This window comes from Desulfosporosinus sp. (assembly GCF_014237355.1).
Classification (GTDB): Bacteria; Bacillota; Desulfitobacteriia; order Desulfitobacteriales; family Desulfitobacteriaceae; genus Desulfosporosinus.
Window position 1 is genome coordinate 1 of sequence record NZ_JABZFS010000060.1, and the last position, 53,813, is coordinate 53,813.

The 53,813-nt window shown below is 40.8% G+C and carries 52 protein-coding genes, 1 tRNA gene and 1 other RNA gene; 45 read left to right on the forward strand and 9 right to left on the reverse strand.

Annotation, left to right across the window (positions count from 1 at the left end; genetic code table 11):
• Positions 1–207 precede the first annotated feature (207 nt).
• The gene (locus HGJ98_RS12610; protein ID WP_291351766.1) at positions 208–717 is read right to left on the reverse strand and encodes a hypothetical protein; all 510 of its coding nucleotides are present in this window, start codon (positions 715–717) and stop codon (positions 208–210) included.
• Between the two features lie 133 nt (positions 718–850).
• Here HGJ98_RS12610 and HGJ98_RS12615 point away from each other — a divergent pair, with 133 nt between their 5' ends.
• From HGJ98_RS12615 to HGJ98_RS12640, 6 genes are all read left to right on the forward strand, one after another.
• The gene (locus HGJ98_RS12615; RefSeq protein ID WP_291351767.1) at positions 851–3,580 is read left to right on the forward strand and encodes a helicase C-terminal domain-containing protein; all 2,730 of its coding nucleotides are present in this window, start codon (positions 851–853) and stop codon (positions 3,578–3,580) included.
• Positions 3,581–3,633: 53 nt separating this feature from the next.
• Positions 3,634–4,170 carry a CDP-diacylglycerol--serine O-phosphatidyltransferase gene (gene pssA, locus HGJ98_RS12620; protein ID WP_291351768.1) on the forward strand — a complete coding sequence of 179 codons (537 nt, stop codon included), beginning with the start codon at positions 3,634–3,636 and terminating at the stop codon, positions 4,168–4,170.
• A gap of 931 nt (positions 4,171–5,101) precedes the next feature.
• On the forward strand, positions 5,102–5,452 hold the full coding sequence (locus HGJ98_RS12625) for a recombinase (protein ID WP_291351769.1): 351 nt from the start codon (positions 5,102–5,104) through the stop codon (positions 5,450–5,452).
• Between the two features lie 205 nt (positions 5,453–5,657).
• Positions 5,658–6,149 carry a hypothetical protein gene (locus HGJ98_RS12630; protein WP_291351770.1) on the forward strand — a complete coding sequence of 164 codons (492 nt, stop codon included), beginning with the start codon at positions 5,658–5,660 and terminating at the stop codon, positions 6,147–6,149.
• 406 nt (positions 6,150–6,555) lie between these two features.
• Positions 6,556–6,702: a hypothetical protein gene (locus HGJ98_RS12635; RefSeq protein WP_291351771.1), complete on the forward strand. Its 147-nt coding sequence runs from the start codon at positions 6,556–6,558 to the stop codon at positions 6,700–6,702.
• A gap of 11 nt (positions 6,703–6,713) precedes the next feature.
• Entirely contained in the window at positions 6,714–7,619 is a 906-nt protein-coding gene (locus tag HGJ98_RS12640) for a DUF1858 domain-containing protein (protein WP_291351772.1), read from the forward strand.
• Between the two features lie 24 nt (positions 7,620–7,643).
• Here HGJ98_RS12640 and HGJ98_RS12645 read toward each other — a convergent pair whose 3' ends face one another.
• Entirely contained in the window at positions 7,644–7,832 is a 189-nt protein-coding gene (locus tag HGJ98_RS12645; RefSeq protein ID WP_291351773.1) for a ferredoxin, read from the reverse strand.
• A gap of 431 nt (positions 7,833–8,263) precedes the next feature.
• On the opposite strand from HGJ98_RS12645, the gene spo0A reads away from it, so the two are divergent.
• The 5 genes from spo0A (at position 8,264) to nikC (ending at position 13,815) form a co-directional block, all read left to right on the forward strand.
• Positions 8,264–9,064, forward strand: a complete 801-nt coding sequence (spo0A, locus tag HGJ98_RS12650) for a sporulation transcription factor Spo0A (RefSeq protein ID WP_291351774.1) — start codon at positions 8,264–8,266, stop codon at positions 9,062–9,064.
• A 389-nt stretch (positions 9,065–9,453) separates the two neighbouring features.
• Positions 9,454–10,131, forward strand: coding sequence for a thymidylate kinase (locus HGJ98_RS12655; protein WP_291351817.1), 678 nt, complete (start codon positions 9,454–9,456; stop codon positions 10,129–10,131).
• A gap of 129 nt (positions 10,132–10,260) precedes the next feature.
• A complete protein-coding gene (locus HGJ98_RS12660; RefSeq protein ID WP_291351775.1) occupies positions 10,261–11,907 on the forward strand; it encodes an ABC transporter substrate-binding protein in 1,647 nt (548 codons plus the stop codon).
• Between the two features lie 126 nt (positions 11,908–12,033).
• The gene (locus HGJ98_RS12665) at positions 12,034–12,966 is read left to right on the forward strand and encodes an ABC transporter permease (RefSeq protein WP_291351776.1); all 933 of its coding nucleotides are present in this window, start codon (positions 12,034–12,036) and stop codon (positions 12,964–12,966) included.
• A 33-nt stretch (positions 12,967–12,999) separates the two neighbouring features.
• Entirely contained in the window at positions 13,000–13,815 is an 816-nt protein-coding gene (gene nikC / locus HGJ98_RS12670; protein WP_291351777.1) for a nickel transporter permease, read from the forward strand.
• Positions 13,816–13,926: 111 nt separating this feature from the next.
• Here nikC and HGJ98_RS12675 read toward each other — a convergent pair.
• Positions 13,927–14,002, reverse strand: a tRNA-Arg gene (locus HGJ98_RS12675).
• Positions 14,003–14,168: 166 nt separating this feature from the next.
• Here HGJ98_RS12675 and HGJ98_RS12680 point away from each other — a divergent pair.
• On the forward strand, positions 14,169–15,035 hold the full coding sequence (locus HGJ98_RS12680; protein ID WP_291351778.1) for a YitT family protein: 867 nt from the start codon (positions 14,169–14,171) through the stop codon (positions 15,033–15,035).
• Between the two features lie 86 nt (positions 15,036–15,121).
• Entirely contained in the window at positions 15,122–16,126 is a 1,005-nt protein-coding gene (locus tag HGJ98_RS12685; protein ID WP_291351779.1) for a hypothetical protein, read from the forward strand.
• 8 nt (positions 16,127–16,134) lie between these two features.
• Here HGJ98_RS12685 and HGJ98_RS12690 read toward each other — a convergent pair whose 3' ends face one another.
• Entirely contained in the window at positions 16,135–16,923 is a 789-nt protein-coding gene (locus tag HGJ98_RS12690) for a polysaccharide deacetylase family protein (protein WP_291351780.1), read from the reverse strand.
• Between the two features lie 600 nt (positions 16,924–17,523).
• On the opposite strand from HGJ98_RS12690, the gene HGJ98_RS12700 reads away from it, so the two are divergent.
• The 14 genes from HGJ98_RS12700 (at position 17,524) to lgt (ending at position 33,030) form a co-directional block, all read left to right on the forward strand.
• Positions 17,524–18,783, forward strand: coding sequence for a tetratricopeptide repeat protein (locus HGJ98_RS12700; protein WP_291351782.1), 1,260 nt, complete (start codon positions 17,524–17,526; stop codon positions 18,781–18,783).
• A 110-nt stretch (positions 18,784–18,893) separates the two neighbouring features.
• Complete coding sequence (locus HGJ98_RS12705) at positions 18,894–19,421, forward strand: hypothetical protein (protein ID WP_291351783.1); 528 nt, start codon at positions 18,894–18,896, stop codon at positions 19,419–19,421.
• 1 nt (position 19,422) lies between these two features.
• A complete protein-coding gene (cobO, locus tag HGJ98_RS12710) occupies positions 19,423–19,956 on the forward strand; it encodes a cob(I)yrinic acid a,c-diamide adenosyltransferase (protein WP_291351784.1) in 534 nt (177 codons plus the stop codon).
• A 187-nt stretch (positions 19,957–20,143) separates the two neighbouring features.
• Positions 20,144–22,045, forward strand: coding sequence for a PrkA family serine protein kinase (locus tag HGJ98_RS12715; RefSeq protein WP_291351785.1), 1,902 nt, complete (start codon positions 20,144–20,146; stop codon positions 22,043–22,045).
• Between the two features lie 16 nt (positions 22,046–22,061).
• Positions 22,062–23,204, forward strand: coding sequence for a sporulation protein YhbH (gene yhbH / locus HGJ98_RS12720; protein WP_291351786.1), 1,143 nt, complete (start codon positions 22,062–22,064; stop codon positions 23,202–23,204).
• Between the two features lie 36 nt (positions 23,205–23,240).
• Positions 23,241–24,707, forward strand: coding sequence for a SpoVR family protein (locus tag HGJ98_RS12725; RefSeq protein WP_291351787.1), 1,467 nt, complete (start codon positions 23,241–23,243; stop codon positions 24,705–24,707).
• 168 nt (positions 24,708–24,875) lie between these two features.
• Positions 24,876–25,487, forward strand: a complete 612-nt coding sequence (locus HGJ98_RS12730) for a DedA family protein (protein WP_291351788.1) — start codon at positions 24,876–24,878, stop codon at positions 25,485–25,487.
• Between the two features lie 111 nt (positions 25,488–25,598).
• Complete coding sequence (locus tag HGJ98_RS12735) at positions 25,599–26,117, forward strand: peptidylprolyl isomerase (protein WP_291351789.1); 519 nt, start codon at positions 25,599–25,601, stop codon at positions 26,115–26,117.
• A 94-nt stretch (positions 26,118–26,211) separates the two neighbouring features.
• Positions 26,212–27,120: a selenium metabolism-associated LysR family transcriptional regulator gene (locus HGJ98_RS12740; protein WP_291351790.1), complete on the forward strand. Its 909-nt coding sequence runs from the start codon at positions 26,212–26,214 to the stop codon at positions 27,118–27,120.
• 258 nt (positions 27,121–27,378) lie between these two features.
• Positions 27,379–28,347, forward strand: coding sequence for a DnaA/Hda family protein (locus HGJ98_RS12745; RefSeq protein WP_291351791.1), 969 nt, complete (start codon positions 27,379–27,381; stop codon positions 28,345–28,347).
• 71 nt (positions 28,348–28,418) lie between these two features.
• Positions 28,419–29,387 (forward strand): 6-phosphofructokinase, encoded by a 969-nt coding sequence (gene pfkA, locus HGJ98_RS12750; RefSeq protein WP_291351792.1) that lies wholly within the window; start codon positions 28,419–28,421, stop codon positions 29,385–29,387.
• 275 nt (positions 29,388–29,662) lie between these two features.
• Positions 29,663–31,768: a rod shape-determining protein gene (locus HGJ98_RS12755; RefSeq protein ID WP_291351793.1), complete on the forward strand. Its 2,106-nt coding sequence runs from the start codon at positions 29,663–29,665 to the stop codon at positions 31,766–31,768.
• A gap of 51 nt (positions 31,769–31,819) precedes the next feature.
• On the forward strand, positions 31,820–32,020 hold the full coding sequence (locus tag HGJ98_RS12760; RefSeq protein WP_291351794.1) for a hypothetical protein: 201 nt from the start codon (positions 31,820–31,822) through the stop codon (positions 32,018–32,020).
• A 221-nt stretch (positions 32,021–32,241) separates the two neighbouring features.
• A complete protein-coding gene (lgt, locus tag HGJ98_RS12765; protein WP_291351795.1) occupies positions 32,242–33,030 on the forward strand; it encodes a prolipoprotein diacylglyceryl transferase in 789 nt (262 codons plus the stop codon).
• Positions 33,031–33,043: 13 nt separating this feature from the next.
• On the opposite strand, the gene HGJ98_RS12770 is transcribed toward lgt, so the two are convergent.
• On the reverse strand, positions 33,044–33,475 hold the full coding sequence (locus tag HGJ98_RS12770; RefSeq protein WP_291351796.1) for a formylmethanofuran dehydrogenase subunit E family protein: 432 nt from the start codon (positions 33,473–33,475) through the stop codon (positions 33,044–33,046).
• A 215-nt stretch (positions 33,476–33,690) separates the two neighbouring features.
• Entirely contained in the window at positions 33,691–34,062 is a 372-nt protein-coding gene (locus HGJ98_RS12775; RefSeq protein WP_291351797.1) for a TIGR04086 family membrane protein, read from the reverse strand.
• 92 nt (positions 34,063–34,154) lie between these two features.
• On the opposite strand from HGJ98_RS12775, the gene panB reads away from it, so the two are divergent.
• The 4 genes from panB (at position 34,155) to HGJ98_RS12795 (ending at position 36,690) form a co-directional block, all read left to right on the forward strand.
• A complete protein-coding gene (panB, locus tag HGJ98_RS12780) occupies positions 34,155–34,985 on the forward strand; it encodes a 3-methyl-2-oxobutanoate hydroxymethyltransferase (RefSeq protein WP_291351798.1) in 831 nt (276 codons plus the stop codon).
• A 191-nt stretch (positions 34,986–35,176) separates the two neighbouring features.
• Entirely contained in the window at positions 35,177–35,644 is a 468-nt protein-coding gene (locus tag HGJ98_RS12785; RefSeq protein ID WP_291351799.1) for an IclR family transcriptional regulator, read from the forward strand.
• Between the two features lie 51 nt (positions 35,645–35,695).
• Positions 35,696–35,882, forward strand: a non-coding RNA gene (gene ssrS / locus HGJ98_RS12790) — 6S RNA.
• 184 nt (positions 35,883–36,066) lie between these two features.
• On the forward strand, positions 36,067–36,690 hold the full coding sequence (locus tag HGJ98_RS12795; RefSeq protein ID WP_291351800.1) for a histidine phosphatase family protein: 624 nt from the start codon (positions 36,067–36,069) through the stop codon (positions 36,688–36,690).
• 114 nt (positions 36,691–36,804) lie between these two features.
• Here HGJ98_RS12795 and HGJ98_RS12800 read toward each other — a convergent pair whose 3' ends face one another.
• Positions 36,805–37,827: a phosphatidylserine/phosphatidylglycerophosphate/cardiolipin synthase family protein gene (locus tag HGJ98_RS12800; RefSeq protein ID WP_291351801.1), complete on the reverse strand. Its 1,023-nt coding sequence runs from the start codon at positions 37,825–37,827 to the stop codon at positions 36,805–36,807.
• Between the two features lie 277 nt (positions 37,828–38,104).
• On the opposite strand from HGJ98_RS12800, the gene HGJ98_RS12805 reads away from it, so the two are divergent.
• The 10 genes from HGJ98_RS12805 (at position 38,105) to surE (ending at position 47,574) form a co-directional block, all read left to right on the forward strand.
• Positions 38,105–40,411: a M28 family metallopeptidase gene (locus HGJ98_RS12805; protein ID WP_291351802.1), complete on the forward strand. Its 2,307-nt coding sequence runs from the start codon at positions 38,105–38,107 to the stop codon at positions 40,409–40,411.
• 70 nt (positions 40,412–40,481) lie between these two features.
• Positions 40,482–40,721 (forward strand): YkuS family protein, encoded by a 240-nt coding sequence (locus HGJ98_RS12810; RefSeq protein ID WP_291351803.1) that lies wholly within the window; start codon positions 40,482–40,484, stop codon positions 40,719–40,721.
• A gap of 753 nt (positions 40,722–41,474) precedes the next feature.
• A complete protein-coding gene (locus tag HGJ98_RS12815) occupies positions 41,475–42,752 on the forward strand; it encodes a class I SAM-dependent rRNA methyltransferase (protein ID WP_291351804.1) in 1,278 nt (425 codons plus the stop codon).
• A gap of 71 nt (positions 42,753–42,823) precedes the next feature.
• Positions 42,824–43,273 carry a Fur family transcriptional regulator gene (locus HGJ98_RS12820; RefSeq protein ID WP_291351805.1) on the forward strand — a complete coding sequence of 150 codons (450 nt, stop codon included), beginning with the start codon at positions 42,824–42,826 and terminating at the stop codon, positions 43,271–43,273.
• 232 nt (positions 43,274–43,505) lie between these two features.
• A complete protein-coding gene (locus HGJ98_RS12825) occupies positions 43,506–44,672 on the forward strand; it encodes a tetratricopeptide repeat protein (RefSeq protein WP_291351806.1) in 1,167 nt (388 codons plus the stop codon).
• A gap of 114 nt (positions 44,673–44,786) precedes the next feature.
• Positions 44,787–45,164 (forward strand): 6-carboxytetrahydropterin synthase QueD, encoded by a 378-nt coding sequence (queD, locus tag HGJ98_RS12830; protein WP_291351807.1) that lies wholly within the window; start codon positions 44,787–44,789, stop codon positions 45,162–45,164.
• A 60-nt stretch (positions 45,165–45,224) separates the two neighbouring features.
• Positions 45,225–45,956 (forward strand): 7-carboxy-7-deazaguanine synthase QueE, encoded by a 732-nt coding sequence (locus HGJ98_RS12835; protein ID WP_291351808.1) that lies wholly within the window; start codon positions 45,225–45,227, stop codon positions 45,954–45,956.
• Between the two features lie 43 nt (positions 45,957–45,999).
• Positions 46,000–46,572 (forward strand): GTP cyclohydrolase I FolE, encoded by a 573-nt coding sequence (gene folE / locus HGJ98_RS12840; protein ID WP_291351809.1) that lies wholly within the window; start codon positions 46,000–46,002, stop codon positions 46,570–46,572.
• Between the two features lie 17 nt (positions 46,573–46,589).
• On the forward strand, positions 46,590–46,781 hold the full coding sequence (locus tag HGJ98_RS12845) for a YpmA family protein (protein ID WP_291351810.1): 192 nt from the start codon (positions 46,590–46,592) through the stop codon (positions 46,779–46,781).
• Positions 46,782–46,794: 13 nt separating this feature from the next.
• Positions 46,795–47,574 (forward strand): 5'/3'-nucleotidase SurE, encoded by a 780-nt coding sequence (gene surE / locus HGJ98_RS12850; protein ID WP_291351811.1) that lies wholly within the window; start codon positions 46,795–46,797, stop codon positions 47,572–47,574.
• 41 nt (positions 47,575–47,615) lie between these two features.
• On the opposite strand, the gene HGJ98_RS12855 is transcribed toward surE, so the two are convergent.
• Complete coding sequence (locus HGJ98_RS12855) at positions 47,616–47,843, reverse strand: alpha/beta-type small acid-soluble spore protein (protein WP_291351812.1); 228 nt, start codon at positions 47,841–47,843, stop codon at positions 47,616–47,618.
• A 121-nt stretch (positions 47,844–47,964) separates the two neighbouring features.
• Between HGJ98_RS12855 and HGJ98_RS12860 the strand changes: the two genes are divergently transcribed.
• A complete protein-coding gene (locus tag HGJ98_RS12860; RefSeq protein ID WP_291351813.1) occupies positions 47,965–48,222 on the forward strand; it encodes a hypothetical protein in 258 nt (85 codons plus the stop codon).
• A gap of 3 nt (positions 48,223–48,225) precedes the next feature.
• Here the strand turns inward: HGJ98_RS12860 and spoVB are convergent, their stop codons facing one another.
• Complete coding sequence (gene spoVB / locus HGJ98_RS12865) at positions 48,226–49,770, reverse strand: stage V sporulation protein B (protein ID WP_291351814.1); 1,545 nt, start codon at positions 49,768–49,770, stop codon at positions 48,226–48,228.
• 179 nt (positions 49,771–49,949) lie between these two features.
• Here spoVB and iadA point away from each other — a divergent pair, with 179 nt between their 5' ends.
• From iadA to HGJ98_RS12880, 3 genes are all read left to right on the forward strand, one after another.
• On the forward strand, positions 49,950–51,140 hold the full coding sequence (gene iadA, locus HGJ98_RS12870) for a beta-aspartyl-peptidase (RefSeq protein WP_291351818.1): 1,191 nt from the start codon (positions 49,950–49,952) through the stop codon (positions 51,138–51,140).
• 232 nt (positions 51,141–51,372) lie between these two features.
• On the forward strand, positions 51,373–53,391 hold the full coding sequence (gene fusA / locus HGJ98_RS12875) for an elongation factor G (RefSeq protein ID WP_291351815.1): 2,019 nt from the start codon (positions 51,373–51,375) through the stop codon (positions 53,389–53,391).
• 193 nt (positions 53,392–53,584) lie between these two features.
• A partial coding sequence (locus HGJ98_RS12880) for a TetR/AcrR family transcriptional regulator (protein WP_291351816.1) occupies positions 53,585–53,813 on the forward strand: 229 nt, incomplete at its 3' end.

The window sequence follows — 53,813 nt, forward strand, 5'->3', positions numbered from 1 at the left end:
TGAGCGCAGCGAAGGATCTAGATCCTTCGCTGCGCTCAGGATGACATTGCCCTTGCTTTTTATATAACGATGACAAGTCTTTGACGAAAGACCGTGTAATTCCCCCGTGTAATTCCAGAGAGGATGATTATACTGTGAATTTTACAATTTTGTAACATCCTCTCATAGATGTCAGTACAAAAAGAAAAGTTGCATTTATGCAACTTTCTATTTCGCTTCGTTGTTATGCAACACTTCGTACAAGGCATGAAAAGCAGGCTGAAGGTTGGGGTTATCAATCCCCTGTAATACTATTGTCTGATTGAGGATAACCTGTCCTACATTTGCGCCTTCAACTTCTATTTGTATGGATTGAATATCTAAGGTTAAGGGGCGTTTATCGACAATAAATTTCATGCGCTTTGGTTTAGGAAAGTTAGCTTGAATTCTAGTAACTTTTTGGGGTAGCGCTTTAGACGAGGATTGTACGGAACTCGGTGTTTGCAAATCACTTAGGACAAACGAAGACTCGAGGAGAAACTTTTGTAGAACCGCCGTATTTGTGTTCCAAGGTAATTCAATTAATTCCGATTGAGTCATTCCCGAAGGGGAAACCGATAAGATTAAATACGTGCATTCTTGTGTTAAAAAGGGTTTTGGAGAACATCCGCTAAGGAAGAGACTGGTGAATAAAACTCCGAGACTTAGTCCGAATATCGATATCTTCCGTTTTAACAATGGATATCCTTCTTCCTAAATTAAAGATAGTCGAAACTCAAATTTAATTCGCTATATATTCCGTAAAATCCTGCTTTCGTTGGTCCCTTTCGTAAAAATAGTGTACAATATATCAAGAGAGGGGTCAACATTTGTGCGCAAGGATATGGTGATTTTTGATATCGAGACAAGGGGTTTGGAGTCTGATGAACAAGATAGTTTAGAATTGGCTGCACTCCGAATCCGAGACGGAAAGATTCAAGAGTCATATCATTATATAAAGAAAGAACTCGGCCATGCTTCGCTGCAAACGAACCATCGTCAAAGAATTATGGATTTCTTTGATGATACAGTTCTTATAAGTCACGAAATATCTGCCTCCCAATCGATCCTTGAAAGAGAGTTCAAGGTTCGAATTCAGCAACCTATCTGGGATACATTGGTATTAGCTAGGATTTTTTTCCCAACAATGCATCACTATCAGTTGACATACTTGGCAGAGAAGCTTTCTTTACCACGGATAGAAGAAAAATTAAACTCAGAAAGAAAAGCATGGTTGATATGGCTGGTTTTCGAAGCTTGCTGGAAAAAGGGCTTAGAATTTGATCTGAGCTTTTTTAACCAAGCAAACGGTTTTCTTGAGGGATGGGTAAGGGATGGCTTTTTTAAAGACTTACAAAAAGAAGTTATACAATCCTTTCCAGATCGACCAATTCGCACAGATTTGGTACTATCCCCTTCAACGGAGGGGTTGTTTTCGTATGCCAAGGCACCATCAGCAGTTATTCCCCAATCAATTGACTGGGTTGTTGACAACTTTTCCAGAGGCGGAAACCTGGAACAAAATTTAGCAAATTATGAAAGCAGACCAGGTCAAGTGACGATGGCTAGATTAATAGCGGAAGGATTGTCTTCCTCACATCATGTTGTTGTTGAAGCTGGAACAGGGACAGGTAAGTCGTTTGCTTATTTGATTCCCAGCCTATGGTCTGCTAAAAAAACCGGCAAAAAAGTCGTCATAGCCACCCATACGATACCCCTACAAGAGCAACTTCAAAAAAAAGATATTCCTGTATTAGAAGCAGTGTTGCCGTTTTCATTTCGAGCCTCCGTATTGAAAGGGAAAAATAACTATTGTTGCCTGAAAAAATGGCTGCTATGCCTAGGTACACATGAGCCTTTAGGTGCAGAACATAAGCTAGCGATTTTGAGTATGCTTGTATGGCTCAGAGAAACCCTTACTGGCGACATCCAGGAGCTGTCAAAGGTTCCCGGACTTATGGAGATTTGGCCTAGTATTAGTGCTGATAATGAAACTTGTATACCAGGCAGATGCTCTAAAGCCGGTGTTTGCTTCTTGCTAAGAGCTCGAAAGAAAGCAGAAGAGTCTGATGTTTTAATCGTTAATCATTCTCTGCTATTCTCCGATCTCAAAACAGACTATAATGTCTTGCCGGAGTATCATCACTTAGTAATTGACGAAGCGCATCAGATCTATCAAACAGCACTACAACACCTTGGTGCGGAGCTAAGTGTAGAGGATGTCACCCGAATAATAGACAGCATTTATCGACCCACGGGACTGAGTTTCTATGGGACAATCAAACATCGTATCGAGGCACTTACCCATATGGTACCTTCTGTACCCTGGGATATATTTATGAAACGGTTGGAAGGGATACCTGAAATCAGTAGGACCATCTTGGTACAAACAAACGAATTATTTGAGTTGTTGGCGATGATTTTAGGAGTGGAACGAACGTTCCGATTTGTAGCCCATCATACAAGCAGTCCTTGGTGGAATGGGCTTATAGTCCAAATCGAGAACCTAGTTGGTAGAGTCAAAGCATTGCTTACCACTCTCGAGAGTTTAACAAGTGCCTTAAACGGAGAGGACGCAGATGAGATTGAAGAATTAAAATACACTTTAACAAATCATCAAAGAGAATTGCAAGAACTTGGAGATACCCTAATACAAGCCATTGACCTAAATAACCCTAAACAAGTTACTTGGCTCGAACAATCGTCGAGATTATATCTTAAAACATCCCCCATCGAAGTAAGTGAAATTCTTAAAGATAAGATCTTCTCGCGTCTGGACTCTGTTGTTCTCACTTCAGCAACGCTGAGCATTTCAAGTTCATTTGATTACTTTCTTCAAGATATCGGATTACCAAGGACAACAAAAACAGCGCAAGTAGACTCCCCTTTTGACTATGAACGCCAAATGCAATTAATCGTCGTAAAGAAGGGTATTAATGTCTATAATTCCGATCAGGAGAAGGCTTTAGAACTCTCTGAGTTTATAGCTGAAGTTGCAGAACGTATGAACGGTCGGACGCTGGTTCTTTTTACAGCCCATAGTTTACTTCGTCAAACTCATGCATCCTTAAATCCCGTTCTTGCTAGAAAGGGAATCGAAACCCTGGCTCAAGGGATCCATGGCGAGCGCAGTACTTTGATTGAAGCCTTTAAAAGAAACCCCAAAAGCGTTCTGTTAGGTGCCAATAGCTTTTGGGAAGGAATCGATATTCCAGGTGATGCATTATCTTGTGTGATTATAGTTAAACTTCCATTTTGGCCGCCAACCCTGCCTTTAATCGAAGCTAGATCTGAGTATCTTAAATCTCAAGGACGGGATCCCTTCCGTGATCTTTTACTACCTGAAGCAGTAATCCGCTTTAAACAAGGCTTTGGGCGTCTAATACGTTCTAGAGGGGATCGTGGGATAGTAATCTTACTTGATGACAGGGTCATTGAAAAATATTATGGAAGATTCTTTTTAGGATCACTACCAATCAAGACGCATATTCGTGGAGAGAATTCTTTAGTATTTCGAAAAATTGAGGAATATACTAGGGATTTAGACGAAGAGCTTTTATAATCGGGCTGAAAATGATAAACTAGAGAAAAGCTGAGGAGGAGGTTTAAAGTCTAGTGAGGGGAAATCCTATTACTACACGCATGATCCCCAGTATATTTACATTGGCTAATTTGCTTTTTGGGTTTTTAGCCCTGATCTGGGTTATTGAAGGTGCTTACACATTAGCAGCTGCCATGATCCTGCTATCAGTTCTTATGGATAGTTTGGACGGGAAAGTCGCGCGCAGACTTTCTGTGAGCTCAGATTTTGGTAAAGAGCTTGATTCCTTAAGCGACCTGGTCTCTTTTGGGGTGGCACCTGCTATTCTTACTTATCAAGCAATCTTGTACCCTCAGTCAGATTATGTTAAGTATGCTGGGTTAGTTATTGCTGCGGTTTTTGCACTTTGTGGTGCCGTCCGTTTAGCACGATTTAATATGATGAATATTACAACTTATTTTGTTGGTGTACCTATTACCTTTGCAGGCGGTTTTATGGCCCTTTTAATGTTTTTCCGAACAATGTTGCCTTGGTATATCTATCTTGTCAGCATGGTGGTCTTAGCATTCTTAATGGTGTCCACGTTTAAAGTAGCTAAGTTGGGGAAGTAGAGGGGACTTGTGAAGGGACTTGTGTGACACAGCGTTCGGTGCTTACGACGCAGAGCAAACTAACCGTTTAAGCTCTTGGCTTTGGGGAGCGGGGTTCATCCTTCGGCGATAGTATTGTTTGAAGAACCCGCCTACGGCGATAATCTCCACCGGAGACTATCGTACCAGATGAGCCGTCCTTGGCTCACTGGTGGCAGTGTACATCCCTGTACACTGCCCCGTATCTGGGGTCGCTTAAACGGAAGTTTGCTTTTCTGCTTACGTAAAGACCTCGCGCTCGTGTCACACTGCGTCCTGGCTTTGGAGCGTTTAGTTAGTCTTTGAAGATCGTTGAGATGTGCTTGTGGTTTCGGGAGACGGCACATTTCATGTGCGCCGTCTTGTTTGATACAGTTTATTGGGGTCGGTCGTTTAGACGGAAGTTGCTTTTCTACTTACGTAAAGACCTCGTGCTCGTGTCACATTGCGTCCTGGCTTTGGTGCATTTAGTTATTCTTGAAGATTAAGAAGAATGTGTGTGGGGGTGGGGAGACGGCACATTTTATGTGCGCAGTCTTGTTTGGAGTTCGATAGGATTAATGATTTTAGAATTACATAAGAGCAGGGAAGGTGTTTTGACCTCTCTGCTCTTTCCTTTTTGTGGAAATTATAGGTACCTAAAGTTGCCTTTGAAGGTCCTTTCTTGCAGTCCGCGGACCTTCGCCTGCGACATTTACGCTATGCTAACCCGTGCGAATACAGTGTCTTCGTTCCGCTAAGTTAACATGTAAGACAGTGTTACTACGTGTGAAGACAGTGTCTGACAAGAAGGGCTAATACGTTTAAAGACAGTGTCTTAGTGTGGGCGCAAACCAAATTTTCTTTATTCACCCTTAGTTCGCATTAAGCATATAGTATGGCACGGGTATCGAATGCTTAGGGGGGACATATAATGGATAATCAACAAATAAGCTGGAATAGCGTGGGTTTACGTATGGTTCAAGGGTTAACTACTACGATTGATGCAGTTCGTCAATTAGATGTTCAGGAAGCGTCTTTAGTTATGAGGCTGTTAGGGAAGAGTTGTACACGTATGATTAAGGATGGAGTAGGACATCAATTCGGAGTTGCCTTGATCGAAACTAGTGCTCAATTGGCTATGAAAGAGAAATTGGTGTTAGAAGATGTGCTTAAACTTATTACAGGGATTATCGGTCGTCTCTATTTCACAGCCAATACAGAAGAAGAGCGTTTGCTGGTTGCCCAACTTGAAGATGCAGTAAAGAATTACCAATCGGTTTAAGAGGTCATTCGCGACTTTGTCTGCATACATTACCACTGAGTGTGGATTTTAAGCGGATGTAAAGGGGGACAGAGACTATGCGCATTTACTATGTTCGTTTACCTGAGTTCGTGCTTAATGTTTTAAGAAAAGTTTTTGGATAAAGTGGTCTTAAAGTTACTTTTCCCTCCTAGAATATATAGAGAGACAAGCAAGGAGGGAAATTATGCGTCAAAGTCGTTATGCGTGGATACTTGGGATATCACTCGTCTGTCTAATGACACTAATTGTCTTGAAAACACCTCAAGCAGTGATATCGACTCTAGCGGATCCTCAATATGGCAGTGCTCCGAGAACTACAGTCCAACAGTTTTGGAAGTTGATGGACTTACGTCAAACTGACCTAGCAAGTGATCTGCTTAGTTTGCCCATGGGTTCTTTAGATGAACGTGAGTTCAAAGCTTGGGAGACCCGAATGAACAAGGATCCTCTGTTATCCTTACAAAAAGTGGAGTTTATGAATCCTAATACAGACGGTTCACAAGAAATCGTTGTGCGGGTTTCATGGACGACATCTTCATCAAAGGATGAACTAAAGGCAATGTTTTCTATGAATCTGGAACAAACCGAAAAAGGCTGGAAAATTAAAGGTATAAAGCGGATCAACGACCTCTCGTATATTGGGGGGGATCATGATGGAAGGTCAGTTCCGACCTGACACTGATAAGCATTCAAGCTCTCAAAAGAGCGAAGCACCGTTGCGCTTATATGTGGGTATACTCTACTTAGCTATTGGGTTAGTTATCTTTTTGTTGGCTAAATAAACCTCTTAATTTCATAAGAAAATCGTAAGAAACACGGTTGTACCATCTGGTAAACCGTGTTTTCTTATGTATAGTAGAGTATGTTTAGACTCTGAAAAACCTAGGAGATTAGTGTCCCAGGGTATAATGGTTTTAATCTATACTTTAATCTTAGCCTCCGTATAGTAAAGCGTCGAATGGTTTAAACTGAGTTCGTCGAATATTTTCTGAGTGCGTAAATACACACTGAGTTGTGTTTTCGGTCACACTTAAACCTAGTTTAGAATGCTAAACTATAAACACAAGAAGGAGGTCATTCAAATGGCAGACGTGAAAAAAGAGGTTCCTGAATTAGAATGCTCAAACTGTGGGACTACAAGTGAATTAACCCCTGTAATAACTTATGTCCACCAAGGTGAAGAGAAACATGTATGCACGCGTTGTTTACCAGCGCTCATTCATGGTTAGGAGATGAGTCCATGCGATTTACACTAGATATGAAACTAAAAGACATTATGTCTTCAAATCCAAAAACTGCTGAAGCTATGCAGGAATTAGGATTACACTGTCTAGGCTGCGCATTTTCAGTTAACGAAACGTTGGCTAATGCAGCACAGATGCATAGTATTGATCCAAATGTGTTGTTAGAAAAAGTAAATTCTGTTGAACAAGGTGAAATGTCTGAAGAGGCTGCGGCAAAAGCCCAACCTGCTGGGGGCATCTTACAAATGGACAAGAAGACTTATTCTATTGCACCTCATATACCTGCAGGAGTTGTGACCCCAGATATTTTACGTAAAATTGCTGATGTTTCTGAAAAATACCATGCCCAAGCACTCAAGGTTACTTCTGCTCAGCGAATAGCTATCGTTGGTCTTAAACCCGAGGATGTTCCTAAAGTTTGGGAAGACTTAGGTATGGACCCCGGACATGCGGTGGGTTTATGTGTCCGAAGTGTAAAAGTGTGCCCAGGGGATACCTTTTGTAAGAGAGGGTTACAGGAAACCTTATCGCTGGGCATGGATATTGACAAGCGTTATCACGGTATGCAATTGCCTTCAAAATTCAAGATTGGACTTTCAGGCTGTCCCAATAAATGTTCGGATTCTGCTTCCGTAGATTTAGGACTGATGGGTACTAGCAAAGGTTATCATATGTATGTCGGTGGAAATGGCGGAGTTAAACCAAGACAAGGGAATATTCTTTTAGAAAATCTAAAAAAAGAGCAAATAATTCCCGCTATGGATGCCGTCATTGATTACTATAAGAAAAATGCTAAACCCCAGGAGAGGATAGGGCGTCTTATTGACCGAATTGGTTTGGATGAACTGCGTGAATATGCCGAGCAGGCACGAGATAAAGGTATTGAAAAAGCGGATGAATAATCATCCGCTTTCACCTATTTATTATTAATCAACATGTATAGCATCCGTCGGACAACCATCAGCAGCGTCTTTTGCCGATGCCTCGACCTCACTAGGAACAGGGTTAGTATAGGCTACGGCTAATCCATCATCCTCCATTTTAAATACCTCGGGACAAAATTCGGGGCAAGCTCCGCAACCAATACAAGCATCTTTATCAACTGCAGCTATCATTATAAATCCTCCTTTAACTACTTTAAGATTATTCTTAGATTATTCTTCCCTAGAATATAGCTACTATTCTTCAATATATCACTATAAATTTTATTAAATGAAAAATATTGTTCATTATATCAGGTAAATACAGATTGCCTTGATAATAATGATAAATCTCGATGGTCTTCATAACAATTCGATTATGATTTCATAATAAGTTAATCATATAGAAAATATTAGACTATTTTGCGATAATTATAAATACCATAAATATCCATAAAACCCCTTTTGTAGTAAGAGTTTAGCCATATTTCAACCCCTTTTTATAATTGCCTTATTATTTGCGATTTCGACATCACCCCTAGCGTATAATAAAGGCACGGTCGAGATCAGTGCTTAAGGCAATGAATGGTGGACCGGAATACAATTAAGGCGGGTTGATTAAAAGTATGAGCAAAAAAATAAAAATAATTGTCGCGGACGATAACCGGAATTTATGTCAAATGCTACAGAACTATCTCCAAGGTCAAGAAGATTTGAGTGTAGTTGGAGTTGCAAATAATGGCTTAGAAGCTTGGGAGTTAATTCAAAGTCAAGAACCAGATTTGATTATTCTTGACTTGGTAATGCCAAATTTAGATGGTTTAGGGGTATTAGAAAGAATCAATGCACGGACGACGATTAACCGTCCTAAAATAATCATGCTAACAGCCTTTGGACAAGAGTCTCTCACTCATCAGGCCATGATGCTCGGGGTAGACTACTTTATTCTTAAACCCTTTGATTTAGATATACTCAGTAAACGTATTCGCTCATTAACTCAGGATATGCCATCCACTCCTCCTACCCAGAATACCTCTTCTGCTTCGCCCATTGTTACCACAGTCGGAAGTGGCCTTAATCTTCATGTCGAAGTAACAACAATGATGCATCAAATAGGGATTCCAGCCCATGTCAAAGGATATCAATACATAAGAGATGCCATTCTGATGGTGGTTGAGGATGTCTCGTTGCTAGGTGCCGTAACCAAAGAACTATATCCTAGTATCGCGAAAAAGTTCGACACTGCACCTAGCCGTGTAGAACGGGGAATTCGACACGCCATAGAGTTAGCCTGGGAACGTGGACATACGGATACACTTAAACGAATTTTCGGATATTCGATGAACATAGAGCGACAAAAACCTACGAACTCGGAATTTATAGCGCTCCTTGCAGATAAATTGAGAGTTATGAGTAAGGTTAGCTAAAGGAAAAAGCAACAATCTTTTTTCACTAAACACCTTTAAACGTTTGCCTATGACTTTGATTCGACATGTGGTACTGGTAAATTCAGACGAACTGCACAGGATAAATAAACTAAAGGGGTGTGACTAAGAATCACATCCCTTTGCTGTTACATGAGATTTTGGGCTAATAATGAAATAAGTAAAGCACCTCCATTGTTTAAGGAAATGCGAGGTGCTTTAGAGTTATATCCAAATATATTAGCAAGTATTAGCAAGTATTATATTGAAATTGTTGTTGAAATGTCGTTTTGTTGATAGACTATGTAAGTAAAATTACTTTACGGGCAGTAATTCAAAGAATAATACCTCCAAACTTTCAGATTTGACACGCGGATAAAAAGGAGACGGTTATCTTGAAGGGTAAGTTAATAGTAATCGAAGCAGGGGATGGTTGTGGTAAGGCTACCCAAACAAAACTATTGTTTGATAAACTTGCCTCTAATAACTATAGGGTTAAGAAGGTTGAATTTCCTGACTATGAGAGTAATTCCTCAGCTCTCATCAAGATGTATTTAAATGGAGAATTTGGGGTCGATCCGAATGACGTCAATCCTTATGCAGCATCGACATTCTATGCCGCTGATCGATATGCCTCCTATAAGAGGGGTTGGGAAGGCTTCTATCAGAGCGGCGGAATTATTTTGGCAGATAGATATACTACATCAAACATGGTTCATCAGGCGGCAAAAATAATTAATCCTGCTGATAGAGAGGAATATCTCAAGTGGTTATGGGATTTGGAATTTGTAAAGTTTAAGCTTCCGGTACCCGATTGCGTAATTTTCCTGGATATGCACCCGAAATTTAGTCAAATATTAATAAGCAATCGATCGAACAAATATGGCAGTGCTGAAAAAGACATACATGAGCGAAATTATAATTATTTACTAAACTCCTATAACAATGCGACAGAGATCAAGATTTCCTATGGGTGGACAATGGTGAATTGTATACATAATGGTGAATTAAGGAGTAAGGAAGATATCCATAATGAGATTTATGAAATAGTAAAGAATTCAATTGATTAGGGAAAATGTTAAAGGTATTAAGGGATTATTGTAGAACTATATATTGCTTGTAGCAGACAACTCTTACCTTATCGAAATTGAGGCCGTATATACAAAAAGAAAGATGTTAGGAAATTGGGAGGAGAAAAAATGCTTAATAGTAAACGATATCCTTCACTTGTTATTGCTATTATAGTATCTGCAGCTTTAATTCTGACAGGTTGTGGACTAACTACTAAGCCTACGAAAAATACCACACTAAGTGCTTCAATTCCTGTTGATGGTGGATTGTTTCGTTTTGGAATGATTTCCAGTCCGACTGCCCTTGACCCCGCATTTTTAGTTGAAGTCAATGGGATTGAAATTGCGAAAGAACTCTACGATGGGCTGATAAGATACGATCCTAATACTCTAGAAGTAAAACCTGCTATAGCGGAGAAATGGGATTATTCAGCCGATAAAAAAGTACTTACCTTCCATATCCGTAAGGATGTTAAGTTTCATGATGGTACGGGTGTGAATGCTCAAGATATTCTCGATGTTTGGAACCGCTTAGCAGCTAAAGCCACAGTCTCCCCGGTAGCTTTTCCGCTGGAACCCATTGTAGGCTTTGCTGAGGTGAACAGTGGAGCGGCTCAAACAATTTCTGGGTTAAAAAAGATTGATGACTATACCATCGAGGTGACTTTAAAGGAAAAGAATGCAGCTTTCCTCACCTCTTTAGGTCATCCAACGGTCAGTATTTATAAGCTCGAGGCTGCTAAAAAAGCTGGCCAAGACTTTGGTACCCCTGCTTCCACTCCTGAAACCATAGTGGGAACAGGAGCTTTTAAGTTTGTAAAGTGGAATTCCGATCAAGATATAACCATTGAAAAATTCAAGGATTACTATGGGACAAAGGCTCATGTGGATCAAGTGGTTTACAAAATCTTTAAAGATGAATCCACTGCTTTAAATGAGTTTCGGGCAGGAACCTTAGATTATGTCGATTTATTACCTCCTGGTCAAAGCCAAGCGATCATCCAGGAATTTCCTGATCAGACCATTAAGACAATTACGTTCACAAATGAGTTCATTGGATTTAATCTAAGTAAGGCGCCTTTTAAGGATAATGTATACTTGCGTAAAGCTATCGCTTATGCCATTGATCCACAGAGTGTTGTCGATAGTATACTTAGCGGTCTATCAACAGTTTCCAACGGTCCATTACCAATAACAATGCCTGGTTATGATAAAGACCTTATATGTCCATCCTTTGACCAGACAAAAGCCAAAGAGTACTTAGCTAAAGCAGGGTACCCTGAAGGTAAAGGACTTGCACCGATTCAATATGCCTATAACTTTAACCAAACTAATCAAATAATTGCAGAAGCCTTTCAAAGTCAGCTCAAAGAGGTTGGAATCCCAACGGAATTAAAATCCATGGAATGGGGCTCCTACATTAATGCTGTACAGCAGGGCGATACACAAATGTTCCGACTAGCTTGGGGTGCTGACTATCCGGACCCTGATAATTCTTTACGGGTTCTCTATACAAAATCTCAATGGGGTATGAATAATAATACGTTTTATTCGAATCCACAAGTCGAGACGTTGATGACTCAAGGGCTGGAAGAAAATGATACATTAAAACGAATGGCCATCTACAAAACCATCCAAGAAAAGCTTGTAGAGGATCAACCGGCGATATGGACATTTAACACTACCTATTTGCGCTTATTTGGAAAAAATGTTCATGACTTAACCATTAGTGCTCTCGACCAAAAAGATATGCGTACTGTATGGTTATCAAAGTAGTTTGTTGCAAAAATACTATGCAGTTTATGCAATCACTTGCATAAACTGCATTTAATTCATTTATCTTTAGTTAAATTTTACGGATCTACTATGAGAGTCTGCTGATTCATGGGAGGAAGTATAGTCGTGGCACGTTTTATCATTTGGCGTATTTTCCAATTGATACCTGTCATCTTAGGAATATCAATCCTCACGTTTTTAATGATGTCCTTTGTCCCTGGTGATCCAGTTGTATTGATGTTAGGGAAACATATTTCACCCCAAACCTTGGAAAATGCTCGCCAAGGCTTGGGACTGGATCAACCGCTGTTAACACGTTATCTTCAGTATTTATGGAATGCTCTTCAGGGAGATTTTGGGCGTTCTTATATACAACATCAAGAAGTTTCCCAGATGCTTTACGACAAGATTCCGGTTACCTTTTGTCTCGTGGTTGTAGCTCAAACAATGGCCCTAACTTTGGGGGTCCTGATCGGAGTTTTGGCATCAGTTAAGCGATACAGCTTTTGGGATAGGTTTACAACCTTTTCTGCTTTGATTGGGGTTTCCATGCCTACCTTTTGGCTGGGCATGGTGTTGCAATTAGTATTTGGTGTTTTGCTCCACATACTCCCTGTTAGTGGTACAGGTGGAGAAGGATTTCATCTGCAAAACTATATCTTACCTGGATTTACACTCGGATTTGCTTCAATGGCTATGTATGCACAATTAATTCGTTCTAACATGATAGAGGTTCTACACATGGATTATATTCGAACTGCACGAGCTAAAGGGCTCTCCAGTCGTATAGTTGTTTTTAAGCATGCTATGAGAAATGCCCTTATTCCTGTGACAACTCAGGCAGGTGTAGATTTCGGAAGTCTGATGGGTGGTGCCATTTTAACTGAAACTATATTTTCCCTTCCTGGAATTGGCACTATGCTTTTCAATGCTATCTCTAGACGAGACTATCCTGTCGTTCAGGGCGTAACCCTCTTTTTAGCTCTGGTCTTTGTGCTGATTAACTTACTAGTGGATATTTCCTATGCTCTTTTAGATCCTCGGATCCGATATGACTAATGATTGAAAGTTGAGGAGAGGAGAAACTATCGAATGTGGACTCGCTTGAGAACTGATTGGGTTGTAATTTTCGGTCTTTTCCTCGTTTTATTAGCAGTAATTTTTGCCTTTTGTGCAGAGATTATTGCTCCTTATGATCCGCTGCAGGTTGCTATGTACGAATCTCTAGAAGCACCTAGCTTCGATCACATTATGGGTACGGATATTCTTGGGCGAGACGTATTTAGCAGAATTATTTACGGAGCAAGGCCATCCTTAATTATTGGAGTGGTGGCGACAAGTATTTCACTCTTGATCGGATTAATCATTGGTGCTATTGCAGGATATTATGGTGGTTGGCTAGATTCTTTACTAATGAGAATCACGGATGTTTTCTTGGCATTTCCGTTTTTTTTGTTGGCCATAGCAATCCTAACATTTTTAGGCACAAATCTTCTAAATATCTTTATTGCCTTAAGTATGGTTGGCTGGACAAATTATGCTAGACTCGTTCGTGGACAGGTCATATCTCTTAAACACCGTGACTATGTAAAAGCCGCTCGTTCTATAGGTGCAAACGATTCAAGAATTATCCTGAGACATGTCCTTCCAAATATATTAGCACCAGTGATTGTCTATACAACCATGAACGTTGGGGTTATTATCTTAGCAGAGGCTGGTTTGAGTTTTTTAGGACTTGGCGTTCAGCCTCCCCATCCGAGTTGGGGCTTAATGTTAGCTGAAGGTAAAGACTATTTTTTTGCGGCTTCTTGGACAGTCATTTGGCCTGGGATAGCCATCTTCTTGACTGTACTGGGTTATAACTTATTAGGGGATGGCCTACGCAGTGCGTTAGATCCGCGCCAGTAATGTTTGGATCTTGACCCAATACTGTTTTTTCATTCATCAGGGGTGGGGCTAAGCTGCATGGAAGTCTTATACGTAAAAAAAGCCACAACAGAGTTGTGGCTTGGTTTGTCATGGTGCGCCCGGCGGGATTTGAACCTGCGACCTCCGGCTTCGGAAACCGTCACTCTATCCACTGAGCTACGAGCGCTTATTGGGAACACTTCAATACTTTAACCTAAGTATATATCGTTTGTCAAGGGTTGGTTAAGCTAGGTTGGTTAAGCTTAAGTTAGGATTTGTCTCTAGGCAGACTCTAGGATATAATCTAAAGATGAATAAATGCGTTTTAAGAAACAAGGACGGGGGATTCTCTATTGCCTAGACCTTTTCGTGACTACTTTACCTGGCAATTATTTAAGCACTTTATTGGCATCGTAATCGGAGCAACTATTGTAAGTATCAGTATCAATACATTGATTATTCCGAATGAAATTGCAGATGGAGGAGCTACTGGTATTTCCATAATTCTCTATTACTTATTTAATTGGCCTGTCAGTTGGACAGTGCTGCTCATAAATCTCCCGCTTTTTTTTCTAGGGCTGCGTATGGTAGGGAGAGATTTCTTAGTGTTTAGTGTTGTTGGTGTCGGACTCCTCTCCGCCACCCTTTCCCTGACTGCGCACCTTCCAGTATTAACGGACGATAGATTGTTAGCCGCGATATCCGGAGGGGTTCTTACTGGAATTGGAATGGGGATTATCTTTCGATCTAGAGGGTCACTTGGCGGAACGGATATTTTAGCAGTATTGCTTGCGAGAACAACTTCATTTAGTGTTGGACAAATCCTGCTTGGGATTGATGCTCTCATTTTTCTCGGTGCTGCTATCTTGTTTAGACCAGAGATGGCCATGTATGCTATGATTTATATGTTCATTGCAACTCGAGTTGTGGATCTTGTTCAGGAAGGCTTAAGTTTATCAAAATCAGTCATGGTGGTTACAACAGAGCCCCAGAAAATATCTGAGGAAATCATGGCCAAGCTTGAGCGAGGGGTAACACTTTTTCAAGCAATCGGAGCTTTCTCAGGAGAAAATAAGCAAGTTGTTTATTGTGTTATCAATCGCTCAGAATTGTCTCAGATAAAAGAAATTGTTCGTAATCAGGACCCTCTTGCTTTTGTAGCTATTTCAGAAGTGCCAGAAGTTGTAGGGGAAGGCTTTTCAACCTGGAAAGGGCACTGACAAAACAGAGATGTATAATTTAAGGGATAAGGGATTAGAGATTCGCTCTTAGAATCATGAAAGGGCTTTAGAAACGAGGGAAAATATTGTTAAAACGACGTAAACGAGGTCGAAGAAATCGTCGGAAGACGATCTTCTTGCTACTTTTGACTATTGTTTTTATGTTAACAGCTGGACCCTTCGTTTGGCGTTTAGAGAAAATACGGCAGGCAAAAGATAATTATGATGTTCAAAAAGTGCAAGAAGAACTACATTGGTTTGAGAGAAATGCAGGCTTGTTAAATAAGCTAGGAATTATAAGAGATACACAACTATGGCTGGAACTCAATATGGGAGGTAAAGACTTAGAATCTAAGTTGGCCTCATATACAGACGAAAAGCACCAGTTTTGGTTATTGGTGCTTTATCTACAAGATGGGAAGTTAATAACTGCACAGAATGTCTTGGACATAATGAGTGAAAGCAATCTAAAATTGGTGGGAGAGGGGTTGTTGTCTCTCTCTAATGGAGATGTGCAACAAGCTCGGCGTTTACTCACTGCAACCGAAATAAACTGGAAGTCATTATCGATTGATGAGCAGACAATCAGGCATTTAACCTTAGCTCATGCGGCCTTGGCCCAGGAAGATCTTCAAGCTGCACAATCTGAGCTCGCAGCGGCACAGCAACTAAGCCCGAATAACCCAGCTTGTTTATCCATGGCTTTCGATGTGGCCCTAGAGGAAGAGCAATGGACAAAAGCTTTTGAGCTTAGTCAATCCATTGATGCACAAACATGGCGGCCTAAAAATAGGCTATATGAGACGAAGAAAGCGATCCTCTCAATTCATCATGGTAATCTAAACGGGTTAACGGATAGCTTGGTCTCTTTGCAGGAACTGCCTAAGGGGGAAGTGTATATAACCTATGTGAAAGGAATCCAGGCCTTAGCAAAAGGACAGGTCGAAATTGGGGAAAACTTACTTAAAAGCGCCCTTGATAGCGGACTCCAGGGCGAATTAAACCAGGATGCAAAAAAAGCTTTAAATCAAGTAATTGATCGACAAAAGGCAGATTTCAAATTGCGCTCTATTGTGGCTGAAACAAGCTGAGCAGGTCTTTACTTAGCTGGGAGCGGCTCTTCTTTTAAGTTGCTTTCAGGCGGCCATGTACTGCTTGCCTCAGATAGTAACGTTCCGACGGGGACAAGGGTGTACCCTTTACTCTTAAGGTTCTGTATAACTATGGGTAAGGCTTGAATAGTATCAGGTGCAGAATCTGAGGCGTGAAATAGGATGATGTCTCCGGGTTTGGCACCACCTCCTGCCCGGGACCCATTGAGTACGTTGTTAACAACGGCACTAGGACCGGGCCGTTTCCAGTCTAGAGAATCAACACTCCACTGAATCACACGATAGCCTAATTGATCGGCGGTTGCGATTACCTTATTATTATACGCACCATTAGGAGTACGTATCAGCCGGACTTTCTTACTGGTTATTTGTTCTAGAACTTGTTGTGCTGTAATAATTTCTTTTTCTATTTCCGCTGCCCCTAAAGTATTAAGATCGATATGACGGTTTCCATGGGAACCGATTTCATGCCCTTCGGCTACCATTCGTTTCACTAGTTCTTGGTGTTTTTCAGCCCAAGGACTAGAGAGAAAAAAAGTGGCCCTAATTCCTTCTTTGTTTAGAGTATCTAAGATGGGTTCGGCCGTTTTTTCTCCCCAACTGATATCGAAGGTCAGACCAATAGCCTTGGAATTGACATTGACTGAATAGATTGGTTTTAACTTTCCAGAGAAAACCGATGTAACATTTTCTCGATAAGCAAGCATGACGAATAATAGAATTCCCCAGAGAGCAACATTTCGCCATGTGGGACGTTTGAAAATAATAATCCGCATTTGGCACTCCTCCTTCGACTAAAGAATATTCATTTGGTAGCAGGATCATGAGGATAAAAACAAAAAAACGCCTTGAAAAGGCGTTTTAATTATGTCGAGAAACAACTTATATATTGGAGTCAAGGAAAGAATTAATAGGTTCTGCGTCGAATGAATTGTTTACCGGAATCAAGTAAATTAATTTTAAATAGAAGTTTTAGGAAAAAATGAAGCACTACAAATGAAACAGCTACAAAAACAAGTATACGAACCAGGAAGAAGGTAACCGCAAATACCAATGAGAACACTTTAATTAAGACTAAGGCTGAGAGGTAAAGTCCCAGAATGAGAATGATAAATTTGAGTGCAAGCATCCAATAATTCGAAGTCTGTGAAGGACGATAAGTATTCAAAGCTAAACACTCCCTTCTTGAGATTTAGATTATCATATTTCGACTTTTATGTCTAGGTTACAAGTTCCTTCGCCTAAAAACTTCTTCCAGTTCTTTACCAATCAAGTCTCTGGCCATTTTTAGTTGCAGTAATTTTAAAATATATCTTTATAATATGCCCAATAATTCGACTCGTGCATATGATGGAGCAGACACGGAGGGGATTGATATGTACGATAGCGAATTATTAGTTTGGCGGAACCTTATGGAAGATGGAACACAGTGCCTTGGAGATGAACAGTATCTTAAAGCAGAAAGTTATTTTGTTCAGGGCCTATTAAAAGCGTATGAATTAACTGTTCCAGAAATCGTGGCATTTACATTACGCCTCCTCGCGACCGTAAGGGTGCGCCTGGGCAATTTAGAATTTGCAGAAGCAGGGTTTAACGAAGCCTTACAGATTTGTCAAGAAATCCAGAATGCTAAGGGTATGGCCGAAGCCTGGGCAGGGTTAGCAAGTATCTCGGTGAAAAAGGGCAGGCTAAAAGAAGCCGCTGAAGATTATGAGCGAGCAATAGCAATCTACCCAACTGCATCTCCTCAGTTAAGGCTCAGTATGCTCTATGCCGATCTTGGGCAAGTTTATGCTGTACTTGAAGAATGGACGAGTGCAAAGAGGGCATACTCACAAGCAGTAGAGCTCTGTCGTTCCTACGGCTTTCCCAAAGGGGAGGCAGAGTTAGATGTCCTTTCTGGAGAATTGTGTTTTCGATTAGGGCAAAAAACTGAAGCACTAGTAAATTTAAAACACGCTTGTCAACTATTTGCTCAAATACAAGATATGGCCGCTCTATCAACAGCCCTTCAATATTTAGCTTTACTTTACTTCGACCAAAATGAAATATATTTGGCTTTCGAAAATCAGCAAAGGGCGGTAGCCCTTTGTTTACAGTTCGAAACGCAAGAGATTATTAGTGAGAGTTGCTATTTCTTAAGTAAAATTGAGCAAAATTTAGAAAATTTCAAGGAAGCTAAATATTATCTTGAATTGTCAATTCAGAATTATCCTGAGCAGAATTTAGACCTGGCTATGCGATACCTAAGTCTTGGAAACTTACTATTTATTTCTATGGATTTTGCCAAATCTGAATTATACTATTTAAAAGCCCTAAATCTCTTTGAAGCATGTCACGATGAGCAGCGTGTTAGCGAAGTATATGAGGCTTTGGGCCTCCTAAAAGGAATGCAGCAAACAGATAGTTCGCTATACGTTTATGATAAATCTGAAGACCGATCTCAACTCCATGGGGAGTTTACGATAGAAGCACTCATACATTTAGCAGAGTTCTACGAAAGGCGTCGAAACGATCGGGATGCCTTAGAGTGCTACTGGAAGGCGCTAAAAAGGGGACGGGAAGCGGAAATGTCAACAGATTGGATAGAATATAGAGTCCAGCAGGTTTCAAAACGTCTTCGAAGGAAGAAGTAGTTGGGATATTTCCAAAATATTATATGAATTAGCTTTATAAATCATAAGAATTAAGTTAGAATACAACTATAGATGTTGCTACTGATAGGGGACGGGGGGGATATCAAGAGATGAGAGAGGAAGATTCGATCCTTCTCGAATGCTTGGAAGACGTGTATCTCACGTTCGAAAAAGCCTTAAAGAAGGCCTATCAAGTTCGTTCAATTCATGTTCAGAAATTTGATCAACTACTTGTTGAAATTAGAAGCGAGCGACGGATTTTTGAGGACATTTCAATACCCGCTCGGCTAATAGTCGAGCAACTCTTAGAATCCCAGTTCAAAGTTGGACAGGTTGCCATTGAAGCAGAACGTCTTAAACAATCCTTTGCCAGCGTTGCTCATGTTAAAGTTGAAGAGTTCGGAATAATATGTGTAAAATTGGGAGAGTTAGAAGTATCTTGGCGCGATGGAAACTATTCCTACTACCTTTACCCAGATAAAGTTGAGCTAAGAGCTAACGATGAGAAATCATCGATTAAGCTGTTTTTTTCTATATCCTTTAACCGTCAAACCCTGGAACGATTTCCAGAAATACTAACATCTCCAAACGTTGTCTATATCCATCCTCAACTTGAAAAATGGATACGGAAGGTGTAATATGTCAAATCTAACTCAAGGACTCGTCCAGATTTATACTGGAAATGGTAAGGGGAAATCAACAGCGGCCTTTGGTTTAGCCTTACGGGCAGTTGGGCATGGTTTTAAGGTTTATATTATTCAGTTCATGAAGGGAAACGATAGCTACGGTGAGCTCGATGGAGTGAAGCGTTTAAGTCCTGAATGTCGGCTTGAAAACTTTGGTGGGCCGGGATGGGTACACAAAGGAGAATATCTTGAAGAGAATATTCAAGAAGCCAAAAAAGCGTTTTTAAGAGCTCAAGAAGTTGTTCTTTCAGGGAAGTGGGATCTTGTTATTTTAGATGAACTAGTGAATGCTATTTGGTTTGAACTAATTCCAGAAAATAAAGTTATGGAACTGCTGAATAGTAAACCATCCCATGTAGAACTAATCATGACCGGGCGAAATGCTTCCCAGACATTAATTGAAAGAGCTGATTTAGTGACAGAAATGGTTCAAAGAAAGCATCCCTATGAAAAAGGTATTATGGCGCGAAAAGGAATCGAGTATTAATTCCATAGTTTCACGCATTAACGATAAAGGAAAAACATCTCTTAGGAGGTGTTTTTTGTTTTCGTGCTCCATGCATGGCGATTAATAAGTATACATATATGATCAATGACTTATCTTCTTCAACAAAGCATATATATTAAGTATTATCCCGACAAGTCTTGCTGATGTTAGAGAAGGGAGGGCTACTATGGAAGTCATTAAGTGGCTGCGTGAGTATCGTGAAGTAGAGGCTGCACTGGTTTGGAGTGGTACATTTGCTGACTATTTGCAAATGGTTACTAAAAATCCCAACTTAGCGCTGCATGCCCATGCTCGAATCTATGAGATGATTAAAGCGGCCGGGGTTGAAACAATTGGAGATCAAAAAAAGTACAAATTCTTTGACAAAGAACTTTTTGGGTTGGATAAAACGTTGGAGCGCCTAATCGAAGAGTATTTCCATAGTGCAGCTAAACGTTTAGACGTCCGTAAACGGATCTTATTGTTGATGGGGCCGGTAAGTGGTGGAAAATCGACTATTGTAAGCTTACTGAAACGAGGACTTGAAGAATTTACACGAACTGAAGAAGGAGCAGTCTATGCCATCGATGGATGCCCGATGCATGAAGATCCTCTGCATTTATTGCCAGTGTCCTTACGTCAACAATTTGAAGAAATGTACGGAATCCGTATCGAAGGGAATCTTTGTCCCGTATGTCGCTTGCGTTTGGATGAAGAGTTTGGTAGTGAAGTGGAACGTTTTCCAATAAGAAGAATCCTGTTTTCTGAGGAGCAACGGGTAGGGGTTGGAACATTTACTCCTTCAGACCCAAAATCACAAGATATTGCCGACTTAACAGGATCCATTGATTTTTCTTCGATTACAGAATATGGATCTGAATCCGATCCGCGTGCTTACCGATTCGATGGAGAGCTTAACAAAGCAAATAGAGGCTTAATGGAGTTCCAGGAAATGCTAAAATCTGATGAGAAGTTTCTCTGGAATCTGCTTAGTCTCTCTCAGGAAGGGAATTTTAAAGCAGGTCGCTTTGCCCTAATTTCGGCCGATGAATTAGTTATCGCTCACACCAATGAAAATGAATATAGAGCCTTTATTGGGAATAAAAAGAATGAAGCATTGCAGTCCAGAATTATAGTAATGCCAATTCCTTATAATCTTCGTGTCAGTGATGAAATAAAGATTTACGAAAAATTGATTAGCCAAAGTGACATTCGTAATGTACACTTGGCTCCTCATAGTCTTTGGGCGACCTCTGTCTTTAGTGTTCTTTCCCGTTTAAAACCCTCAAAAAAGCAAGGAATGGATTTAGTCAAGAAGTTGCGAATCTATGATGGGGAAGATGTGGAGGGATTTAATCAAAAGGATATCAAAGAGTTGGCTATGGAAGGAGAAGAACAAGGGGAAGGTATGAGCGGTGTGGATCCGCGATATGTAATCAACCGAATATCAACAGCCTTAATCCGAGATGAGCATGCTTGTATCAATGCCTTAGATATTTTAAGGGCTTTAAAAGACGGGTTATCTCAGCATACATCGATTATGAAAGAAGAAAAGGAAAGTCTGCTCAATCTGATTGCAGTGGCCCGACGAGAATATGACGAAATGGCTAAGAAAGAAGTTCAGAAGGCTTTTGTCTATGCCTACGAAGAATCTGCTAAGTCATTGCTGAATAATTACCTAGATAATGTAGAGGCCTTCTGTAACTCTACAAAAATCTACGATTCAATTACGGGTGAGGAATTAGCCCCTGACGAACAACTCATGCGCAGTATCGAAGAGCAGATTGGTGTTTCGGAAAATGCTAAGAAAACCTTCCGCGAAGAAATTTTAATTCGGATCTCCATGTATGCTCGGAAAGGCAAAACCTTTGGTTATGAATCCCATGAACGCTTGAAAGAAGCGATTGAGAAGAAGTTGTTCGCAGATCTTAAGGATATAGTAAAGATCACTACATCAGTCTCTCATCCAGATCAGGAGCAACTGAGACGAATTAATAATGTTATGGATCGACTCGTAAAAGAGCATGGATATTGCCCAATCTGTGCCAATGAGATTGTGAAGTATGTTGGGGCCCTCCTTAACCGGTAGAGAGAAGGGGATTAGTATGGCGGATGATATCATCGTGAATCGTGATGATTGGACTTTGCATCGCAAAGGGCATCTTGACCAGACCAGGCATAAAGAAAAGGTCGAAGAAGTCATTAAGCAACAAATGGGAGATCTGATTGTCGATGAGAGTATCATCTTAACCGATGGTAAAAAAAGCACGAAGATTCCCATGCGTTCTCTTGAAGAATTTCGCTTTCGCTATGATTTTAATAAGCAGAATCATACGGGGCAAGGAACCAAAAAAATGTCGCCAGGAGATATCCTTGGGCGGGATCAAGGTAAAGGGAAAGGTAAAGGAGGTGCAGGGAGCGGAGCGGGTGAAGAGCCGGGCCAGGATATTTATGAAGCTGAAGTAACTTATGAAGATCTAGCAAATATCCTCTTTGAAGAATTAAAGCTGCCCAACTTGGACGATAAAAAAAGACCACTCATTGCTCATGATCGTCCTGAATTTAACGATGTACGTAAAAAAGGTCTAATGGCTAATGTGGACAAAAAACGTACGTTGCTCGAAAGTATCAAAAGGCAGGCCTTCTCCAGGAAGCAAGATAAAGATGCCAAATTGAAAATATCACCTGAAGACCTACGTTTTAAGACTTGGGAAACTCGACCGAATTTTGAAACTAACGCGGTCATTCTGGCAATGATGGATACCTCAGGCTCCATGGGGCAATTTGAAAAATATATCTCCCGAACATTCTTCTTTTGGATGGTACGGTTCTTGCGCTTAAAATACGAAAACGTGGAAATGCGTTTCTTAGCGCATCACACTGAGGCAAAAGAGGTGACCGAGGAGGAGTTCTTTACTCGCGGAGAAAGTGGAGGTACCCGCTGTTCCTCAGTTTATAGATATGCCTTGGATTTAATTGAGAGAGAGTATCCACCGGCCCATTATAATATCTATCCTGTTCATTTTACAGATGGAGATAATATTGGTTCGGATAATACCCGAGCCTTAACACTGATGAAAAACTTGGTCGAAGTAAGTCAGATTGTGGGCTATGGTGAAATTTTAAGGACACATTACTCCAGTACTTTAATGTCAACGTTAAAGCGCATTTCCGATCCCAAATTACGTCTTGTAACCATCAGAGATCGTAATGAGGTATATGATGCCCTTAAAACGGTATTCTCTTGAGATTAGGATGAAGAGGGGTAAAGCTAGGAGGGAGTCATGGACAATGAGATGCGAGCCTTAAGTACTATGGCGCAAGATATCGCGCAAGTGGCCCGTGGCATGGGACTTGATTTCTATCCTGTGAATTTTGAAATCGTTCCGGCGGAGGCCTTATATACCTTTGGTGCCTATGGAATGCCGGTACGATTTACGCATTGGAGCTTCGGTAAAGCTTTTTACAGGATGAAGTTACAGTATGATCTTAATTTAAGTCGAATTTATGAATTGGTCATTAATACCAACCCAGCCTATGCTTTTCTGTTGGAGGGGAATCGATTAATACAAAACAAACTTGTGATTGGGCATGTATACGCACATGTTGATTTCTTTAAGAATAATCACTATTTCTCACGTACTCCTAAAGATATGGTTGAACGCATGAGTGCCCATGCTGACAGAATCCATGCCTATGAAATCCGATATGGTCGGGATAAAGTCGAGCAAGTCATGGATGCGGTCCTAGCAATTCAAGAACATGTGGATTATCGTTCTCATATCGGACCTGTCCAGGAGTCTGATAATCAACCTAAGTTTATTGTTCCAGACAAGGAGGAAAGGCAGAGTTGTCAAGGTAATGCTTGTACTGGCAAATGCCCAGGAAACTCTGCCAGCCAATTTAAAGGCAGTCGGCAGAAGACTAGACAGAATAGCATATCTTCGCCCTACGAAGATTTATGGGAAGATCTGTTAGACGATGAATGTGAATCACCATCCCAGCAAGAATTCGAAGATCTGTTGCTATATATTATTAAGTTTGCCCCTGGATTGGAGGAATGGCAAAAAGATATTGTCAGTATTGTGCGTGAAGAATCCTTGTATTTTTATCCGCAGATTGAAACAAAAATTATCAATGAAGGATGGGCCACCTTTTGGCATGCTAAAATTATGAGAGAACTAGATCTAACGGATGCAGAATCTCTAGAATTTGCTGTTATGCACAGCCAAGTCGTTCAACCGTCCCGATTAGGATTAAATCCTTATTACTTGGGAGTCAAGATATGGGATTATCTGGCTAAAGAAAAAACCATAGATGAACTATTCGAACTACGGGAGACCGAAAATGACCTTTCTTTTATTCGTAATCACCTTAGCAAGAAATTAGTCGAGGATCTAAATTTATTCAATTTTAGAAAGGTTGGTGCCCACTGGCAGGTTACAGAAAATGAATGGGAGAAAGTACGGGATAATTTAGTAAAACAATTAGTTAATGGGGGGCATCCACGGATTGTCGTTCTTGAGGGGGACTACGAAGGCAAAGGAGGACTATATCTTAAACATTGTCATGAAGGAACTGATCTAGATATTGTATATCTGGAGAAAACCCTAACTCTTGTTCAGTCGCTTTGGGGAAAGTCCGTCGCCCTGGAGACTATAGTCGATGGCAAGAAATATATCTACGAATCGTCGAACAGAATAGTAAGTCGTCGTCTTGCAGGCAAAACTCAAGGAAATGATGAAACGTAAGAGGGTATACCACTAGTTCAAAACAGATGCTAGAAATAGCATCTGTTTTGAACATTAAATAGAGGATTTTAGGTAATCAGGGTAGAATTTATAATATTAGGTCGAAGTTATTCTATGCCCTGGTTTTGCACCAGGTGTAATAGGGGTATTAAGGAAGGCAGGCAGGGCATGCAAGGACTAGAGCAGTATTTAACAGACATAATTTATCAGTTTAGGTATGTCGGCTTATTTAGTTTACTTACATGCGGCCTGGTTGGTATACCAGTGCCGGATGAATTTCTAATGACGTTTAGCGGATTTCAAACGTCATTAGGAAGAATGGATTTTGGTAAAACACTTATGGTTGCAACCTTAGGAAGTTTTTTGGGAATGAACTTGAGTTATTGGATTGGAAGAAGGCTGGGAATTCCTTTCTTGCACAAAGCTGCACCCTATCTTCATCTTAATGAAAAAAAGATTGCGCGGGCTGAGCATTGGTTTCAGTGTTACGGGGACCGGCTGATTGTCATTGGATACTTTTTTCCTGGATTTCGTCATTTTACAGCGTACTTTTCTGGGATGAGTAAGTTGTCTTATGGACGCTATGTTGTGTTGGCAGGGATTGGTGCTTTTATTTGGGCTTTAACATTTATAACACTCGGACGAATCCTTGGAGAACACTGGCAAAAAATTACCCATATCTTGCACCATTACTTGGCTCGGAGTGGTGTTGTTCTGGCCATTATTGTATTTTTTATCTATCTCTATACTGCAAAAACAAGGCAGGATAACTCCTGCTAATTATATATCTAATTTATATCTTATAAAAATATTTTCCATACATTAGGGAAAGTTCAATTCCAGTGGTATAATATTAGGGATAAAAAACCCAACATAAAGGAGGTCACTCAGGTGACAAATGAAACGACTCAGAACCAGGACATAAAACAAAACCCAATAGTACTTATTGAAATGGAAAACGGAAATACGATTAAAATCGAGCTTTATCCGTCAATAGCACCCGAAACAGTTCAAAATTTCGTGTCGCTTGTTTCTGAAGGCTTTTATGATGGCCTCATATTCCATCGCTGTATCCCAGGCTTTATGATTCAAGGTGGAGATCCCAACGGAACAGGAATGGGTGGAAGTAAACAAACAATCCGAGGCGAGTTTACAGCCAACGGATTTAAAAATGATTTAAAACATGATCGCGGTGTAATATCCATGGCTCGGACCTCAGCGCCTAATTCTGCTAGTTCTCAATTTTTTATTGTTGTCAAAGCTTCAAGTCACTTAGATGGTCAATACGCTTCCTTTGGTAAAGTGCTCGAAGGCATGGAAGAGGTCGATCGAATTGTAAGTGTACCGAAAGATCGGGGAGATAAGCCCTTAGAAGATCAGAGGATGAAGAAAGTTACCCTTCAATCCTAGTTATAATTTAGACGTTTTAAGGTATTCTATAGCAGAAGAGGAGGGCCATGCCCTCTTCTTCTGCATATATATCATAAATAGATAGAGGTGCCATATGTTAGATCTCATGCGGTTATTTGGTCAGGTGGTCGAGGAACAGAGTTTTACAGTAGTTGCTCGAACGTTAGGAATCAGTCAACCTGCAGTTTCAAACCAAATACGTGCTTTTGAAGAAAAACTAGGGGTCAAGTTACTTTATCGTAAAGGAAAAGGGTTTGCCCTTACCCCCGAAGGGGAGACAGTGTATAAGCACACCTTGCATATACTTGATCAATGGTCAGAGCTTATGCGTGAAATTGGAGATTCGGAAAAGTTAATGAGCGGGAAAGTCCATATTGGAGCTTCCCATATTCCAGGAGAATATTTGTTGCCTATGTACTTAGGGGCCTTTCGAAAATTATATCCGGAAATAATATTCAAACTATCTATAGGGGATAGCCTTGAAATGGCGGAAAAGGTACTCGCACATGAAGTGGATTTTGCAGTTGTTGGAGCAGTTTTTGATACCGAAAAACTAACCTCTGAATTCTGGCTGAAGGATGAACTAGGATTTGTAATTTCGAATAATCATCCTTTAAGCGGGAGTCAAAGTCTTGATATCAACTCCATAAGAGAAGATCCAATGATTATTCGCGAGACCGGGTCGGGGCATCGTAGAGCCTTTGAGGAGGCCCTCGCAAAACTTGGGCTCGACCTAAATGACTTTAATATAGCCTTAGAAGTTGGAAGTACAGAAGCAGTAAAAAATGCTGTTCGTTCTGGCATTGGGTATTCATTTCTCTCAAAACATACTTCTGAATCCTGTGAGAAACAAGGGTTAGTATGGTCAAACGTGAAAGACTTTCATATCGAACGAGGGTTTTACCTTTTAACCCGTAGAAATAAGCCTTTAACCATCATTGCAGATGAGTGTTACCGATATCTAGTTAGTCAGACGTCGGAGGGCAGAGGCCAACCAATCTAATATAGCGCCCATCAGACGATCGGGAAAAAGATGTATATGGGCATCACATAGTTTTTGAGCATTATGGAAACTATCTTCATAATTGCTATTACTTACTGCTTGCTTAAAACCCATGGATATAATTTTCCCTTCAATAGGACAAACGACCATTTTCGAATATTTCGACACCTTGGACTAAATTCCTCTACTGTTATATGCGATAATACTATTGTGCTAATGTATTAAGATGGTTACTAGATGTTAAAAGGGGAGGCACTTTTGTACTGGTTTATAAGTGAATTCAACATACGGGCATGCAGACTAGTTAAATATTATAAAACTGAGAATGCTCCTGAGGTAACGTTAATATACGGACCCAGGGGGGTAGGTAAATCAGCGCTATTACATTATCTGTATGAAAAATTTGAACCACAGAAACAGGGGCTTATTACGGATGCCTTGGCTTTTGCACGCCAGTATGCATATTCTGCACAGGAGAACAATTTACATTTGTTTCGTAAACGATACCGCTCGTCTCGGCTGTTAATCATCGATGATCTTCATTTCTTGTCAGGTAAAGCCAAAACAATTGAGGAACTTCATTATACTTACGAATATATCATCGAAAGTGGGGGCAAGATGGTGATCAGCATTGAAGCGGATACACCGGCCTTAGACTTTCTAGGAGATCGGCTTGCTTCGCGGTTTTTAAGTGGTGTCGTGATCCCAATCGATCGACCTTCAAACGATGAATTAGAGCGCTTTCTGGAGGACTATATTCGTGAGAATCGTCTTTACATGGACCAATCGATCTTAAGCCTGATTGCGGAGAGCACGGGTAATTTGACCGATGCTATTAGATGTATCAAGAAGTTTATTCAATTTGCTGAGTTACATGACGATGAATTAAGTATCCTATGTTTTAAGAACTATTGGGACAATGAAGAAAACCAAAAGCACAAGGTAGTTGATCCCATGAACATTATAAGCCGTGTTGGTCAGACTATGGGGATTTCGGTGGAGGAATTACAAAGTACAAGCCGAAAGCCTAAAGTAAATGAAGCTAGAGAAATGGCGATTTATATAGTACGATCACTTTGTCATAGTTCTTATCCGGAGATCGCGCGGTTTTTCAATCGAAACCATAATACCATCATGATGTCATATAAAAAAATGCAAAAGAAGCTGCTTAATGATCTAGAATTGCATCAAAAATATGAAATTATTATAAGTAATTTTAAACACTAGGATGGTTTGAATAAATGTTAATAGTTTGACTAAAAACTTGAAATAGCAAGATAATGAAAAGGGGTGATCCAATGTCAAGAGAAATGCAGCGGATTGGAGTGCTTACCAGTGGAGGAGATGCTCCAGGAATGAATGCAGCTCTGCGCGCAGTGGTCCGGAAAGGAATTTACCATGGGCTAAAGGTTTATGGTATTAATCGTGGCTATGAAGGCCTGATCCACGGGGAAATCCAAGAAATGAGTATAGGATCCGTGGCTGATATTGTACTTCGCGGAGGAACTATGTTAAAGACCGCCCGGTCCGCAGAAATGATGACACTAGAAGGCCAGGAGAAGGCCCTAGATCAGCTGCACAAGCACCAAATAGATGCCTTGGTAGTGATTGGTGGAGATGGGTCCTTTCGAGGGGCGCAAACGCTGGCGAGGGGGATTCAAATTGTAGGGATTCCAGGCACTATTGACAACGACATTTCTGGCACAGATTTGACCATAGGTTTTGATACGGCTGTTAACACAGTCATTGATGCCGTGGGCAAAATTCGAGATACGGCGACCTCCCACGAACGCACCTTTGTCGTGGAAGTTATGGGCAGAGATTGTGGAAATATTGCTCTTCAGGCAGGAATTGCTTGTGGAGCTGAATCTATTTTAGTGCCTGAAATCCCCTTTGATTATGATGAAATCTGCGATAAGTTGAAACGCGGACATCAACGTGGTAAAAATCACAGTATTATCATTGTCTCAGAAGGTGCCGGAAGTGCTTATAAGATCGGAGAGGAATTGCGTACCCGTTCCGGGTTTGAGACACGAATCACTATTCTAGGTCATTTGCAGCGTGGCGGGAACCCCAGCGCTCTCGATGCTGTCATTGCCGCATCTATGGGTGGAAAAGCGGTTGAGATTCTACTGGCCAAAGAGACTAATAAGATGACTGCCTATGTCAATCAAGAGGTTGTTTCAAAACCCCTTGATGTCGCCTATGAAGATAGGCGTCCATTTAACAGAAAACTTTATGATTTGGCGAATCAGTTGTCAATTTAGCCATTTAGAATACTCACTAACAAAGTACATCCTCTGAATAGGGCAAGGGGTTGAACATAAAACGTCCGGCAACCGGGCGTTTTATTTTTTACTGTTCAATTCGTTTGTGAGCTAGAATATATACATCATCATCAGCTCTTGCAGAAACTTGCCCACGCTATTGAAAGTCGCTTAATGTCCTCAAGTGATTCCTATTGGTCAGTTCTTAGACTGCATATTCAACGAGAAGGATTTTACCTAAATAAAGCGAATTTACGTAGAGAGAGGTGAGACAAGTGGAACCAATTTTTGCGCTGGATATTGGAACCCGTATGGTCATGGGACTAGTGATGACTAAAAGCGAAGAACAGGGTTATGTAATCATAGCGAGTGCTCAAACAGAACATCGCCAACGTGCCATGTATGATGGGCAAGTTCATGATGTTGAAGAAGTAGCTCGAGCTGTTGCTAAGGTTAAAGGACAGTTAGAAAAAAAATTGGATACCTCCTTAAGACAGGTTGCCGTGGCAGCGGCAGGTCGTGCATTAAAAACAGAAGTTGCAGTGGCTGAACATAAGGAACTGCTTCCGGTACGCTGGGAACGGGAGAATGTATTAGCTTTAGAAATCGAAGCAGTTCATCAGGCGCTGCGACAATTGCAATCTTCCGCTGATGACGATTTACAAAGTTATCATTGTGTAGGTTATAACACCATTGCCTCGTGGAACGAGGGAGAAGAAATTTCGAATCTGATCGGGCAGCGAGGAAGAGTGGCTAAAGTGTCTGTAATAGCCACTTTCTTACCCCGAACGGTTGTGGATGGGTTAGTGGCTGTATTGGGACGGGTAGGCTTAGAAATGACGAGCCTAACGTTGGAACCGATTGCAGCAGGGCAGGCGGCTATTCCCCCAAATATGAGACGGCTTAATCTTGCTTTGGTGGACGTTGGGGCTGGCACGGCGGATATAGCCCTAACTCGCAGTGGTTCCTTTTTCGCTTATGGCATGGTTCCCATGGCTGGAGATGAGGTTACAGAGGAAATCTGCTCACATTATCTACTGGATTTTAAAGTAGGCGAAAAAGTAAAGCGAGAATTATGTAAGAAACAAAGAGTCAGTTTTACTGATTTTCTGGGGGCCAAAGTCGTCGTAGATAAGTCGGAAATTTTAGAAGTCATTCGCTCAGTGGTTGGAAAACTGGCAGAGAAAATAGCAAAGGAGCTTTTAGAACTCAATAATGGGGTTCCCCATGCCATTATCCTCATAGGAGGAGGAAGCTTAACCCCTTTGCTTTGTGAACTATTGTCTGAGACTTTAGAAATCCCCCGGAATAGAGTGGGCATACAGGTTAGGGATAGGATCGGGGAGATTATTGGCGAGAAAAGCTTAAAAGGACCAGAAACAATTACTCCCATCGGAATTGGAATTGCTGCACTTGAAGGAAATGGACTTCAATATTATACCGTATTAGTGAATGGCGGACCTGTTCCAATCTTTGCCTTACAATTAGCAACGGTTGCAGAAGCTCTGCTTGCTGCAGGAATACAACCACGTTCCTTTTTGGGTAAGCCTGGTGCAGCCTTAACCTTTGAGATTAACAATGAAATGCAAGTTATTAAGGGAACTTTGGGAAACCCTGCTCAATTATTGGTCAATGGGAAGCCCAGCAAACTTGATCAATCCCTCAACGCGGGGGATGAAATTAGTTTTACTCCCGGTGAGGTTGGTCGAGATGCTCAGGTATGTTTTAAAGATGTGTTGCCATCGACTAAATCAAAAGAGATCATTTGGAATGGACAAAAAGAGAGGTTTTCTCCTCAAATCTATGTCGATAGCCAGTTGGTTTCTGAAACAGACCCAATACTTGATGGATATAAAGTCTACTACCTTCCTAATGATGATCTTAACGATCTGCTCAAGCAAAAAAATTATGACCTAAAACAAAAAGAAGAGTTGGAAATTCGTATTAACGGAGAATTTCGCAAGTTTGAATTAGATCGAGAAGTTTTCGTTAACGGCATCCTGGTAGAAGGTAACAGAATAATTTATGACGGAGATTCTATCGAGGCTCGTACTGTCCAGCTCACGATTGGTGATCTGAAGCTAAAGCCAGAGCCTATTATTTTTCAGGTCAATGGGGAAAAGGTGGAATACCCTATTCAAGAAATCCTTATTTCGGCGCAAGGTCGACCTGTGTCCCAAGCAGAGCTTCTAAAAGATGGAATGGAGCTAAGGGTTAAGGGATACAAGCAAATGCCTATACTTTCGGATCTTTTACCTTATGTTAAGTTTCCAGATGCGGTTCGTTCCGGCGCTTCGTTAAGCCTAATGGTCAATGGTCAACCTGCCGAATTCACAACAGTGTTACATCCGGGTGATCGTTTGACAGCAAATTGGAATTAATGCTTGACAATCGCGCTGTAGAACATAAAATAAGAATGGAGGTGTTGTGAAGTGTTATTTCAATGGTTGCTCGCACTTATTGTAATTGCTGCCTTAGTTATTGCCTTATATTCCGATGCGGGATCAGCAAAAAAGAAACATTCCGACTATTTTCAAAGAGTTCAAAAGCCAACTGGGAAATCAGAACGTGATGCAGCGATGGGTGACCCAAATAAATACGATTCTTTTTATGCAAAACTAAATAGTTTTTAAGAACAAAAAAACAGACTTGATACTAAATCTTGTCTGTTTTTTAATTTTATTAGCCTTAGTTCACTTTAGCTATACTATTTCATTTATGGGGGTAAGTGTTGAGAAACTTGTGATCACTTCTTATTCAAGATATAATGGAAAATAAATGAAACATAACTATTACATAGACGTAAAAAATATGGCTTCGTATTTGATTCGTATTTAAGGAGGACAAGGTATCAATGCATCAGTATTGGTTTTTCATTGGAGATTTTCCGATTAGGGCTTATGGAACAATTTTTGCGTTGGCTTTCATCATCGGCGTTGGTGTTACCTTATACTTTGCCAAAGCCGAAGGTCGACCGGAGTTAATGGATGTCTTCATGGATTTAGCACCTCTATTACTTATATCTGGTATAGTAGGCGCTCGCTTCTGGCAAGTGTTCTTTTTTGATTGGGGTTTCTACCGTGAACACCCAGGGGAGATTTTGGCAGTTTGGCACGGAGGGCTTTCAATTCAAGGAGGCGTGGTTGGGGCGTTAATAGCAGGTGGAATATACGTTTGGCGCAAGAAGTTATCCTTTTGGGAACTTGCGGATATTGCCGCTCCTGGGCTAATATTAGCTCAGTCCGTTGGTCGAAATGCTAATCTTATGAATGGGGATGCCTTTGGAGGACCTACGGGAGGAGACTTTGGCATTCTTTATCCTGAGGGTACAATTGCTCGAGACACCTTTGGTACCCAACCTTTGTGGCCGGCAGAAGTGTGGGAAGGGCAAGTCGATGTGATTATTTTTGCGCTGCTGGTAATCCTCAAACTGAAAAAATGGCCATCGGGTATGATCTTTTTGTTATACATGGCGCTATATAATTTTGCGAGATTTTTCCTTGAAAATTTGCGAGGAGACAGCCCAAGATTTTTATTCAACTGGACCGCTGCACAATGGAGTAGTATGGCGGCGGTCGGAATTGCCCTAGCACTTCTAGCTTGGAGAATATGGCGAGATAAAAAAAGTGATGTCGTATCTTAAGGCGCCTTGCGAGTTATCCTCTTTGAATGGTGCAAAAGAGTGTTTCTTCTGTACTAAGAATCATACGGATAGCCTCTAAGGTTTTATTTTGCTTCTCACGGGTGCTTAAATGTTCTTCCGTGCTTACGAGTTGTTCTAGTATTTCAGATCGCAAGGAGATCTGTAGTTCTTCAGGCAGACCTTTTTTTTGAAAGTGATAGACATGAAGTTTCTTTTCTTCAACCTGTAAATTGCCCCGGCCGTAGGTGGCGCGGTTGATTATTTGAAAGGCGTCAAGTGCACAAGAATGTGTATCTGCAGTGACTATTACCTCTGGCTCTAGTCCAGGTTGAATTCCTAATTCACGTTTCGCAATTTGGGCGATACGATAGCCTAAAGCAATTTCAGGGCATGTATGCCCATGAAAATCAATAACTTGTTCCCATGGTGTTTTTTCTATACACATAGATTACTTCTCTCCTTTACGAAAGCTTTTAAATTATTGTATATCCTTAGAGTAAAAAGTTCCATAGTCTTTCTTTTTAACGCGACAATTTGCAGGATTTTTTATTGTATCAGTAGAAAATATTAGATGTAAGTAAAAAATTTAAATGAGAAGAGGGAAGTCTCATTGCGAGATTTCCCTCTTCTCTCAAGGCTGTTATTAACTTATTGTTTTCACTAAGATTGAGGAAATAGCACTCCGACGATTCCGCCAACTCCACCTGAAACAAGTGCAACGATGGTTTTTTCGGCTAACTTTAACCAAACTGGAGAGTTTGACCAGAAAATTGCAGATAGGATTAGGACTAAAAGAATGAATCCTATACCTACAGACAATCCATAGTACAAACCCCTTGTGCCTGCTTGGTAAGCCGTGACAAAAGCCGCGATGAAGACACTTACACCAAAGATAATGTTAATCGATAGTTCAGATTCGGGAAGTGATGTGTAGGAGAGCAAAACACCAAATACTAGAGACAATAACATTGCTAAGATGGACGCTAAGATAATCCCTTTTAGAATTAAGCTAAATTGAAAGGATTTTGACATGGGTAATCCCTCCTTTGACTGATAAGTACCTATGCCAAAATTTCCAAGAGTATGACTAGTTGTTTAAAATGTTATTAGGGAGGAATTACAGAATGAAAAAGATGATTCCTGATTTTGAAAAGATGAAACAAGTTGGAGAAAAAATAAGTATGTTAACCGCCTATGATTACCCTTCTGCTCAGTTTGTTGAAGAGGCTGGTGTAGATATTATCTTGGTGGGCGATTCTTTGGGAATGGTAGTCTTAGGATATGATTCAACGGTTCCAGTCACCATGGAAGAGATCCTCCATCATACCAAAGCGGTTCGCAGAGGAGCTGCACAAACCTTTGTAGTCGCCGACATGCCATTTATGAGCTATGCTACCACTGATTTAGCAATTATGAATGCTGGGAGGCTTATTAAAGAAGGAGGAGCAGATGCTGTCAAGCTGGAAGGAGGCTTGGATATTGCTCCTATTGTTCAAATTCTAACTCGTGCAGGAATACCTGTCGTTGGGCATATCGGATTAACCCCTCAAACTGCCAATCAGCTCGGAGGTTTTAAGGTTCAGGGACGAGATCTGGATAGCGCAAAACAGTTAATCAAAGATGCTCAAGCCTTAGAGCAGGCAGGGGCTTTTTTATTAACTTTGGAGGCAATACCGAGGCAGGTGGCAAAGCAGATTTCCACTGAGCTAACCATACCAACCATCGGAATCGGGGCAGGGGCGGATTGTGATGGGCAAGTTCTTGTATATCACGATATTTTGGGTCTTTTTAAACGGTTTAGACCAAAGTTTGTTAAACAATATGCAGAATTAAGGTCCACTAGCGTACAAGCTATACAAGAATACCATAAAGAAGTAAAGGACGGGGTTTTCCCATCGGAAGAACATACCTTTGCCATGTCAGACGAGGTTATACAAAAGCTATATGGAGATTAATAATGTAATCATACAGGTGAGATTTTCCATTAGAGGGAGTTTCGCAAACGTAGAAAATGAATTTTAGTCTAAATAGTTTGATTAAAGTTAAATATTAGCAATATTCAGTATAGCAATTTTCCATAAATTTGATATAATATAGATGAATTTTTAATTTATATTATTCTCGTTATGGAAGGATGGAGCTAGCATTGAGATTAAAAGAAAAAACTCATCGAAAATTTGTCGAATTTTTCGAGAAGATTTCTACAATGTATCAAGGTAAAGATTTCGAATTAGCATATTCAGATATTCAACGTGAAACAGGTGCCGCAAGTGTTACTTTAAAACGAGCTATTCAGGCTTTGGCTGAGGATGGTGTCATTGAAGTTCAGCCTGGACGTAACTCAAGATATGCACGGTTTCGCTATTTATTAGCAACACCTGATCTTAAGGACAATTCTCCAAATGCTCCATCGACAGAAATACATGAACCTGAGGATTTAAGTAACCATGAATCTACACGTTATGGAGGAGTCCCCGAATCCATGACGGAGGAAGTTAGTGAACTAATTCAGTTAGTAGATCATCTTAAGCGACGTGTACGTAATCAGGAAATGGCAATTGCCTTGCTTCAAGATCGTTTAGCGGAAATAGAGGATAAACTACGAAAACGATAATTTCCAAGGATTTGCTAGAGATTTTTTAGTAGAGCAGTGCTATAATATAAACATATCCTAGCTTGTGCGTATAGACTACCATGGTTTTGATCCTATTATGTGACAAGGGAGCCAAATGCCAGACAACTACAACAGGCCCTTTTCTTTAGAGACCAGGGAAGTTGGAACGTATGGACTAGGCACCCACCTGCGAGAGCGGGGTCAGAAACCTGGAGTCTTACGGCAAGTCGGGGAAGGGTAGGGAGTATTCCCTACCCTTTTAAATAGTGGTACTAGACAGAAAGTATAACTTTTTGTTGATACTTTCTGAAGCATAAGTTCAACTAAGACTGCCGCCTACGCCTGAAGGCTTGGCGCCAGCCAAGTTTTCTAAACCGAGATTAGAACTTATCGTTCTATACATTTATATAAGAGGTGTACTTATGACAAGAATCATTCTGACCCGTCATGGGCAAACAGTATGGAACACGGAAGGGAGAGTTCAGGGGAGCTTGGATTCTCCACTCACGGAAAAGGGAATACTTCAGGCGCGTTCCTTAGCTTTAAGACTGAAAGACGAAAAAATAAACTATATCTATTCAAGTGATTCCCCCCGAGCGGTTAACACTGCTGAGGAGATTCGACGTGAACTGGGACTTGAAAAAATATTCTTGAGTCCAGCCCTTCGCGAGTTTTCCTTTGGAGAATGGGAAGGCTATATTTGGCAAGAGCTCAGAGAAAGCTACCCAGATATCTTTAAACAATGGGACTCAGTACCGCACCTAGTCACTACACCAGGCGGGGAAAACATGGATCTCGTTCTCAAAAGGGCATGGGATTTCTTGCAGCAGATTATTCAAACCCATAGAGGAGAAACAGTTTGTCTTGTAACCCATGGCATAACTCTAAAATTGCTCGTAACCAAAGCATTAGGGTTTGAAGTTCATGAATGGGCTCAAACACCTTGGCAACATAATACGGCACTAAATATTATCGAGATTGACGGCGATAAATGGACTCCTTGTATCCTTGGGGACTGTAAGCATTTAGATGCTTTAGAGGGATAGGTTGAAATGTATAGTAAAGGGACAGATGCTTTTTCGGCATCTGTCCCTTTACTATTCGCAAATCAAGTATCATTGCCTTATCATGCTTTAGGTTCTTGTGATTGTGTGATCTTATTACTCAGTACTTTTTTCCCAATCTTGAGTATACATCTCGACTAATCTGCTGGAAGCCTTCGGGGAGGGAACTGTAATAGAAAATTCATGGTTAGCGACAAATGAATAACGAGTCCAACCAGAACTACTTAGAAGAAAGGATGAGTTATCAAAGATTGCTAAGTTCAATCCTAGTGGAGGCTGGCTTGGGTAAAAGCGAATATGAACCCCATTAGTTGATAGCTTCTCAAGGGTGACGGGCGTTTTAGTCGTGGCAGATTGATCAAGAATAAGGCGAACATCACACCCTTTTTCGGCAGCTTCAATAAGGGCCTGAATCAAATCAGGTTCTGTAATTTCCGAGTTTGCTATCCAGATAGATTTTGTACTTGTCGATATACGATCGATAAGTTGCTGTCTAACATTAGCATTCGTAGCTAAAATGATATTATCTTCCGGTAGGGTGGAGGTCTTTTCCACATCCAATGGGAACGTTGTGGTGAATGCCCAATCCTTTGAAAACAGAGAAGCTGCTTTCCAGGCAGATTTACCGGATAACTCTACGGCTATATCATGGGCCTTAAATCCCTCCTCTGTCCAAGGAGGACCATAAATTAGGGCGCGTTTTTGGTCGATAATCAGGTATTTTGTATGATTGATTTGTCCCTTTTGGGCTGGATAAAACTGCACTGAAACATTTTGACTTTTAAGTTGATCTAAGGTTATTCGATTTGCTTTTTGCCATTGGTCTAAAAGAACTCGAACATCAACACCTGTGCGTGATTTAGAAATGAGAAGCTGAATCAGATTTGGGTCATCAAACACTGCCTGCTCTACATAGATTGAGGTTTGAGCAGATTCAATCATAGCTACAGTTTGGTTATAAATAGCATCTTTATCAATAAAAATTGCTTTTGCAGGTAAGTTAGAAATTGGGACTTCTTTAGGGAAAAGTTCAGGAATTTTAAGGGTGCAACCGCTTATAAATAAAACGCATAGCGAGAGTAGAATAACAATTGATAAGATAGAGCTTCGTTTTGACATGCGCATACTTCTCCCAAGCTTAATTTAGTGGCTATATTATATCATATACCTTATAGAGGTAAAACCATAGTTAGGCATAACCATTAGAAGTTTTTCATACTAATCAAAAAGTATAACTTCGTTGATATTGCAAGAAGGGCTAATACGTGCGAAGGCAGTGCTGCAAGAAGGTTTAACCCGTGCGAAGACGGTGCTGTAAGAATGTTTAACCCGTGCGAAGACGGTGTCTTCGTCGTGTCGTCTGAAAGCATAAGTGATTTTTGAAGGGGCAATCGCTATGAAGAATACTAAGATTATGGGGATCATTTTAATGGTTGTCTTTGGTTTGTTCACAATTTCGTGGTTCGTTTCTTCAAAATCTTATGTAACACCGGTTCTTAACGGTTCAATGTCGAATTTTTCAGGACAAAAAGCGTATCAGCATATCGAGCATCTTGTACAAAAAATTGGACCACGACCTGCAGGAAGTAAGCCAGAGTTGAAGGCTGCTCAGTATATTGATTATGTATTAAGGCAAAATGGTTGGAAGGTACGAGAACAACCCTTTAGCAAGGTTGTCCTTCGAGAACCCTCTCTGTCTCAAAAGGAACAACAAGTCGAGTTAATAAACAGCCAAAACATTATTGCAGAATTACCAGGAACCCGTCCCGATACAATAATAATAGGGGCTCATTATGATTCTGCAACCTTCAACGTTCCAGGGGCTGTAGACAATGCCTCAGGCGTAGGAGTTTTATTAGAACTGGCTAGAGTCCTTAGTAAAGAGCCCCATGAAGAAACCTATCAACTTGTGTTTTTTGGAGCAGAGGAGTATGGGCTTGTCGGCTCTCAGTTCTATACCTCTCAGGCAGACTTGTCGGCTGTACAATGGATGCTTAATATCGACATGGTAGGAAGTCCTATGGAAATAGATGTAGCAGGAAAAAAATCGACTCCTCCGGAATTAATTAAGCAGGTAACTGCCTTAGCGCGTGAAAGTCAAATACCCTTTAACGTCAGTCGAGATTTTATTCTAATGACTCGTGAAAGTTCGCAAGGAGGTACAAGCGACTATAGCTCTTTTCTGGATCAAGGAATACCAGCGGTTGGGCTAGGCATTTACGGACGGCCAGAGGGATATTTTCATCGACCCGAAGATCGAATTGAGCGGGTTTCACTTGAAGATGTTCAAAGGGTAGGGAATTTTGCTCATCTCCTCCTGACCTCTGTAAAAATAGGCAAGACGGATCTTAATGAATGGGATGTACTATACTTACCTTTTCAAATTGGCAAATACATATTTATACTACCGAGTTATGGAGTCCGTATCTTCGCTTTCATAACCTTCTTGCTAACAGGTTTAATGCTGATTAAGTTTCATAAAGCAAGGACTATGCAAAAAGGTGAATGGAAAGCTGTTTTAGGGATACTAGGTTTTTCTATAGTGCTTAGTGTGACTATCATGGGGATCAGTGGAATTGGAGAAGTACTTTGGGGTTGGATTAAACAGGTGCAATTATTATACTTCGCTCACCCCATAATTTTTGTCATAGCTCGTTTGGGGATTGCTTTAGGGGTCCTGATAACCCTGGCAAGTTTTATGAATAAGCTTCCCATGGTACGTGATCCCCAACTCTATTGGGTTCTGGCAGAGATCTTGTTGTTAGGAATTACCTTGGTTCTAGCCCTTACTCGAATCGACCTTGCTTTTCCATTTGTTTTTTGGTTGCTATGTCTAAATTTACAATTCTTCTTTCCAAACATCATTTTGGTTTTAATCGGTCCCACGTTCCTCTACTCGATTCATTTAGAACTTTTGAATTCACATCAATGGCTTAGTTATTATCAAGCAATTCACAAATACTTCTTTATCTTTCTCGGAGTATACAGCTTTCTCCTGATTCCATTCTTATTAGCACTAATGCACGTGGGAAGTATTAAGACAAAGCTTCTTAAAAAAATATTGAGTTACACACGAAAACCAGCCTTAGGAACCACTGTCTTCCTGATTCTAGCACTTGGTTTAGTACCGGTCTATACAAGAGACTATCCACAGGTAATCACTGTTCAGGAAGAGTGGTTCGGAACGAAGGATGGAAAGGTACATATTTTCTCTGATGAACCATTACCTCGCAATGTAGTGAAAGACTTAAGCGGGGAGGAAGGGAAAAGTTTATATGTGCCTATCATAAATGAAAAACCACCAGTAATTGTTGAAGCCTCAGTAATGGAGACCGTCAAAAACTCACAGAGAACTCTTAATATTACGTTTAACCTCAATTACACCAGGGAACCGTACTTAACCCGTCTAAGATTTGAAAGTAAACAGCCTTTTGAAATTCAAACGGATGAATTCTTACCCATGTCTAAACTTCCGCGGAAGTTAGAACTAAAAGGGACACAACAACCTTCGGGCATTTATTCCATTATTCTTCAGAGAACTCCTCCCCAAAAAAATTCTATTAAGATGTCGGTAGAAACTCAGGGTTTAATAACCTGTTCAGTTGAGGCAATCTTTCCTGATCCATCTCCGCGAATCCAAATTCAACATCTACGTTCATCAATAGACTATCAAATCTTTTTCAAGCAGACTTATAATTTTTAAGAAAAAGAATCTCAGTATAGGTTAAAGAGATTAGGGAATTATAAAGATAATTTGGAGGAGGGTGAAAACAATGTATACAACGATTGCCGTTGAAGATGGACTCGCAAATGTTATTCAGGCCCTTCATAATGCGGGATTTAAAACGACTCCCCTAGAAGGTACGGAATTAAAGAACGTTCGGGCCGCCGTGGTTAAAGGGGATGGAACGGATTATTTTGCCCCAGAATGGCCTGTGAAAATGCCTGTGATCAATGCAGCAGGACGTAGTGCCGATGAAATAGTCGATGTTCTTAGAGATCGCCTCTCCTAATATAATGAACAGAAAGAAAAAACTAATTCTTCAACCACCTCGTCTTTGAAAAAGGACGAGGCTTTTTGCACGTATCAGACCCCTATGCCACTTCGCGGCACCACTTATGAATGAAAACCAGTGCGTTTTTGTCATTCTGAACGAAGTGAAGAATCTTTAAGCCCTAGATCCTTCAGTCGTACCTCCTTCAGGATGACACAAACCTTGAGTTGCTTTCATAGCAAAGAGATCTGTGAATAGACGAGCGGCGTAACCATAAGGGATAATTTACCATATACTAGAGTAGATTCTGTATCTGGTTCAGGAAGGAGTGGCTCTTATGTTCTTTGGTCTAATTCCCTTTGCCTTGGGTTTTGGTTTAGGAAGGTATACCGCACCACGTTATGTCCCATACCGGGCTGCCTATCCGTATCCTTATTCCCCTTATCCGTATAGTTGGTAGTGAACTTGTTCGACTGAAGTTGAACAGCGGGACCTCGATCAAGTGATTCTTAGCTTCAGATGGAGTTTTGCCTAAGAGGAATACTTACTCCATCTAAAGCTTAGAAGAACTTATCCAGGGACGTAGCAGCCGTTATCTCCCACTTATAGAAGATGGGAGTCTTACGGCTGGTAGTCATCGGATAAATAGTTGATTTTTCGGTTGGAACCGAAGAAAAGGGAGCGAAAGCTTCCTTTTCTTCAAGTTTTCGGGTATATTTTGAAGGACGTACATCTCATATTAATGGTAGAATGAAAGTGAGGGGAAATAATATGACGGTTCCAAAAGCGTTTCTTAAGAAAAATCGCAAAAAAAGACTCGAACAAGGACATCCTTGGGTTTTTCCTGGCGAAATTGAAAAAATCGAGGGGAATCCTCAGGGTGGAGATGTTATACATATTGTAAACCATGTCGGACATTTTTTGGCTCAGGGTTTTTACAATCCAAAATCCCAACTTATCCTAAGAGTTCTAACTTATTCAGAAGATGATACAATCAACGAATCCTTATTTCAAAAGAAAATAGAGGAAGCTTGGAAGCGCCGACGATGGTTAGTTCCAAACGCCAGTTCCTGTCGAGTTGTTCATGGGGAAGCAGATTTTCTACCTGGCTTAATCATCGATAAATATGAAGATGTGTTAGTTGTACAAATACTTTCCTTGGGGATTGAAGTGCGACGTCAATGGGTCTATGATGCAATTACTAAAATCTTTAACCCTCGTGGAATCTACGAACGAAGCGATGTCCCAGTAAGAAGGCTTGAAGGACTTGAAGAGAGAGAGGGATTCGTAGACAAGCCTTTTGACACCAAAGTAACAGTCTATGAAAATGAAATTAAAATTTTGGTGGACGTTGCCGAAGGACAAAAAACAGGATATTTCTTTGATCAGCGCGAAAACAGAGCAGCCTTAAAGCCTTTGATGACTGGATGGGGAGCAGGGCGAGGCATTAAAGTAATGGAGAATGCCCTACCTGTCGATGCCAAAGGGAAAGAAATCAAAAATCCTTTTTGGGATGGCGCGGAGGTATTGGATTGTTTTTCCCACACGGGCTCTTTTATGTTACACGCCTGTCTGTATGGGGCCAAAAAAGTAACCTGTGTGGACATCTCAGAAAAAGCAATTGAGATGGCTAAGGGGAATGCTCTTCTTAATGGCTTTTTGCATCGCACGGAATTTATGGCAGCCAATGCTTTCGATTACTTAAGAGAACAAGTAAAAGAGAAAAAAACTTGGGATGTTGTAATTTTAGACCCGCCTGCCTTCACAAAAAATCGCCAAGCAATCGAAGGGGCAGTACGAGGGTATAAAGAAATCAATCTACAAGGGATGAAATTAGTCCGTAACGGAGGAATTTTAGTAACTGCATCTTGTTCGTATCATTTGAGCTCCGTCCGGTTCTTAAGCATGCTTCAAGAGGCAGCTGCAGACGCTCATAAAGTGTTAAGGCTCATCGAATTCAGGCGTGCTGGCATTGATCATCCTGTCCTGCTCGGTAGCGAGGAAACGGATTATTTAAAATTTGCTGTATTTGAAGTGTTTAATCGCTAAATTAACAAGAAAATCTCTTGCAAAGGAGTGTCATTATCATATAATAGGTAATATATGGAGGAGGGCTTGGGATGGAGGATGTAAAAACCTTTGAAAGTATTTGCAATTTATTACGCAACCGCTCCTATAAGTTAACCCCTCAGCGTCAGACGATCTTACAAACGTTTCTAGAGCAAGCTGATCGTCATTTGAGCGCTGAAGAGGTGTACATGCTTGTAAAACACCAAAATCCAGAGATTGGTTTAGCAACCGTTTATCGTACCTTGGATATTTTGGCCGAAATTGGAATTTTACTCAAAAATGATTTTGGCGATGGTCGAAGCAGATATGAATTTAGCAGAAAAGATGAGCATCATCATCACCATCATCTAATTTGTTTAGGTTGTGGGAATGTCTCAGAATTTGATGATGACTTGTTAGAATCTCTTGAAGCAGTAATTATCAAACGAAACAAGTTTAAAATCTTGGATCATGATCTAAAATTTTATGGATATTGTCACGAATGTGGAGAGGGGCATTAAAATGCGCCTCTCCTACTAATTTATGGAAAAAATATTATGAACAATAACAAAGAATCAGAGTTGGAATTATCAGAATTGTGGCGAGAGCCGACATTTTTAAAGGGTTTAAATGCGAATTGCCACGCATTTGAAAGGGATTTGACGTGCGATTTATGGTCTATTTTGAAGGGTAAATAGACAGGGAAGGAGAACGTAATAATGGAAAAATAAGTAAAATAAAGGAGCGAAAAACATGGCTCTACCTATGGCTTCAAATAGCAAACAAAGAAGACCTTCTCTTCAAAGCTCTTATCTGTGGCATTCTCTGCAAGCCAGATGGCATCATCGGGTAGGTAAAACAGATGAAGCTATCCGAAATTGGGTAGATTTATTAAACCGAGACTCATCGAAACCGCGATTTAAGGAAGTAGGCTATTTAATAGAAGTCCAAGCACTTCAAGAAGCAAGGGACTATTTAGAACGCTTGGAAAGTGAACAAACTGAGAACTCTCCGGAAATTAGTTATTATTTAGCACGGTGTTATCTTGGACAAGCCCTAATACCTCAAGCTAAAGAAAAGGTTGAACTGGCAATACACATTCAACCCCAAAATGCGAAATATTGGGACTTGCTTGCTGATTGTCACTTAGAAATGGGAGATTGGCGTGAGGCTATTAGTGCGTTAAATAACTCCATGAGAGCAGCACCCCAAAATGCAGAAACCAATTATCGTTTGGGGATCATTTACGCTCATCATGAAGAATTCCTCGAGGCCTTAAGGTGTTTTCAGGGATGTTGCCAGCTTAAACCCCGGGAATCAATATATTGGGAAATGAAAGCTGAGATGCATTTGCAATTAGATCAGTTGAACGATGCTTGTCATAGTTTCGAAAAGGCATTTCGGTATGGGGGGACTCCGGAGTTAGCAGCGCGTCTCGCCTACTGTTATATCCAGAAAGATGAGGTTAAAAAAGGCATTCAATATTACAAATACACCTTGAAATATGAACCTGATCACTATGACAGCTTGAGTAATCTCGCCGCTGTCTATCAAAATCAGGGACGTTCCCAAGAAGCCTTGGTATTATTGGAAAGAGCAAAAAATATCTACCCCAAGGATCCGATCTTGCTAAACAACTTAGCTTTTACCTTGGTCCATCAGGGACGGACCAGAAAAGCAACGGAATATTATCGCGAAGCGTTGGAGTTAACACCGGACCATCCGCTGATTCTTTATAATCTAAGTGTTTGCCTGACCCGGAAAGGGAATTGGCAAGAAGGCATTGATTCACTGAATCAACTGATTAAAATCGACCCAAACCATTCAGCGGGATGGGCCTTGCTGGGAAATATATATGATCAAATCGATCAAGCAGATGTGGCAATTGACTGTTTTAATAAAGCATTGAAACTTGCGTAAAGGAGAAGGGTGAACCCTTCTCCTTTGTTTTAACTCAGATTTTTTGATATTTCATTTTCTTTTGTAAATAATAATGGTAAAATAAAATGTAATTTGTCTAATAAGGAGCTAAAAATGTTTCAGGTATGTGTAAGAGCACATTTCGATGCTGCTCATTTTATCCGGGATTATGAGGGCGATTGTTCTAATTTACATGGTCATCGCTGGGATATCGAAGTTTGTATTGAAGGTCCTCAATTAGATGGTTTGGGAATGTTGATTGATTTTAAGGAAGTAAAGCAAACTATACGAAAATCATTAAAGTTGTTGGATCATAGATTGCTTAACGATCTACTTCCTTTTGGTTCCCAAGGAGTAAATCCTACTGCTGAAAATCTCGCTCATTTTTTGTTTATGGAATTCAAAAGGGAGTTAAGGCTTGGGGAAAAGCGCTTAGCATGGGTTAAAGTTTTTGAATCACCGGACACCTGGGCCATTTTTAAGGAGGATTAGTAATGGAATTATCCATGCACCTTGGGGTTCCAAGAGGTTTCAAGTTCGAGGGGTCTAATAATGCTTAAGTTACCGGTTACTGAAATATTCTCGTCAATTCAGGGAGAAGGTCCTTACGTTGGTGTCAGACAGATTTTTCTTCGCTTGCCAAACTGCAACTTAAAGTGTCCCTATTGCGATACGGCTACAGCTTTACCAGAACAGTTAAGAATAGAGTCGACACCGGGTTCGGGGATCTTTAATAAGATTAGAAATCCAATGCTTATTGATGAACTTATTGAGCTATTACAAGCCTATGATTTTTCGGTTCATCACTCTTTGAGTATCACTGGAGGGGAACCCCTTTTGTGGGACAACGAACTACGAGCTTTTTTACCTTTTTTAAAAGAGAAGGGTATAAAGATATACCTTGAAACGAATGGAACCTTGCCTGAACAACTGCTTCGAGTTTTACCTTGGATTGACATAATTAGTATGGACATCAAACTGCCCTTCAACGGCCAAACCTTCTGGGATGCTCATGAAGCTTTTCTGCGCATAAGTCTTCAAAAAGAAGTCTTTGTCAAAATAGTCGTTCATGAGGAAACTGATCAACAAGAACTCCGGAACGCTCGCGACTTAATTGCAGGAGTTGATCCACTTATCCAAACAATACTACAACCTGTAACTACAACACGAGGGATCAATACTCCGAAACCTTCTCAACTAATCGAATGGCAACGTTTTTTCCTTAGTAAACTTAAGAACACTCGAGTTATTCCACAAACTCACGTATTTATGGGACAATTATAGTAGTTTTAATTATAGCTGGACCAGGAGAAAAGGAGATAGAGTTATGGGGATGGATTTAGAAAAGATTGAACAAGCTGTTTACATGATGTTGGAAGCCATAGGTGAGGATCCTGACCGTGAAGGTTTAAGGGATACACCAAAACGTGTGGCTAGAATGTATGCCGAAGTCTTTCATGGGTTACATGAAGACCCGGGGGAGCATTTAAACGTCCAATTTTCAGAAGAGCATGAAGAGATGGTAATCGTTAAAGATATACCAGTGTATTCTATGTGTGAACATCACCTTGTACCCTTTTACGGGAAGGCTCATATAGCTTACATCCCCAGAAAAGGTAAGATCACTGGGTTGTCAAAATTTGCGCGGGTCATTGAAGGGTATGCACGCAGGCCGCAACTTCAAGAACGTTTAACCTCGGAGGTAGCGGATGCTATTATGGCCAAACTTACCCCCTTAGGCGTTTTAGTGGTTATTGAAGCAGAGCATATGTGTATGACAATGCGTGGAGTTAAGAAAGCCGGGTCCCAGACATTAACCTCTGCTGTTAGGGGAATCTTTAAAACAAACCCCATCACAAGATCTGAAGCTTTTTCATTGATTCAGGGACACAGACGCTAAGAAAGAGGTAATTTTGGGTGGACGAGAAAATAAATCCGTCGGAAAGCAAAGGAAAGATAGAACTAATTGCATCCCAACGGGTTGGTTTAAATGGAGAACTTTATAAAGTGGTAGATTTTCTAAATAAAAATTTAAAGGGACATCATCTAATGTTTGGATTGAAAAAGAAAGAGGATCAGATGATTATTTCCGTCTACGAAGTAGAGTGATCGGGGGAGTAGCATGCATATATTACTGACGAACGATGATGGCTACGATGCCTCAGGAATACAAACCTTGCATCGTACACTTCGATCTATGACGAACCACCACATCAGCATTGTTGCCCCAGAAGGTCAGCGTTCAGCAATGGGGCATTCTATAACCTTGTTCCAGCCTTTATTTGTAACGGAACATGAGCTTGATGGAGACCAAAAGGGGTTTGCTATAAGTGGTACTCCTTCAGATTGCGTTAAAATTGCTATCCAAGGAGGGCTTATTAGTAAGCCTGATCTAGTTATTTCTGGTATTAACCAAGGTGCTAATCTAGGAACAGATGTTTTTTATTCCGGCACGGTATCAGCTGCTATGGAAGGAGTTATTCTAGGAGTCCCTTCCTTGGCTGTTTCCCTCGCAAGCTACGACTTCCTTGATTTTGAACCGTCAGCAGCCTATTTGGCTGAGCATTTAGATGAAATTGTACTGTCTCACCAACAAGGATTAATGAATATTAATTTTCCGGGTAAACTTCAGTCTGAGTGGGCTGGAGTTAAGGTGACGAAACTTGGTAAGACTATATATGATAATGTATTCGAGCGAAGAGTCAATCCTCGCGGAAGAGTCTATTATTGGCAGTGTGGGGATAGAATACAAGATCTGGAGGAGGATACTGATTTACGAGCCATCCAAGAAGATTTTATTTCGATCACTCCTATGCACAGTGATTTGACAGATTTTAAGTGCCTAGAATCCTGGAAACCTTTGTTCAATAAATCAGGCGGTTTAACGTCTAATGGGGTATAATGAAAGGAGTACAGAATGATGATTCTGTACTCCTTTATTCCTTAAAGAGATGGATTGTTTAAGGATTCTTTGGCTCGTCTGATCATAGTTTTAACCATACTTCCACCAATACGACCACCCACATGTCCACATTCGCGAGAGGTCATATTTTCCCAACCTTGGCTTTTGATTTTCGAACTTAAGCCTAATTCTTCAGCAACTTCCCATTTGAAATCTTCCAAGACAGATTGGGGCAACACGCTATTATTTCTATTGTTTTTTCGGCTCACTACTAAACATCTCCTCTCAACTCTATCTACTTGCAACAATTCTAGTATTCACAAATAATCGGTGGTTTATGGTGCATAAATAATGGATAGTTGATGTGTTTTTACTATTGGAGGAAGTTTAATGATAATTGGAACGTTTATTTTCTATTTTGTATTGTTTGCAGTGGTTTTCTCTTATCCGGGCTTTAGAAGTAAGGAAAACTCAACGTCGATTTTTAAGTTATTAACAATTCCGGCACTCCTAGGGTTAGGTATGGTTTTTCTAACCGTAATAAAGGTATATTTTGTATATAAGATCTTAGCTATTCTAGTGGTCCTCGTAACGTTTGTCTTATCCTATTGGCATTGGGGCGAGCAAATCCGACGATGGTGGAAGTGATTTTTAAGGTGGCAGAAATTTTCCGATCCAAGGAAGACGTCTCAAATCAGCTAAGGTGACGCCGCCATTTAGGAGGAGAATAATACTGTAAAGTGCTATTCCAATGATAAATTCACCTAAATAACCTATGATATGACGATTAAATATGGGGTCTAAGAATTGGAAAACAATAAGCATCCCAACTCCTCCAAACAGGGGTTGAAGAACAAATCGTTGAAGGTCCAAAGGCATGCCGGTGTATCTTGATATAGCCATGAGATTAAGAACTGCCATGATAAAGAAACCTAGTGTAAATGCCCAAGCTGTTCCTCTCAAACCCCACTGAGGAAGACCCGTAAGGTAAATTAGAACTGGAATGCGAATGATGGCCGCAATGATGGAATGGAGGACTGGAAGGTGAACTTTGCCAAGTCCCTGTAAGATTCCCGTTGTGGTTTGTTGTATATAGGAGAAGATGCCGCCTAAGGCTAGCACACGTAATATGGGAGCAATATCTTCACTCTTAAAAAACGCAGTCAGTGGTCGCGAAAAGTAGAACAAGATAATAAGGCAGGGTATCCCCAGCAGAACTGTTAATCGTATAGCTTCAGCGCTGCGTGCTCGGACAACATTTAATTGGCGTTTTGCTGCTGCTTCAGATATGGCTGGGACTAGTGAAGTTGCTAAGGCAAAGGTAAAGACACTGGGAAAGGTGAGTAATGTAAAGGCGGAACCACCCAGCTGTCCAAACAAGGTCACTGCCTCACGAGCGGAATATCCAGCAACTTGAAGACGAAGAGGGATGAGGATAGCATCTAAAGAGGACAATCCTGTGGCAAGTAGTCTTCCCGCCGTCACCGGGGAGGCTAATTGCCATAATCTACTTAGTATTTGGCGTGAGGAATACGCCTTTGCTGTAATCTCATCGAGAATTTTAGGTTTAGTTCTATGGTACTGAAGCATAATAGCCATTAAACCGACGAATTCTCCAGCTAGCATACCTAAGGCTAATCCAGCGGCTGCCCATTCTACGCCCTTATCTAAGAGACGAAGGGCTATGGTATAACCAACCCCCACTCTAATAATCTGTTCACAAATTTGACTAATTGCTGTGGGGATCATGTTTTGCAAACCCTGAAAATAGCCGCGGAAAACCGAAGACACAGAGACGATAAAGATAGCTGGAGTGCAGATGAGAAAGACATTGATCACCCGGGGATCAGAAAAAACCCTATGTGCTATATAAGGAGAAAGGAAATAGAGGGCAATTGATACAATAGCCCCTGAAATACTAAGAAGCCAAAAGGATAAGCGGAAGATAGATTGTGCATTGGAAAGACGTCCAAGAGATACTTCTTCTGAGACCATCTTGGCAATGGCGAGAGGGATTCCCGCTGTAGTAATAACAAGAGCCAGCATGTACATAGGGAAAACCATGTTAAACAAACCATAGGCTTCACCGCCAATATTAATCATTATTAAATATTGGTAGGCGAAGCCTAGCAGGCGGTTTATCAGATTTGCGCCTAGCAGTATTGTCGCACCATAAACAAAGGTCCTTTTTGACATGTAACCCTCCATAATCTGAATTATATATAACCATATGCTTGTGGAAAAAAAGAAATGCTTAGGAAATTTCTAAGCATCTCTCTAGGCATAAAGGATTTTTGCTCAGAATAGAGAAATAATACTTAGTGGAATATTGATCCAGGATTGGGGCATTATACCTCATGAAGGGAGAGCTTAGTGTGTGGGTACTTCTCAAAAATGCAAAACTCTATTGCCCTGAATATACTGAGAATTCAGACATCGTAGTAGTAGGAATGACTATTGCTGCTATCGGGAAAAATCTGAGCCTGCCTGATTTTGTGGAGGGGGAAATAATTGACCTCCAAGGCAAAACCCTAGTGCCAGGTTTTATCGATGCTCATGTACATATATGCGGCGGAGGCGGGGAAGCAGGACCAGCTTCCCGGACTCCAGAACTTCAACTTTCCCAGATAACTAGGTCAGGAATAACGACAGTGGTCGGTTGCCTGGGGACGGATTCCGTATCACGGTCACTAGCAGAGCTTTTAGTTAAAGCGAATGCTCTTCAGGAAGAGGGAATAAGCACCTATATTTATAGTGGAGCTTATAGAGTTCCCATGAAAACCCTCTTGCCAACGTTAGAGCAAGACTTGGTTTTAATTGAAAAGGTTATAGGTGCTGGAGAAATAGCTATTTCAGATCATCGATCTGCCCATCCTCAAATCAGTCAGCTAGAGCAATTAGCGTCAGAAGCTCGAGTCGGCGGAATGCTGGGAGGAAAAGCGGGGATCGTTCATGTTCATCTTGGAGAAGGTAAACGCGGCTTACAACCTATCTGGACTCTCCTTGAACAAAGCGATATTCCGATTACCCAATTCGTCCCAACCCATATGAATCGAAGTCGTACCTTACTGGAACAAGGGATTAAGTTTCTTTTAGCAGGGGGTCATATGGATCTTACGGCAGGATGTGACGATTTCCCAGAAGACCTACAGGTTCCGTCTGTTCTGATTAGATTAAATCAATCGCAACTCCTTAATGATAGAATTACGGTGTCCTCAGATGGGAATGGGAGTATGCCGCAATATAACGAAGCTGGGGTACTTACCGGTATGGGTGTTGGTTCGGTAGAGGTTTTGTGGCGCGATATTAGAAAAACAGTTATACAAGGCAACGTCCCCTTGGAAGTTGCCTTACGTACCATCACTTCGAATGTAGCAAATGTGCTTCGGTTAAGAAATAAAGGAATGCTTCGTGTAGGTTACGATGCTGATCTAGTCGTTCTAGATGAAGATTTACAGGTGCAAGATGTCTGGGCAAAAGGAAAATGTATGGTTCGCAGCAAGGAAACACTGGTCTGGGGGACTTACGAAGGAAACTCATTAGCTAAAAGTGAGTGGTTTAGCTAAAAAAGTAAGAAATGATTCAGCTGCAGTTAGCGTAATGACAAGGGGTTTCTGCAGCAGAATCAAGAAATAAATTAATTAGAAAATTAATCTTCAAAGCTAAGAATACTTGACCCGCTCTTATCTATAAATAAGTACTAAGCTAGGATATTTAGAGATAGAACTCCGCTTATCTGTTGCAAGTAAAAAGGCATGAGTCCTTTTTCTTAAATAACAAATCAAGGAGGAAAATATCTTGAAAACCTATGACACTGAACGTCTGCGCAATGTCTGTTTAGTTGGGCATGGTGGAGCAGGAAAGACATCCCTTGCGGAAACCTTTCTGTTTAATTCAGGTGCAATTAGTCGTATCGGTAAGGTTACTGAAGGAAACACAGTTTCAGACTATCTACCCGAAGAAGTAAAGCACAAAGTGTCGATTAGTACGAGTCTTATTCCTATGGAGTGGCAAGAAGTTAAAGTCAATGTTCTCGATAGTCCAGGATATCTAGATTTTTTGGGAGAGGTTAAGAGTGCCTTGCGCGTGGTTGAATGTGGGGTGCTAGTACTATGCGGTGTAGCAGGGCTTGAGGTTCAGTCAGAAACAACTTGGGGTCTTATGGAAGAACAGAAGTTGCCCAAGATTATCTTTATTAATAAACTCGATCGCAAGAATGCCAATTTTGGTAAGGTGATGGAACAACTAAAAAGTATTTATCCCCAGGCAAGGTTCGCTCCTTTACAATTACCCATTGGTCAAGAGTCAAGTTTCAAAGGACTCATTGATATTGTCGAGAACAAAGTGTATGAATATGCAGAGGATGGCAGCGGAAGGTATTCAACCAAAGAAGTTCCGGCAGAGTACGAGGAAGAGACCAAAGGCTTAAGAGAGCAATTAGCCGAAGCAGTTGCTGAAGCGGATGATGATCTATTAATGAAGTATCTTGAAGGGGAAGAATTAAATAAGGCGGATTTACAAACTGCCTTACGGGAGGCATTAAAACAAAACCTTGTAATACCCGTGCTGTGTGGTTCGGCTGCGAAAAATATCGGGATAACGAAGATGATGGATTTCTTGGTGGATTTTGCCCCGCCTCCTCAAGTGATTTTAGAAAAGGCAGCCTTAGTCTTTAAAACTCTCACGGATCCTTATGTTGGTAAGATGTCCTTCTTCCGAGTTTATGGCGGGAAATTTTCAGCTGAAACTATGGTCTACAATTCAAGTCGTGAAGTTGAGGAGAAAATAGGGCAGCCTTTTTATCTAAGAGGGAAAATCCAGGAACCTATTCCTTCAGTGCCTGCCGGAGATATAGCGGTCGTTGCCAAATTACAAGAGGTTAAAACAGGGGATACACTGTGTGGCAAAGAACAAACGATAGCGCTTCCTGGAATTGATTTTCCAAAGCCTTCTTTATCTGTGGCTATTGGACCAAAGACTAAAGGAGATGAGGATAAGCTAGGCAACGCTTTAGCACGGTTGCTGGAAGAAGATCCAACGGTTACCATAAATAAAAACCTAGAGACAAAAGAATTGATTTTAACAGGGCTAGGGGAAATGCAGCTTGAGATTCTTCAGGAAAAGCTAAACCGAAAATTTGGAGTTGACGTGACCTTAAGTGTCCCTCGAGTGCCATATCGTGAGACCATCCGTAAGGCAGTTAAAGTCGAAGGCAAACATAAGAAACAAACGGGCGGGCATGGTCAGTATGGGCATGTGTGGATTAACTTAGAGCCTACCGATGGAAGCGAATTTGAGTTTGCTGAGTCGATTTTTGGAGGAGCAGTACCGAAGCAATACATTCCAGCTGTAGAGAAGGGAATTCGAGAAGCTATGCGGGAAGGAACTATGGTAGGATATCCGGTGACAGACATTAAAGTCACCTTGTGTGACGGATCTTATCATGCCGTAGATTCGTCAGAGATGGCCTTTAAGCTTGCGGCTATCATAGCCTTTCGCAAAGGAGTTGAGTTAGCTAAACCCACGTTGCTCGAGCCAGTTGTTGAGATCGAAGTATGTGTCCCTGAAGTTTTCATGGGAGATGTCATTGCTGACCTTAATGGAAAACGTGGTAAGGTCTTAGGCATGGATGCCAGTGAAAAAAATCCAACGATCCGTGCCCATGTACCACAAGCTGAGATGATGCGTTATGCCATTGATTTAAGGAGCCTCACTCAAGGAAGGGGCTCATTTACTATGAAGTTTTTGCGTTACGAAGAAGTTCCCAGTAAACTTAGTGAAACCTTGATAAGTCAATTAAGAACCGCTAATAATTAATCAAATTTAGAGCTGTAACAAAAATTAGTTTCTTTTTGTTACAGCTCTACGTTTTTAACATATCCTAATTATTGGGATGCAAATAAAGGCAATTGTCCCATGATGTTTGATTGAAGTTAGGTAAAGAGAATGATAAAATAGATAATGTTAGTAAGAACTAACATCAAGGATAGAACGTGATTGGAGAAGGACTATGAGTACATTGACTACTGAAGACAAGATTATTAATGCTTCAATTGTCCTCTTCTCTCAAAAGGGGTATACTGCGGTTACAACTAAGGAGATAGCCAAAAAAGCGGGCGTAAGTGAGATGACTCTCTTTAGACACTTTGAAAGTAAGCATAATTTATTCGAACGGGCTTTTGATCAATTTGTTTGTTCTCCAAAGTTCAGGGCTTTATTTGACAGCTTGGAATGGGACT

What these genes read in the sequence shown, in the direction of transcription:
- HGJ98_RS12860 (WP_291351813.1), top strand. Translation starts at nt 47,965, where the DNA reads ATGATAATTGGAACGTTTATTTTCTATTTTGTATTGTTTGCAGTGGTT.
- HGJ98_RS12810 (WP_291351803.1), top strand. Translation starts at nt 40,482, where the DNA reads ATGTATACAACGATTGCCGTTGAAGATGGACTCGCAAATGTTATTCAG.
- folE (WP_291351809.1), top strand. Translation starts at nt 46,000, where the DNA reads ATGGGGATGGATTTAGAAAAGATTGAACAAGCTGTTTACATGATGTTG.
- HGJ98_RS12825 (WP_291351806.1), top strand. Translation starts at nt 43,506, where the DNA reads ATGGCTCTACCTATGGCTTCAAATAGCAAACAAAGAAGACCTTCTCTT.
- HGJ98_RS12770 (WP_291351796.1), bottom strand. Translation starts at nt 33,475, where the DNA reads ATGTGTATAGAAAAAACACCATGGGAACAAGTTATTGATTTTCATGGG.
- HGJ98_RS12835 (WP_291351808.1), top strand. Translation starts at nt 45,225, where the DNA reads ATGCTTAAGTTACCGGTTACTGAAATATTCTCGTCAATTCAGGGAGAA.
- panB (WP_291351798.1), top strand. Translation starts at nt 34,155, where the DNA reads ATGAAAAAGATGATTCCTGATTTTGAAAAGATGAAACAAGTTGGAGAA.
- HGJ98_RS12645 (WP_291351773.1), bottom strand. Translation starts at nt 7,832, where the DNA reads ATGATAGCTGCAGTTGATAAAGATGCTTGTATTGGTTGCGGAGCTTGC.
- HGJ98_RS12640 (WP_291351772.1), top strand. Translation starts at nt 6,714, where the DNA reads ATGCGATTTACACTAGATATGAAACTAAAAGACATTATGTCTTCAAAT.
- HGJ98_RS12630 (WP_291351770.1), top strand. Translation starts at nt 5,658, where the DNA reads ATGCGTCAAAGTCGTTATGCGTGGATACTTGGGATATCACTCGTCTGT.
- HGJ98_RS12660 (WP_291351775.1), top strand. Translation starts at nt 10,261, where the DNA reads ATGCTTAATAGTAAACGATATCCTTCACTTGTTATTGCTATTATAGTA.
- HGJ98_RS12740 (WP_291351790.1), top strand. Translation starts at nt 26,212, where the DNA reads ATGTTAGATCTCATGCGGTTATTTGGTCAGGTGGTCGAGGAACAGAGT.
- HGJ98_RS12625 (WP_291351769.1), top strand. Translation starts at nt 5,102, where the DNA reads ATGGATAATCAACAAATAAGCTGGAATAGCGTGGGTTTACGTATGGTT.
- cobO (WP_291351784.1), top strand. Translation starts at nt 19,423, where the DNA reads ATGTCAAATCTAACTCAAGGACTCGTCCAGATTTATACTGGAAATGGT.
- HGJ98_RS12715 (WP_291351785.1), top strand. Translation starts at nt 20,144, where the DNA reads ATGGAAGTCATTAAGTGGCTGCGTGAGTATCGTGAAGTAGAGGCTGCA.
- HGJ98_RS12800 (WP_291351801.1), bottom strand. Translation starts at nt 37,827, where the DNA reads ATGTCAAAACGAAGCTCTATCTTATCAATTGTTATTCTACTCTCGCTA.
- spoVB (WP_291351814.1), bottom strand. Translation starts at nt 49,770, where the DNA reads ATGTCAAAAAGGACCTTTGTTTATGGTGCGACAATACTGCTAGGCGCA.
- HGJ98_RS12690 (WP_291351780.1), bottom strand. Translation starts at nt 16,923, where the DNA reads ATGCGGATTATTATTTTCAAACGTCCCACATGGCGAAATGTTGCTCTC.
- HGJ98_RS12775 (WP_291351797.1), bottom strand. Translation starts at nt 34,062, where the DNA reads ATGTCAAAATCCTTTCAATTTAGCTTAATTCTAAAAGGGATTATCTTA.
- HGJ98_RS12725 (WP_291351787.1), top strand. Translation starts at nt 23,241, where the DNA reads ATGGACAATGAGATGCGAGCCTTAAGTACTATGGCGCAAGATATCGCG.
- HGJ98_RS12815 (WP_291351804.1), top strand. Translation starts at nt 41,475, where the DNA reads ATGACGGTTCCAAAAGCGTTTCTTAAGAAAAATCGCAAAAAAAGACTC.
- HGJ98_RS12795 (WP_291351800.1), top strand. Translation starts at nt 36,067, where the DNA reads ATGACAAGAATCATTCTGACCCGTCATGGGCAAACAGTATGGAACACG.
- pfkA (WP_291351792.1), top strand. Translation starts at nt 28,419, where the DNA reads ATGTCAAGAGAAATGCAGCGGATTGGAGTGCTTACCAGTGGAGGAGAT.
- spo0A (WP_291351774.1), top strand. Translation starts at nt 8,264, where the DNA reads ATGAGCAAAAAAATAAAAATAATTGTCGCGGACGATAACCGGAATTTA.
- nikC (WP_291351777.1), top strand. Translation starts at nt 13,000, where the DNA reads ATGTGGACTCGCTTGAGAACTGATTGGGTTGTAATTTTCGGTCTTTTC.
- queD (WP_291351807.1), top strand. Translation starts at nt 44,787, where the DNA reads ATGTTTCAGGTATGTGTAAGAGCACATTTCGATGCTGCTCATTTTATC.
- HGJ98_RS12805 (WP_291351802.1), top strand. Translation starts at nt 38,105, where the DNA reads ATGAAGAATACTAAGATTATGGGGATCATTTTAATGGTTGTCTTTGGT.
- lgt (WP_291351795.1), top strand. Translation starts at nt 32,242, where the DNA reads ATGCATCAGTATTGGTTTTTCATTGGAGATTTTCCGATTAGGGCTTAT.
- surE (WP_291351811.1), top strand. Translation starts at nt 46,795, where the DNA reads ATGCATATATTACTGACGAACGATGATGGCTACGATGCCTCAGGAATA.
- HGJ98_RS12820 (WP_291351805.1), top strand. Translation starts at nt 42,824, where the DNA reads ATGGAGGATGTAAAAACCTTTGAAAGTATTTGCAATTTATTACGCAAC.
- HGJ98_RS12705 (WP_291351783.1), top strand. Translation starts at nt 18,894, where the DNA reads ATGAGAGAGGAAGATTCGATCCTTCTCGAATGCTTGGAAGACGTGTAT.
- HGJ98_RS12635 (WP_291351771.1), top strand. Translation starts at nt 6,556, where the DNA reads ATGGCAGACGTGAAAAAAGAGGTTCCTGAATTAGAATGCTCAAACTGT.
- HGJ98_RS12730 (WP_291351788.1), top strand. Translation starts at nt 24,876, where the DNA reads ATGCAAGGACTAGAGCAGTATTTAACAGACATAATTTATCAGTTTAGG.
- HGJ98_RS12700 (WP_291351782.1), top strand. Translation starts at nt 17,524, where the DNA reads ATGTACGATAGCGAATTATTAGTTTGGCGGAACCTTATGGAAGATGGA.
- yhbH (WP_291351786.1), top strand. Translation starts at nt 22,062, where the DNA reads ATGGCGGATGATATCATCGTGAATCGTGATGATTGGACTTTGCATCGC.